Source organism: Sphingomonas lacusdianchii (assembly GCF_022664395.1).
Taxonomy (GTDB): domain Bacteria; phylum Pseudomonadota; class Alphaproteobacteria; order Sphingomonadales; family Sphingomonadaceae; genus Sphingomonas; species Sphingomonas lacusdianchii.
Window position 1 is genome coordinate 1 of record NZ_JAKRET010000009.1, and the last position, 55624, is coordinate 55624.

The 55624-nt window shown below is 67.5% G+C and carries 56 protein-coding genes; 15 read left to right on the top strand and 41 right to left on the bottom strand.

The annotated features are described in order from the left end of the window. Window positions 1-276: 276 nt before the first annotated feature. From MF607_RS12920 to MF607_RS12930, 3 genes are all read right to left on the bottom strand, one after another. Window positions 277-864, bottom strand: coding sequence for a transposase (locus MF607_RS12920; RefSeq protein WP_242119418.1), 588 nt, complete (start codon window positions 862-864; stop codon window positions 277-279). Next, complete coding sequence (locus MF607_RS12925; protein ID WP_242119421.1) at window positions 794-1708, bottom strand: transposase; 915 nt, start codon at window positions 1706-1708, stop codon at window positions 794-796. The genes MF607_RS12920 and MF607_RS12925 overlap by 71 nt, the downstream gene beginning before the upstream one ends. Window positions 1709-1778: 70 nt before the next feature. Next, on the bottom strand, window positions 1779-3071 hold the full coding sequence (locus MF607_RS12930) for an RsmB/NOP family class I SAM-dependent RNA methyltransferase (RefSeq protein ID WP_242119757.1): 1293 nt from the start codon (window positions 3069-3071) through the stop codon (window positions 1779-1781). A 60-nt stretch (window positions 3072-3131) separates the two neighbouring features. Between MF607_RS12930 and MF607_RS12935 the strand changes: the two genes are divergently transcribed. From MF607_RS12935 to MF607_RS12950, 4 genes are all read left to right on the top strand, one after another. After that, window positions 3132-3299, top strand: a complete 168-nt coding sequence (locus MF607_RS12935) for a DUF1674 domain-containing protein (protein WP_242119422.1) — start codon at window positions 3132-3134, stop codon at window positions 3297-3299. Between the two features lie 211 nt (window positions 3300-3510). Beyond that, the gene (locus MF607_RS12940; protein WP_242119424.1) at window positions 3511-3990 is read left to right on the top strand and encodes a GNAT family N-acetyltransferase; all 480 of its coding nucleotides are present in this window, start codon (window positions 3511-3513) and stop codon (window positions 3988-3990) included. 85 nt (window positions 3991-4075) lie between these two features. After that, window positions 4076-5902 carry an AsmA family protein gene (locus tag MF607_RS12945; RefSeq protein WP_242119426.1) on the top strand — a complete coding sequence of 609 codons (1827 nt, stop codon included), beginning with the start codon at window positions 4076-4078 and terminating at the stop codon, window positions 5900-5902. A gap of 180 nt (window positions 5903-6082) precedes the next feature. After that, the gene (locus MF607_RS12950) at window positions 6083-6538 is read left to right on the top strand and encodes an anthrone oxygenase family protein (RefSeq protein WP_242119429.1); all 456 of its coding nucleotides are present in this window, start codon (window positions 6083-6085) and stop codon (window positions 6536-6538) included. A gap of 110 nt (window positions 6539-6648) precedes the next feature. Here MF607_RS12950 and MF607_RS12955 read toward each other — a convergent pair whose 3' ends face one another. From MF607_RS12955 to hemC, 6 genes are read right to left on the bottom strand one after another with little or no spacing between them, the layout of a single operon-like run. Continuing rightward, on the bottom strand, window positions 6649-7761 hold the full coding sequence (locus tag MF607_RS12955; protein WP_242119431.1) for a CaiB/BaiF CoA transferase family protein: 1113 nt from the start codon (window positions 7759-7761) through the stop codon (window positions 6649-6651). Then, a complete protein-coding gene (locus MF607_RS12960) occupies window positions 7758-8270 on the bottom strand; it encodes a GNAT family N-acetyltransferase (RefSeq protein WP_242119433.1) in 513 nt (170 codons plus the stop codon). The genes MF607_RS12955 and MF607_RS12960 overlap by 4 nt, the downstream gene beginning before the upstream one ends. Further along, complete coding sequence (locus MF607_RS12965) at window positions 8270-9454, bottom strand: acyl-CoA dehydrogenase (RefSeq protein ID WP_242119434.1); 1185 nt, start codon at window positions 9452-9454, stop codon at window positions 8270-8272. Before MF607_RS12965 ends, MF607_RS12960 begins: the two co-directional genes overlap by 1 nt. Window positions 9455-9465: 11 nt before the next feature. After that, window positions 9466-10383, bottom strand: coding sequence for a hypothetical protein (locus MF607_RS12970; RefSeq protein ID WP_242119436.1), 918 nt, complete (start codon window positions 10381-10383; stop codon window positions 9466-9468). Between the two features lie 30 nt (window positions 10384-10413). Continuing rightward, a complete protein-coding gene (locus tag MF607_RS12975; protein WP_242119439.1) occupies window positions 10414-11085 on the bottom strand; it encodes a uroporphyrinogen-III synthase in 672 nt (223 codons plus the stop codon). Next, window positions 11082-11996 (bottom strand): hydroxymethylbilane synthase, encoded by a 915-nt coding sequence (hemC, locus tag MF607_RS12980; RefSeq protein WP_431311948.1) that lies wholly within the window; start codon window positions 11994-11996, stop codon window positions 11082-11084. Before hemC ends, MF607_RS12975 begins: the two co-directional genes overlap by 4 nt. Before the next feature lie 288 nt (window positions 11997-12284). Between hemC and tsaD the strand changes: the two genes are divergently transcribed. Both tsaD and MF607_RS12990 read left to right on the top strand, forming a co-directional pair. Then, complete coding sequence (tsaD, locus tag MF607_RS12985) at window positions 12285-13325, top strand: tRNA (adenosine(37)-N6)-threonylcarbamoyltransferase complex transferase subunit TsaD (protein WP_242119441.1); 1041 nt, start codon at window positions 12285-12287, stop codon at window positions 13323-13325. Further along, window positions 13322-14296: an NAD(P)H-dependent glycerol-3-phosphate dehydrogenase gene (locus tag MF607_RS12990; RefSeq protein WP_242119442.1), complete on the top strand. Its 975-nt coding sequence runs from the start codon at window positions 13322-13324 to the stop codon at window positions 14294-14296. Before tsaD ends, MF607_RS12990 begins: the two co-directional genes overlap by 4 nt. On the opposite strand, the gene MF607_RS12995 is transcribed toward MF607_RS12990, so the two are convergent. The 8 genes from MF607_RS12995 to MF607_RS13030 form a co-directional block, all read right to left on the bottom strand. Next, window positions 14297-15094, bottom strand: coding sequence for a DUF72 domain-containing protein (locus tag MF607_RS12995; RefSeq protein WP_242119444.1), 798 nt, complete (start codon window positions 15092-15094; stop codon window positions 14297-14299). 39 nt (window positions 15095-15133) lie between these two features. Then, window positions 15134-15826: a hypothetical protein gene (locus MF607_RS13000; protein WP_242119446.1), complete on the bottom strand. Its 693-nt coding sequence runs from the start codon at window positions 15824-15826 to the stop codon at window positions 15134-15136. Window positions 15827-15868: 42 nt separating this feature from the next. Then, window positions 15869-16456: a methionine biosynthesis protein MetW gene (metW, locus tag MF607_RS13005; RefSeq protein ID WP_242119448.1), complete on the bottom strand. Its 588-nt coding sequence runs from the start codon at window positions 16454-16456 to the stop codon at window positions 15869-15871. Then, a complete protein-coding gene (gene metX / locus MF607_RS13010) occupies window positions 16453-17580 on the bottom strand; it encodes a homoserine O-acetyltransferase MetX (protein WP_242119450.1) in 1128 nt (375 codons plus the stop codon). Before metX ends, metW begins: the two co-directional genes overlap by 4 nt. Before the next feature lie 72 nt (window positions 17581-17652). Then, on the bottom strand, window positions 17653-18315 hold the full coding sequence (gene pdeM, locus MF607_RS13015) for a ligase-associated DNA damage response endonuclease PdeM (protein ID WP_242119452.1): 663 nt from the start codon (window positions 18313-18315) through the stop codon (window positions 17653-17655). A gap of 404 nt (window positions 18316-18719) precedes the next feature. After that, window positions 18720-19925 (bottom strand): DUF445 domain-containing protein, encoded by a 1206-nt coding sequence (locus MF607_RS13020; RefSeq protein WP_242119453.1) that lies wholly within the window; start codon window positions 19923-19925, stop codon window positions 18720-18722. 233 nt (window positions 19926-20158) lie between these two features. Then, complete coding sequence (locus tag MF607_RS13025; RefSeq protein WP_242119455.1) at window positions 20159-23356, bottom strand: efflux RND transporter permease subunit; 3198 nt, start codon at window positions 23354-23356, stop codon at window positions 20159-20161. Between the two features lie 4 nt (window positions 23357-23360). Next, window positions 23361-24569 (bottom strand): efflux RND transporter periplasmic adaptor subunit, encoded by a 1209-nt coding sequence (locus MF607_RS13030; RefSeq protein ID WP_242119457.1) that lies wholly within the window; start codon window positions 24567-24569, stop codon window positions 23361-23363. Window positions 24570-24757: 188 nt separating this feature from the next. Between MF607_RS13030 and MF607_RS13035 the strand changes: the two genes are divergently transcribed. Then, window positions 24758-25486: an SIMPL domain-containing protein gene (locus MF607_RS13035; RefSeq protein ID WP_242119458.1), complete on the top strand. Its 729-nt coding sequence runs from the start codon at window positions 24758-24760 to the stop codon at window positions 25484-25486. A gap of 149 nt (window positions 25487-25635) precedes the next feature. Here MF607_RS13035 and MF607_RS13040 read toward each other — a convergent pair whose 3' ends face one another. The 4 genes from MF607_RS13040 to MF607_RS13055 are packed head-to-tail and all read right to left on the bottom strand — an operon-like array spanning window position 25636 to window position 28432. Beyond that, the gene (locus MF607_RS13040; protein ID WP_242119460.1) at window positions 25636-26034 is read right to left on the bottom strand and encodes an acyl-CoA thioesterase; all 399 of its coding nucleotides are present in this window, start codon (window positions 26032-26034) and stop codon (window positions 25636-25638) included. Further along, window positions 26031-26669 carry a hypothetical protein gene (locus MF607_RS13045; protein ID WP_242119462.1) on the bottom strand — a complete coding sequence of 213 codons (639 nt, stop codon included), beginning with the start codon at window positions 26667-26669 and terminating at the stop codon, window positions 26031-26033. Before MF607_RS13045 ends, MF607_RS13040 begins: the two co-directional genes overlap by 4 nt. Further along, entirely contained in the window at window positions 26666-27007 is a 342-nt protein-coding gene (locus tag MF607_RS13050; protein ID WP_242119463.1) for a DNA primase, read from the bottom strand. The genes MF607_RS13045 and MF607_RS13050 overlap by 4 nt, the downstream gene beginning before the upstream one ends. Before the next feature lie 54 nt (window positions 27008-27061). After that, window positions 27062-28432 carry a multidrug effflux MFS transporter gene (locus tag MF607_RS13055; protein ID WP_242119465.1) on the bottom strand — a complete coding sequence of 457 codons (1371 nt, stop codon included), beginning with the start codon at window positions 28430-28432 and terminating at the stop codon, window positions 27062-27064. Window positions 28433-28467: 35 nt separating this feature from the next. On the opposite strand from MF607_RS13055, the gene MF607_RS13060 reads away from it, so the two are divergent. Together MF607_RS13060 and MF607_RS13065 are read left to right on the top strand one after the other, a co-directional pair. Beyond that, window positions 28468-29421 carry an isopenicillin N synthase family dioxygenase gene (locus MF607_RS13060; RefSeq protein ID WP_242119468.1) on the top strand — a complete coding sequence of 318 codons (954 nt, stop codon included), beginning with the start codon at window positions 28468-28470 and terminating at the stop codon, window positions 29419-29421. 103 nt (window positions 29422-29524) lie between these two features. Then, complete coding sequence (locus MF607_RS13065) at window positions 29525-30817, top strand: homoserine dehydrogenase (protein WP_242119470.1); 1293 nt, start codon at window positions 29525-29527, stop codon at window positions 30815-30817. Window positions 30818-30839: 22 nt separating this feature from the next. Here the strand turns inward: MF607_RS13065 and MF607_RS13070 are convergent, their stop codons facing one another. The 15 genes from MF607_RS13070 to MF607_RS13140 all read right to left on the bottom strand — a co-directional run bounded on the left by MF607_RS13070 (window position 30840) and on the right by MF607_RS13140 (window position 46140). After that, window positions 30840-31238, bottom strand: a complete 399-nt coding sequence (locus MF607_RS13070; RefSeq protein ID WP_242119472.1) for a hypothetical protein — start codon at window positions 31236-31238, stop codon at window positions 30840-30842. Between the two features lie 35 nt (window positions 31239-31273). Next, window positions 31274-31813, bottom strand: coding sequence for a demethoxyubiquinone hydroxylase family protein (locus tag MF607_RS13075; RefSeq protein WP_242119474.1), 540 nt, complete (start codon window positions 31811-31813; stop codon window positions 31274-31276). Continuing rightward, a complete protein-coding gene (locus tag MF607_RS13080) occupies window positions 31810-32289 on the bottom strand; it encodes a disulfide bond formation protein B (protein ID WP_056460040.1) in 480 nt (159 codons plus the stop codon). The genes MF607_RS13075 and MF607_RS13080 overlap by 4 nt, the downstream gene beginning before the upstream one ends. A gap of 4 nt (window positions 32290-32293) precedes the next feature. Further along, a complete protein-coding gene (locus MF607_RS13085; RefSeq protein ID WP_242119761.1) occupies window positions 32294-33640 on the bottom strand; it encodes a S41 family peptidase in 1347 nt (448 codons plus the stop codon). A 387-nt stretch (window positions 33641-34027) separates the two neighbouring features. Next, window positions 34028-35863, bottom strand: coding sequence for a methyl-accepting chemotaxis protein (locus MF607_RS13090; protein ID WP_242119476.1), 1836 nt, complete (start codon window positions 35861-35863; stop codon window positions 34028-34030). Window positions 35864-35947: 84 nt separating this feature from the next. Next, window positions 35948-37102, bottom strand: a complete 1155-nt coding sequence (locus tag MF607_RS13095) for a murein hydrolase activator EnvC family protein (RefSeq protein WP_242119478.1) — start codon at window positions 37100-37102, stop codon at window positions 35948-35950. Beyond that, the gene (locus MF607_RS13100) at window positions 37099-37521 is read right to left on the bottom strand and encodes a 23S rRNA (pseudouridine(1915)-N(3))-methyltransferase RlmH (protein WP_242119480.1); all 423 of its coding nucleotides are present in this window, start codon (window positions 37519-37521) and stop codon (window positions 37099-37101) included. The genes MF607_RS13095 and MF607_RS13100 overlap by 4 nt, the downstream gene beginning before the upstream one ends. Before the next feature lie 13 nt (window positions 37522-37534). Then, window positions 37535-37888, bottom strand: coding sequence for a ribosome silencing factor (gene rsfS / locus MF607_RS13105; RefSeq protein ID WP_242119482.1), 354 nt, complete (start codon window positions 37886-37888; stop codon window positions 37535-37537). Between the two features lie 35 nt (window positions 37889-37923). Continuing rightward, entirely contained in the window at window positions 37924-38547 is a 624-nt protein-coding gene (locus tag MF607_RS13110; protein ID WP_242119483.1) for a nicotinate-nucleotide adenylyltransferase, read from the bottom strand. Then, a complete protein-coding gene (locus tag MF607_RS13115; RefSeq protein ID WP_242119484.1) occupies window positions 38544-38843 on the bottom strand; it encodes a type II toxin-antitoxin system RelE/ParE family toxin in 300 nt (99 codons plus the stop codon). Before MF607_RS13115 ends, MF607_RS13110 begins: the two co-directional genes overlap by 4 nt. Further along, window positions 38831-39091, bottom strand: a complete 261-nt coding sequence (locus tag MF607_RS13120) for a hypothetical protein (RefSeq protein WP_242119485.1) — start codon at window positions 39089-39091, stop codon at window positions 38831-38833. Before MF607_RS13120 ends, MF607_RS13115 begins: the two co-directional genes overlap by 13 nt. A 31-nt stretch (window positions 39092-39122) precedes the next feature. Then, window positions 39123-40394, bottom strand: a complete 1272-nt coding sequence (locus MF607_RS13125; RefSeq protein WP_242119486.1) for a glutamate-5-semialdehyde dehydrogenase — start codon at window positions 40392-40394, stop codon at window positions 39123-39125. Window positions 40395-40524: 130 nt separating this feature from the next. Continuing rightward, window positions 40525-43719: a TonB-dependent receptor domain-containing protein gene (locus MF607_RS13130; protein WP_242119487.1), complete on the bottom strand. Its 3195-nt coding sequence runs from the start codon at window positions 43717-43719 to the stop codon at window positions 40525-40527. Between the two features lie 229 nt (window positions 43720-43948). Then, window positions 43949-45121 (bottom strand): acetyl-CoA C-acetyltransferase, encoded by a 1173-nt coding sequence (locus MF607_RS13135; RefSeq protein ID WP_242119488.1) that lies wholly within the window; start codon window positions 45119-45121, stop codon window positions 43949-43951. Window positions 45122-45150: 29 nt separating this feature from the next. Continuing rightward, window positions 45151-46140, bottom strand: a complete 990-nt coding sequence (locus MF607_RS13140; RefSeq protein WP_242119489.1) for an alpha/beta fold hydrolase — start codon at window positions 46138-46140, stop codon at window positions 45151-45153. Between the two features lie 91 nt (window positions 46141-46231). Here MF607_RS13140 and phaR point away from each other — a divergent pair, with 91 nt between their 5' ends. Continuing rightward, window positions 46232-46801 (top strand): polyhydroxyalkanoate synthesis repressor PhaR, encoded by a 570-nt coding sequence (phaR, locus tag MF607_RS13145; RefSeq protein ID WP_242119490.1) that lies wholly within the window; start codon window positions 46232-46234, stop codon window positions 46799-46801. A 50-nt stretch (window positions 46802-46851) separates the two neighbouring features. Here phaR and MF607_RS13150 read toward each other — a convergent pair whose 3' ends face one another. Next, a complete protein-coding gene (locus tag MF607_RS13150) occupies window positions 46852-47481 on the bottom strand; it encodes a trimeric intracellular cation channel family protein (RefSeq protein WP_242119491.1) in 630 nt (209 codons plus the stop codon). Between the two features lie 79 nt (window positions 47482-47560). On the opposite strand from MF607_RS13150, the gene MF607_RS13155 reads away from it, so the two are divergent. Continuing rightward, window positions 47561-48217, top strand: a complete 657-nt coding sequence (locus tag MF607_RS13155; RefSeq protein WP_242119492.1) for a YoaK family protein — start codon at window positions 47561-47563, stop codon at window positions 48215-48217. 145 nt (window positions 48218-48362) lie between these two features. Here MF607_RS13155 and MF607_RS13160 read toward each other — a convergent pair whose 3' ends face one another. After that, complete coding sequence (locus tag MF607_RS13160; RefSeq protein ID WP_242119493.1) at window positions 48363-48743, bottom strand: response regulator; 381 nt, start codon at window positions 48741-48743, stop codon at window positions 48363-48365. Between the two features lie 41 nt (window positions 48744-48784). Between MF607_RS13160 and MF607_RS13165 the strand changes: the two genes are divergently transcribed. The 4 genes from MF607_RS13165 (at window position 48785) to MF607_RS13180 (ending at window position 51211) form a co-directional block, all read left to right on the top strand. Then, window positions 48785-49057 carry a DUF3572 domain-containing protein gene (locus MF607_RS13165; protein ID WP_242119494.1) on the top strand — a complete coding sequence of 91 codons (273 nt, stop codon included), beginning with the start codon at window positions 48785-48787 and terminating at the stop codon, window positions 49055-49057. Continuing rightward, window positions 49054-49677, top strand: a complete 624-nt coding sequence (locus MF607_RS13170; protein ID WP_242119495.1) for an HAD family hydrolase — start codon at window positions 49054-49056, stop codon at window positions 49675-49677. The genes MF607_RS13165 and MF607_RS13170 overlap by 4 nt, the downstream gene beginning before the upstream one ends. 33 nt (window positions 49678-49710) lie before the next feature. Next, complete coding sequence (locus MF607_RS13175) at window positions 49711-50175, top strand: RidA family protein (RefSeq protein WP_242119497.1); 465 nt, start codon at window positions 49711-49713, stop codon at window positions 50173-50175. Window positions 50176-50377: 202 nt separating this feature from the next. Beyond that, complete coding sequence (locus tag MF607_RS13180; RefSeq protein WP_242119500.1) at window positions 50378-51211, top strand: TorF family putative porin; 834 nt, start codon at window positions 50378-50380, stop codon at window positions 51209-51211. 450 nt (window positions 51212-51661) lie between these two features. Here MF607_RS13180 and MF607_RS13185 read toward each other — a convergent pair whose 3' ends face one another. The 3 genes from MF607_RS13185 to ileS are packed head-to-tail and all read right to left on the bottom strand — an operon-like array spanning window position 51662 to window position 55516. After that, window positions 51662-52063 carry a DUF3035 domain-containing protein gene (locus MF607_RS13185; RefSeq protein ID WP_242119501.1) on the bottom strand — a complete coding sequence of 134 codons (402 nt, stop codon included), beginning with the start codon at window positions 52061-52063 and terminating at the stop codon, window positions 51662-51664. Continuing rightward, window positions 52056-52580, bottom strand: a complete 525-nt coding sequence (lspA, locus tag MF607_RS13190; RefSeq protein ID WP_242119503.1) for a signal peptidase II — start codon at window positions 52578-52580, stop codon at window positions 52056-52058. Before lspA ends, MF607_RS13185 begins: the two co-directional genes overlap by 8 nt. Further along, the gene (ileS, locus tag MF607_RS13195; protein WP_242119505.1) at window positions 52559-55516 is read right to left on the bottom strand and encodes an isoleucine--tRNA ligase; all 2958 of its coding nucleotides are present in this window, start codon (window positions 55514-55516) and stop codon (window positions 52559-52561) included. Before ileS ends, lspA begins: the two co-directional genes overlap by 22 nt. Window positions 55517-55624: the final 108 nt, after the last annotated feature.

Genomic DNA, 55624 nt, shown 5'->3' on the forward strand with positions numbered 1-55624 from the left:
TCGGCCAAAGCGGCAGAGGGCGTAGCAAGGCCAACCAATATGGCCGCGATCAAGTGCGCTTTACGGTTCACGAACTGAGGTTACACACGCGAAAGCTGACCGTCACCAATTTGTCCACGCCGCCTAGGTCTTGAATGAGCGCCGAGGCTAGAAATAGCGGGAAGGCCGGTATCTTGCCTTTTTTGGTGATGGTGAGGCCGCTGGGGCTGTCGGAAGGTCATATCGAGCGTCATGACGGCGGATATGGCGGCGCGGATCAGGCCTGCACCGCGCGGATCAGCCCTGCACCGCGCGGATCAGCCTCGGTACGCCGATGAGGGTGATGGCCCGTCTGAGATTGTAGGCGAGTGCCGTCAAGCTGAACTCGGCGCGCACCGTCTCCAGCCCGCGCATCAGGAACGCGCCCTGGTTCATCGACTGCTTGATGGTGCCGAACGGGTGTTCGACCGTGGAACGCCGGATGAGGAGGAGGTCTGGCCGCTTCGCGAGGCGCTCGGCCATGCGCTCGATGAGGTGTTCCTTCTCCCAGCGGTTGACGCGTCGCCAGCGTCCCGTGGTGCATAGCGGCTTCATCTGGCACCCAGCGCAGGCGGCAGGGCTGGAATACTGGACCGTCACATGTCCGCGCGTGATCGAGCTGTGGCGGGTATCGAGTATCTGCCCGCCGGGACAGTGATAGGCGTCGGCTGCCGGATCGTAGCGGAACCGCTCCTTGGGAAATAGGCCATTGCTGACGTTGACGCCCCGGTGCGGCCGCGGAATGTACGGTGTGATGCCGACCGCCTCGCAGGCCTCAATGTCCTCGCCCTTGTGGTAGCCCATGTCCGCCACGGCATCGATCCGCTCGACCCCCAGCACTTCCATCGCCGCGCTGGCGGTGGGTGCCAGCTGACCCATGTCGTTGCAGGCGTTGGTGGACATGCTGCTCGACGATCAGGCTGTGCTTCGCATCGACTGCCACCTGCGCATTGTAGCCGATGGTCACCTTGCCATGGGCGACCATCGCGCGCGCATCGGGATCGGTGAGCAAAATCTGTCCTTCGCCGCTTTCCTCCAGCTGGCCCATGAGCGCTGCGCTGGCCTGACGCTGCTCGCGCAATTTGGCGATCTTGGTCGCCAGCGCCTCAGCGCGGCCGGTGCCGGCAGCATCCTCACCGCGGTCGATCTGGTCCAGTTCAGCCAGATAGCGCTCCAGTCGTGCATCGGCCGAGGCGAGATAGGTCGCCAACCGCTCGCGGCTGAAGTTGCGCGCCCGACTGTTCACCGCCTTCAGCCGCGTGCCGTCCACCGCCAGCAACTCTCGCCCGAACAGGTCCAGCTTGCGGCACAGCGTCACGAATGCGCGGAACACCGCCTTGAACGCCGCCCGGTTGTCGCACCGGAAGTCGGCGATGGTCCGAAAGTCTGGATGCACCCCGCGCAACAGCCAGATCAGCTCGAGATTGCGGCCTGCCTCCGCCGCCAGGTGCCGGCTTGACCGCACGCGGTTCAGATAGCCGTACAGATACAGCTTGAGCATATCGGCCGGATCGTAACCGGGCCGCCCGGTTGCCTTCGGCTGCGTCCGCTGAAAACCCGCGCTACCCAGATCGAGGTCGTCGACGAAGGCGTCGATGAACCGCACCGGGTTGTCCGCCGCCACATAGTCCTCGACCGAGGCCGGCAGCAGCAGCGCCTGATCCCGAGCATGTCCCTCGATATACGCCATGCCCGCAGATTACACCCCTCTGGCCGCGCATGGAATCCACGACAGCGTTTTCGGACGGTCTCAATCCTTCCTAGGAACGCCGCAACCGCACGATGAAGAACCCGTCCATCCCGCCCTTGTCGGCCAGCATCCCCGGCAGCGTCCGCACATAGCCTTCGCGGTGCGGCTCGACGCCAACGGGCAGTTCGCCCGCCGTCGCCGGCTCGATCGCGTAATCGCTCCGCCCGGCAAGAAACCGGGTCAGCTGCGCCTCGCCCTCGGCGGGTTCGAGCGAGCAGGTCGCATAGACCAGCCGCCCGCCCGGCTTCACCCAATCGGCCGCCCGCGCCAGCAGCCGCGCCTGCAACGCCGCCGTCTCGGCGATCACGCTCGGCCGCACCCGGTGGAGCACGTCGGGATGGCGGCGGAAGATGCCGGTCGCGCTGCACGGTGCGTCGAGCAGCACCGCATCGGCCGGCGCCGCCGGCTTCCACACCAAGGCATCGCCGGTCACCATCGACGCCGTCAGCCCGGTCCGCTCCAGATTCTCGCGCAACCGCCCCAGCCGCGCCTCCGAATTGTCGAGCGCGGTCACGTCCCACCCGGCGGCGGCCAGTTGCAGCGTCTTGCCGCCGGGCGCCGCGCACAGATCGATCGCGCTGCCCGGCCCCGTGCCCAGCAGCCGCGCCGGGATCGACGCCGCCAGGTCCTGCACCCACCATTCGCCCTCGGCATAGCCGGGCAGGTCGGGGATCGACGCCGCATCGTGCAGCCGCCGGTGGTGCGCCGCGAGCGCCTCGCCCTCCGGTCCGTCCTCGCCCTTCAGCGATAAATCGACCGGCGGCTGCTGCGCGACGGCACGCGCCGCCTCGATCACCATCTCCTCGCCCCATGCCGCGTACCAGCGCGCATCGGTATCGGCGGGCAGCGCCGCCGCATCGGGCAGCCGCGCATTGCCGCGCATCAGCGTGCCGAACACGCCATGCACCAGCTTGCGCGGCCCGCCATCGACCAGCGGCAGCACCGTCGCGATCGCCGCGTGCGGCGGGGTGTTCAGCACCAGCGCCTGCCCCAGCGCGATGCGCAGCACGAACCGCGCCTTGGCATCGTCGGGCAGCGGGCGCTGCGTCGCGCTGTCGATCAGCGCATCGAGATCGGGCAGCCGCCGCAGCACCGCCGCCGCGATCGCATGGGCGAGACCACGATCCTCGCGCCGGTCGAGTTCCTGCGTGGCACTGGTCAGCGCCGCCTCCAGCGGCAATCCCCGCCGGATGACGGCGTCGAGCAGCCGGAGTGCAGCCCGCCGTGCGGGCACGCCCGGCGGTTCGGGAGCAAGACGGGGCCGGGCCGCGCGGCGGCGTTCCGGCGAAGTTGGTCGATCGATCACTTGAATCCTGTCGCTGGTCCGCCAAGTGCATCCTGACGAACCGTGATGGAGTCTCCTATGGGCAACCGACCCGCGCATGTGAAGCCACCCGCGCACCTCTCCAAATCCCCGCCGGTGCCGACGCCCGAACCGATCCCGCCTAAATCGGACGGCGACGATCCGCTGGGCCTGAGCCCGACCCGCTATGGCGACTGGACGCACAAGGGGATCGCTGTCGATTTTTAAGGGGCGGGTATCGGCATTCCCGTTTCCTGATCCTAGAACGGCAATTCCGGGAAACAGGGTTGGGAGCAAGTTCCGGGAAAGCGAAACCAGCCAACGTCCTTCGATACGATCGATGCGGCGGGATCGCTGTTACAGGTGCTTACTTAAGGAGGCGCCATACCCGCATCGTGCCCGATTGCAGAGGGCGGCAGGCAGATGATAGGCAGCGACCGTGATTACGATCCGCCCTGCGGTGCCCGATGATGCGGAGGCACTTACTGATCTAATGCATGGTTCGGCCGCTTACAGCGGCAAGTATGCGAGTATCCTTGACGGGTATGAGATCGTACCTTCGCAGATCGAACAAGATGTTTTCCATATCGCTGAACGTGAAGGCAGCCTGTGCGGGTTTTACAGTTTAACCCTCAACGGTGAACCTGAACTGGACCTAATGTTCGTAGCGAATGACCTTCAGGGTAGTGGCTTAGGGGCTATGCTGTTTCGGCACATGATCGAGGAAGCGAGGCGGCGAGGCATCGCCTCGATCAAGATTGTTTCCCATCCGCCCTCGGTCGGCTTTTATGAGGCGATGGGAGCGGTCGTGGTCGGCACGAAACCGCCGACGATCAAGGCAACGTGGAGCCGTCCGATCCTGTCGCTGGCAATCCATTCATTTCCCAACAAAAGGATCCGAAACGGCGCCATGACGTGATCGCAGCCTAAGGCGTGTTAACCGCTACCCCCGTCAATTCCATTGCGCCCATGGAACGAACGCCCCCGTTCCGACTTATCCAAAAATGGTCAGGCTCGCGCGCCCGTGGCGGTTCATCCTTGGCGGCATCCTCGGCCTCACACTCCTCATCCTGCTGATTCTCGCCGCCTTTCCATGGGGGCTGCTACGCGACCGGGTGAGCGCGCGCCTCGCGCAGCGTTTCGGGTCGGACGTGTCGATCGGTACGATCGAACGGGTCGAGCCGCTGTCCTTTTCGCCGACGCTGATCGTCCGCGATCTGACCATCGCCCAGCCTAGCTGGGCTGGAAACGGCGATCTGGTCCGGCTGCAACGCGTCGATTTCCGCTTCAAGGTCCTGCCATTGCTGCGCGGCAAGTTCGATCTGCAGGCGCTCGCCATCGATGGCGGGCGCGTCGCGATGGTCCGCACCCGCGACGGCCGCAAGAACTGGCAGCCCGACAAGCGCGGCGAGAAAAGCTCGGCGGCGGCGATCACCAGCCTGTCGATCCGCGACCTCGTGATCGACTATCGCGACGCGGTGCAGAATCGCCGCTTCGCCGTCACCGTCGCCTCCGACGCGAATGGCTTCCGCGCCGAGGGCAATGGCGCGATCGACGAACGGCCGGTGCAGGTCGCACTGACCGGGCCGACCATCCGTGGCGACGGGCCTTGGCCGTTCCGGGCGCGGGTCGACGGTCCGACGATCACCGTCGATGCCAAGGGGGTGATGGCCTCGCCGCTCGGCACCAACCGGATGACCGTCGACCTGACCGCGCGCGCCAACGACCTGAAGACGCTCGACGCGCTGATCGAGGCCGGGCTGTTCGGTACCCAGCCGGTCAAGCTGACCGCGCGCGTCCGCCACGACGATCCGACCTGGGTGATCGAACGGCTGTCGGGCACGATCGGCCGGTCGAGCCTGACGTCCGCAAAGGCGACGATCGGCAAGGAGGGCGAGCGGACGAACATCGACGGCAGCCTGCATTTTGCCGACCTGTCGTTCGACGATCTTGCCACCGACGAGGGCCGCGCCCGCGCCATCGCGATCGAACGCCGCATCGGCCCGCGCGTCGTGCCGGGCACCCGCATCAATCTGGAAAAAATGGGCGGCGTCGACGGGCGGCTGGCGATCCGCGTCGACCGACTGCTCGACATGGCGGGTTTGCGCAGCCTCGATACCGTGCTCGCGATCGATCGCAGCCGCCTGACCGTCGCCCCGCTGACCGTGCGGCTGGCACAGGGGCGGATTACGGGGCAGGTGGTGGTCGACCAGCGCGAGCGGACGACGCCCCGCGCGACCTTCGACCTGAAACTGGTCGATTCACGCATCTCGACCTTTGCCGGCGGTGCCCCGGTCGATGCGCCGCTCCGCGCACGGCTGAAGCTGGTCGGTAGCGGCGACACGATCCGCGCTGCGATCGGGCGTTCGGATGGCATGATCGGCTTTGCGGCAGCGGGCGGCACCCTGCCGGCGAAGATGGCGTCGCTGCTCGGCGCCGATGTCGCGCGGGGGCTGACCACCGACGAGGATGCCCGCGCCCGGCTGCGCTGCCTCGGGCTGCGGCTGAACGTCACGGGCGGTATCGGCCGGATCGACCCGCTGCTGATCGACACCTCGCGCGCGCAGACGCGGGGGCAGGGGGTGGTGCGCCTGTCCGACGAACGCCTGTCGATCGCGCTGACCGGCACGCCCAAGCAGCGCACGCTGCTGCATCTCGACCAGCCGGTGCGGATCGGCGGCCGGATACAGGACCCCGACATTCGCATCCCGCCGGGCGTGAAGAGTGCGGGCGGTATCCTGCGCATGCTCGGCCGTGCGATCGGCGGCGACGATACGCCGCGCGCCGGCAATGCCGATTGCGGTGCGCTGGTCCGGCGGGTGCTGGGATAGCTTGTCGGGCAGGTTTCAGCGCGCTACTTCGGTCGCGCCGAAAATAGAGTGGCAGGTTGGTAGCTCCTGCGCCGGTGCGAGCCGGTTCTTCTCAGCCGCGGCGTCGTTCCCGAACCCGTTCGGAACGGCGCGGCGGGCTGTTCCCGGATGGCGTCGTTCCGCGATTGTGAAGGTGATGCCATGCCGATGTCCGCTTGTGCCTTGTTCGCACTGCTGTTCGCCACGTTGTTCGCCGGCGCTGCGCTCTACATCTCGCTGGTCGAACATCCTGCCCGCCTGCCGCTCGGCGAGGCCCCGATGCTCGGTCAGTGGCAGGCGAGTTACCGTCGTGCGCTACCGATCCAGTCGACGCTGGCGATCCTTGCCGGGGTCGCCGGCCTCGCCACCGGCTGGTTGACGTCGGACTGGCGCTGGATCGCAGGTGGCGTAGCGATGCTTGCAAACTGGCCGTTCACGCTGGCGGTGCTGCTACCGGTCAACCGGCAGTTGATGGCGACCCCGCTGGCGCAGGCCGGTCCGTCCAGCCATTTGCTGCTGCTTCGCTGGGGCCGGTTGCACGACGTTCGCAGTGGTCTGGGCGTCGTGACGGTGTTGCTCTACCTTTCGGCTTTCCTACAGGTCCTGCCCACGTCATGATCGCACAAGGCGGCAATCACATCTGCTCTTTGACATGACGACCAGGTTACCCGATCAGCCGCTTCTGCAATAGCGTGCGAGTGTGAACTTTGTGAACTTTGGCGCCGGAATCAGGCGTCCGGTCGCGCCGGCGCCCCGTGGTCGGCGACCATCCGCTCGCCGTCGATGACGATCGGACTGGCAAGGCCGGGCAGGCCGTCGGGCCGAATCGCCATGCCGCGTGCCACCACCTGCGGGTCGGCGAACACATCGTCGACGGCGTTGATCGGCCCGGCGGGGATGCCGGCGGCTTCCAGCGCCTCGTACAGATCGGCCTTGCGCCACGTCGCCACCGCCGCCTGCACCGCCGGGATCAGGTCGCGGCGATGCACCACCCGCGCCGGATTGGTCGCGAAACGCGGGTCGAGGTGCAATTCCAGCCCCAGTACCACGCACAGTCGCGCGAATTGCCGGTCGTTGCCGACTGCGATGATGAGTGCGCCATCGGCGGTCTCGAACGCCTGATAGGGGGCGAGATTGGCGTGGCCATTGCCCATCCGCATCGGCACGACGCCGCTCGCCATCCAGTTCAGCGCCTGGTTGCCGAGCACCGCGACCTGCGTGTCGAGCAGCGCCATGTCGATATGCGCCCCTTCGCCGGTCAGGTCGCGACGGCGCAGCGCCGCGAGGATCGCGACCGCGGCATAGGTGCCGGTAAAGATATCGGCATAGGCGACGCCCGCCTTTTGCGGCGGTCCGTCCGGCTCGCCGGTCAGCGACATGGCCCCGCCCATCGCCTGGACGATGAAGTCGTATCCGGCGCGGTGCGCATAGGGGCCGTTTTGCCCAAAGCCGGTGATCGAACAGGTGATCAGCCCCGGCCGCACCGTCGACAGCGCAGCGTGGTCTAGACCGTATTTGGCGAGGCCGCCGACCTTGTAATTCTCGATGACGATATCGGTCTGGGCGACCAGCGCGCGGACCTCGGCCTGTCCCGCCGGCGTCGCGATATCGATCGCCACCGACCGCTTGCCGCGATTGGCGGCGTGGAAATAGGCGGCGTCGCGGTTGCTGCCATCGGGCGCGGTGACGAAGGGAGGCCCCCAGTGGCGGGTATCGTCACCGGCGCCCGGCCGCTCGACCTTCACCACCTCCGCCCCCAGATCGGCAAGCAACTGCCCGCACCACGGCCCGGCGAGGATACGCGCCAGCTCGACCACGCGGACCCCGGCCAGCGGCTTCACGCGCGGCGCAGTTCGTAGACGACGTGCGGGACCATCCGCCCGCCACGCAGCACGTCGATCGTGCCGGGACGCAACGTCGCACCCAGCGCTTCGACAGCGGTGCGCGACCGGCGATTGTCCTGCCCGATATGGAAGGTGATCGCCGACACGTACGGAGCAATATGGTCGATCATCAGCCGCTTGGTCTCGCGGTTATAGCCCCGCCGCCACCGATCGCGCGCGAAGAAGGTCCAGCCGATCTCGATCTCGTCGGCTTCGCGGTCATAGGGGCCATAGCGGCTCGACCCGATCACGCTGCCGTCGCGCGCATCGCGAATGGTCAGCATCCCGCCCCCGGCCAGTCCTTCGTCAAAGAACGCGCGGAACACGTCCGGCTGCCAGCGGTCATGCGCGGGATGCTGGTCCCAGATCGCCGGGTCCGCCGCGACCGCATACAGCGCGGCGTAATCCGTCGGCACCGTCGGCGCGACGCGCACCAGCTCCCCCTGCAATGCCGGCTGGCGATCCATCAGAAGGCGGCGATCCCGGTAATCGCCCGGCCTTGGATCAGGCCGTGGACGTCATGCGTGCCCTCATAGGTGTTGACCGTTTCGAGGTTGATCGCATGACGCATCACATGAAATTCGGCGGCGATGCCGTTGCCGCCATGCATGTCGCGCGCGGTGCGGGCGATGGCCAGCGCCTTGCCGCAATTGTTGCGCTTGATGATCGAGATCGCCTCGGGCGCCAGCGTCCCCTCGTCGAACATCCGCCCCGCGCGAAGCGCCGCCTGCAGCCCCAGCGCGATTTCGGTCTGCATGTCGGCGAGCTTGAGCTGCACCAGCTGCTTCGACGCCAGCGGCACCCCGAACTGCTTGCGGTCGAGCGTATATTGCCGCGCAGCGTGCATACAGAACTCCGCCGCCCCCATCGTGCCCCATGCGATGCCGTAACGTGCGCGGTTGAGGCAGCCGAACGGCCCCTTCAGCCCCTCGACATTGGGGAGCAACGCGTCCTCGCCGACCTCGACCCCATCCATCACGATCTCGCCGGTAATCGACGCGCGCAGCGACAGCTTGCCCTCGATCTTCGGCGCCGACAGCCCCTTCATGCCCTTTTCCAGCACGAAACCGCGGATCTTGCCGTCATGCGCGTCGGACTTGGCCCAGACGACGAACACGTCGGCGATCGGCGAATTGGTGATCCACATCTTGGCGCCCGACAGGCGATAGCCGCCATCGATCCTTTCGGCGCGGGTGCGCATTCCCGCGGGGTCCGACCCGGCATCGGGTTCGGTCAGCCCGAAACAGCCGACCCATTCGCCGCTCGCCAGCCTGGGCAGATATTTGCGGCGCTGTTCTTCCGAACCATAGGCGTTGATCGGATGCATCACGAGGCTCGACTGCACGCTCATCGCGCTGCGATAGCCCGAATCGACCGCCTCGACCTCGCGCGCGACGAGGCCATAGGCGACATAGCCCAGCCCCGCCCCGCCATATTCGGGATCGATCGTCGGCCCCAGCAGACCCAGCGCGCCCATTTCCGACATGATCTCGCGCGCGAAATCCTCGTCGAGGAACGCGCGCGTGACGCGTGGCAACAGCTTCTCGCGGGCATAGCCATGCGCCACGTCGCGGACCATGCGCTCTTCGTCGGTCAGTTGCGCGTCGAGCGCGAACGGGTCTTGCCAGTCGAAGCGGCCCATCTCGGCCATGTTCTCGTTCCTTACAGCGTCGGGTCGACCGGATCGGCGGCGACCGGGGATTCGGGTTGCACCGGCGCCGCCTGCACCGGGGCCGGCGGCGCGGCGGGTGCCGGGCGCGGAGTGGTCAGCGCGACCGATTCGAGGTCGATCAGCGCCTTGCGCGCCTCGACATACCGTCCCGCGGCCGTGGTCCAGCGGCGCGCACTGGCGGCGCCGGGCATGCGTTCGATCTCGGCCATCGCCAGTTCGACCTGCCCGGTGTCCAGTCGCCGCCGGGCGCGGTCGAGCCGGTCGATCGGACGGCTGCTGGGCGTCGGCCCCTGGCGCAACACGATCAACTGGCCGAACTCGCGCCGCAGCCCGTCCCAGAAGCCTTCGCCCGAACGGCCCGCGACCAGCGGCGTCGCCACCGCGTCGAGCGCGCTGCGCAGATCGTCGAGCGTCACCGGGTTTTGCGCAGAGGCAATCAGCGTACGAACCGCGTCGGGACGGCTCGCGCCGAAGCGGTCGCGCAACTGCCCTTCGAGATAGTCGAGCGGGCGGCCGCGATCGAGCGCGCGGCGGGTGGCGACGATCACCATCATATCCTCGGCCCGCGTCGCATAGCCCGCCGCATTGCGCGCGCTGGTGTCGAGCCCGACGATCCGCGTTTCCAGTTCGCTGATCCGTGCCGCCAGTGCCGCTTCCCGTGCCGACAGGATCGGCAGCGCGGTGGCCGCGACCGGTTGCGGCGTCGCGGCGGGCGTCGGTTGCGCGACCGGCATCGTGCCCTGCGTCGCCCCGCCCCAGCCGAGCCGGGGCCCGATATAGCGCAGCACCGCCACCGTCGCGCCGATGCCGATCAGGAAGGCGAGGATGGCGATAAGCAGCCATCCCCGGCTTCGTCGCTGCCGGTAGGGGCCGCCGGTCGTCGCAAAGGACGCGTCTTCGCTGGTCATGCCGCCTTATCTCCGCGCCCGTCCGCCGGGTCAATCGCGTGCGAGCGTGTCGGCAAGGGTGATGGCGGCGGCGATGACGGCGGCATCGTCGGGCCGTGCCGCCACCGTCACCGCGCCCCAGCCGTCACCCAGCATCGCCGCAGCGGCGCTGGAAATCGCGACGACCGCGATAGGGCGGCGATCGGGGACGATATCCGCCAGCCTTGCGGCAGCCCGCGCCGAATGAACCAAGGCGATCGATCCGGCGAGCGGAGCAGGATCGACCGGCTCGATGGCTTCGCTGGCATAGACCGCCTCGATCGCGGTCACCGCCGGATGCGACGCCACCGCCCGCTCGCGCGCGGTCAGCAGCAGTGCCGAACGCACGCCGCCTGCCTGCGCCGCATCGAGAAGCGCCCGGCCATTGCTGCTGCCCGTCGCGACCACCTGCAGACCCGCCGCCCGCGCCGCTGCCGCCGTCGCCGCACCGACCGCATGCACCGGCAGCGCGGCATAGCGCGCCAGCGCCGGTCCGGCGTGGCGCACCGCACTGGCACTGGTCAGCATCAATGCATCATGGGCGCCCGGGTCGGGACCGTCCCATGGCAGGGCGACGATCCGGAACAGCGGCAGGCGGATTGCGCGCCGGCCTTGTGCCTCGATCGCGGCGGCGGTCGCGGCATTGCCCGGTTCCGGACGCAACACCGCGATCGGCCGGGTCATCGCGCGAATAGCCTCGCGACATGCTCGGGCGCGCGCGCCAGCAGCGTCTCGGCAAGGCCGCGCGGCAGGTCGATATCGTCGATCGCGCCGCTGACGCTGCCGCGCACCTCAGCGCTGCCATCCTGCGCCAGCAACTGTCCGGTCAGCGTCAACACGTCGCCCGCGATCGTCGCCAGCGCCGCGACCGGAGAATGGCAGTCGGCGCCGAGCGCCGCGAGGAAGCCGCGTTCCGCCCGCACCGCCTGATGCGTCGGCGCATGGTCGATCGCGCGGACGAAGGCGAGGGTGCGATCATCCTCCGCCCGCACCTCGATCCCGACCGCGCCCTGCGACGGGGCGGGCAGCATGTCGTCGATCGCGACCGCCGTCCCGACATCGGGGCGCCCGAGCCGGGTCAGCCCGGCGGCGGCGAGCAGCGTCGCATCGACCTCGCCAGCCGCCAACTTGCCGAGGCGCGTGTCGACATTGCCGCGGAACAGCACGATCTTCGCATCGGGCCGGTGGTGCAGCACCTGCGCGGCGCGACGCGGGCTGCTGGTGCCGACGACGCCGCCCTCGCGCAGTTCGGCCAGCGACGCGATCCCGACCAGCCGGTCGCGGACATCGGCGCGCGGCAGCATCGCAGCGATGCGGATCTCGGTCGGGCGGATCGTTTCGACATCCTTCATCGAATGCACCGCCGCGTCGATCTCGTGCGCGCACAAGGCGCGGTCGAGCTCCTTGGTCCACAGCGCCTTGCCACCGATCTCGGCCAGCGCGCGGTCCTGCACCCGGTCGCCGGTGGTCTTGATCGTCACGATCTCGATGGACGCCGGATCGATCCGATGCGCCATCGCCAGCGCGTTGCGCGTGGCATGCGCCTGCACCAATGCCAGCGGCGATCCGCGCGTGCCCAGTTTGAAGGTCATCATCGCTCGCTACGCATCGTGTTCGTTCGCGGCAAGGGTGGTCGGAATCAGGTGGCTGCGTAAGAAAGGAAGAATGTTTCGCGCAAAGGCGCAAAGGACGCGAAGAGGTCGTTTGTATTGCCGCGTCGTTAGCCCTCACCAGACGGTCTACCGAACGCGAACCGGTTGCCCTAGCCCCCCTTCCTTTGCGTCCTTGGCGCCTTTGCGCGAACAACCTTCCGCCCCGTGCCGTCGCGCCTTCGCGTGAACCAACCTTCCTACCGCCCCCCAATCCGCGCTAAGGCCGACGCGATGGCCAACCCCCTCATCCTCGGTATCGAATCCAGCTGCGACGAAACCGCCGTCGCGCTCGTGCGTGGCGACCGCACGATCCTGTCGCACCGCCTGGCGGGACAGGAGGCAGCGCATGCGCCCTATGGCGGCGTCGTCCCCGAAATCGCCGCGCGCGCGCATGTCGAGATCCTGCCGTCGCTGGTCGAAGGCGCGCTGGCCGATGCCGGGGTCGCGCTAACCGATGTGGATGCGATCGCGGCGACGGCGGGGCCGGGGCTGATCGGCGGGGTGATGGTCGGGCTGGTCATGGCCAAGGCGCTGGCGCTGGCCGCGGACAAGCCGTTGGTCGCGGTCAATCATCTGGAGGGCCATGCGCTGTCCCCCCGGCTGACCGATCCCGACCTCGCCTATCCCTATCTGTTGCTGCTGGTGTCGGGCGGCCATTGCCAGTTGCTGCGGGTCGATGATGTCGGCAGCTATCGCCGGCTGGGCACCACGATCGACGATGCGGCGGGCGAGGCGTTCGACAAGACCGCGAAGGTGCTGGGGCTCGGCTATCCCGGCGGTCCACGCGTCGAGGCGGCGGCGCTGGCGGGCGATGCGCGCGCGGTGCCGCTGCCCCGGCCGCTGATCGGTACGCCCGATCCGCATTTCTCCTTTGCCGGCCTCAAAAGTGCGGTGTTGCGCGCGCACGAGGCGGGCGCCCATTCGGTCGCGGATATCGCCGCTTCGTTCCAGCAGGCGGTGGTCGACTGCTTGCTCGACCGGACGCGGCTGGCGCTCAAGCTGGCCGGGCCGGTCACCGCGCTGGTCGTGGCGGGCGGAGTCGCCGCCAACCGGGCGGTGCGCGGTGGCCTGGAAGAACTGGCCGGGACGAACGGCCTGCGCTTCGTGGCGCCGCCGCTGTGGCTGTGTACCGACAATGCGGCGATGATCGCCTGGGCCGGGGCGGAGCGGTTCATGGCCGGACATAGCGACCCGCTCGACGTGGCGGCGCGCCCGCGCTGGCCGCTCGATCCGTCGGCGGAAAAGGTGCGCGGGGCAGGAGTGAAGGCATGAAGATCGGGGTCATTGGCGGGGGCGCATGGGGTACCGCGCTGGCACAGGTCGCCGCGCGCGGCGGCGACGTGACGCTGTGGGTGCGCGAGCGCGACGTCGCCGACGCGATCAACGGGACCCGGGAGAATCCGGTCTTCCTGCCGGGCGTCGCATTGTCGCCGGCGATCCGCGCGACGACCGAGAGCACCGAACTGGATGCCGCCGATGCGCTGCTGGTGGTGACGCCCGCCCAGCATGTCCGCGCCGTCCTGTCGATGATCGATGTCGGCGGACGCGCGCTGGTGCTGTGCGCCAAGGGAATCGAGGCGGGCAGCCGGATGCTGGTCGGCGAAGTCGCGTGCGCGGTGCATCCCCAGGCGCCGGTCGCGGTATTGTCCGGCCCGACCTTCGCGCACGAGGTCGCGGCGGGCAAGCCGACCGCGGTCACGCTCGCCTGCGCCGATGCGGGCTTGCGCGACCGGCTGGCCGATCGGCTCGCCGCGCCGGGCTTCCGTCCTTATGCCAGCGACGACGTGATCGGCGCGGAGATCGGCGGCGCGGTCAAGAACGTGCTCGCCATCGCCTGTGGCGTGGTCGAGGGGGCGGGGCTGGGGCAGAATGCGCGGGCGTCGGTGATCGCGCGCGGTTTCGCCGAGATGACGCGCTTTGGCCTGGCGCGAGGGGCGCGGGCGGAGACGCTGGCCGGGCTGTCGGGGCTGGGTGATCTGGTGCTGACCTGTTCGTCGACCGCGTCGCGCAACTATTCGCTGGGCGTCGGGCTGGGACAGGGCCGCGCCGCCGCCGATCTCATGGCGGATCGCCGGACGGTGGCGGAGGGCGCCTTCACCGCGCCGGTGCTGTGCGAGGCGGCGGTCGAAGCGGGCGTCGACATGCCGGTCACGGCCGCGGTCGGCGCCCTGCTCACCGGCACCCCTGTCGGGCAGGTCATCGACACGCTGCTCAGCCGCCCGCTGCGCCGCGAGGGGATGTGATTATCGGACCCGCTCGATCAGCGCCTGTGCGCCGGCCGGTGCCCTGACCTTCGCGCCATTGATGAAGAAGATATAGGTCTCGCGCGGTTGCTTGGTCGGCGGGGTCGGGTCGGCATAGGGCAGGCCGTCGGGCGCGCCGCCCGCTGCCCAGGTCCGCGCGGCGTCTGCCCAGCGATCGAGCGCGTCGTCGTCATAGCCGGTAGCAACGTCCTCGACGGCATTCTCCAGCCGGGCATAGACGAAGTCGCCGGTGACGTCGGCGATGGCCGGATACTCTGCCGCATCGGCATAGACGATCGCGACCCCCGCCTTGCGCGCCATGCTCACGAATTCAGGGACATGGAAGCTGTCGTGGCGGACCTGTACCGCATGGCGCAGCGTCATGCCGGCATGGGTTGCCGGGAGCAAAGCTAGGAAGGCGGCGAAGTCGTCGGCGTCGAACTTCTTGGTCGCGATGAACTGCCACAGGATCGGACCCAGCTTGTCGCCGAGTTCGGTGATGCCCGAGCCGACGAATTTCGCGATCGATTCCCCGGCTTCGGCCAATAGCTTGCGATTGGTGCAGAAGCGCGACGCCTTTACCGCGAAGACGAAGCCGTCGGGCGCGGTCGCGGCCCAGTTGGCGAAGCTCGCCGGTTTCTGGGTGCCGTGATAGGTCGCGTTGATCTCGATCGCGGTCAGCGCGTGGCTTGCAAACTCCAACTCACGCTTCTGCGGCAGTTTTTCGGGGTAGAAGCTGCCACGCCATGGCGGGAAGGTCCAGCCGCCGATGCCGATGCGAATGGGTGCTTGGGACATGGTGACGAAGGTGTCGCGTAAGGGTGGGTCTGGCAAGGGTCAGTGGGCGGTCACGTCGCTGGAAGTCGTCAGTATTTTCGGATCGACGGTCAGCACCGGCGGCTGTGCGGCGGTCCAAGTTGACAGGGCGGCGCGATATTCGTCGTAGGCGCGGTAGAAATCGATGAACGGCGCATCCAGCGCGGCGATCCCCGGAGCGGCGAAGGCGTCCAGTTCGCCCGCAGGCATGTCCGCCACCTGTGTCAACATCGGCAGCGCCCGCGCGCAAAAAGGTTCGCGGACCGGCGGCTGGGCGAAATAGTTATAGACGCGGGTCATCGCGTCGTCGAACCGGTCCTGCCAGTCGCCACCGCCGCGTTTATACTCGGTTTCCAGAGCCTTGAACGCGGCGGCGAAGCGCGCGGCATGGACCTTGAGCAGCCGGTTATACGCCGCGACCCCGGCCGGATCGCCGATATTGCACTGGAGCGCGGCAACATTGAGCGCCGCGCGCAAATGCCACAGCGCGGCATCGGGCGTCAGCCCCCGGTTGAGCGTGGCATAGCCACCATCGGGCGTTGCCGCCGGAATGGTCAGGTTTGGCGCAGCCCCCTGTGGCGGCTTGGGTTTCGGGGCGGGCGGGGGGACCAGGATCGGCGGCGGGGTGACGGTCGCGACCTCGGGCGTCTTGCGGGCGCACCCGCCGAGCAGGGCGACACCGCATGCGATGACCAACAGCAGGCGGGTACGCATGACATTCACTCCCCTTCGTCGCCCCCTTCTTCCCCGGCGCGATCAGCGTCGCAGCAGGAACACCGCATGTTCGGCGCGGAAATTGGCCGCCGCCGCCGTGGTGCGCTTGCCCCCCGACAGGAACCACGCATCGACGACGGTGATCCCGCGCTTTGCGACGAACGCCCGGAAATCGTCGATGGTGACGTGGTGGATGTTCGGGGTTTCGTACCATTCGAGCGGCAGCAGCGTCGTCACCGGCATCCGTCCGCCCCACAGCAGCGACGCGCGCACCCGCCAATGCGCGAAGTTCGGGAAGGACACGAATGCCTGCGCACCGATGCGCAGCAGATGGTCGAGCACGACATGCGGCCGCATCGCGGTCTGCAACGTCTGGCTGAGGATCGCATAGTCGAAGCTGGCATCGGGATAGTCGGCAAGGTCGCGATCGGCATCGCCCTGCATCACCGACAGCCCGCGCGCCATCGCATCGGCGACATTGCCCGGATCGATCTCCAGCCCGCGTGCGTCGACGTCACGCGTGTCGCGTAGCGCCGCCATCAACTGCCCGTCGCCGCACCCGACATCGAGCACGCGCGATCCGCGCGCGACATGGGCGGCGATGATCGCGAGGTCGGGGCGCAGGCTCATATCGTCGCCTCCAGAAAGCCGCGCATGATGCGGTCGAGTTCGGGCGATTCGAGCAGGAACGCGTCGTGCCCGAAGGGCGAGGACAGTTCGACGAAGCTGGCCGGCGCGCCAGCGGCGTTCAGCGCGTGGACGATATTGCGCGACTCCGCGGTCGGATAGAGCCAGTCGGTATCGAAGCTGACGATGCAGAACCGCGCCTTGGTCTGCCGGAAGGCGTTGGCGAGCACGCCGCCATGTTCCTCCGCCAGATCGAAATAATCGAGCGCGCGGGTGATGTAGAGATAGGAGTTGGCGTCGAACCGGTCGGTAAAGGCCAGCCCCTGATGCCGGAGATAGCTTTCGACCTGGAAATCGGCGTCGAAGCCGAAGGTCTTGGCACCCGCCTGTCCATCGGCGCGCGCCTGCAGCTTGCGGCCGAATTTGGCGGTCAGGCCCGCTTCGGACAGATAGGTGATGTGCGCCGCCATCCGCGCCACCGACAGCCCGGCGGCGGGCGGCGATCCGTCGGCATAATAGTCGCCGCCGCGCCAGTTGGGATCGGCCATGATCGCCTGCCGACCGACTTCGTGGAACGCGATATTCTGCGCCGAATGGCGCGCGGTCGAGGCGATCACCACCACCGCCTGCACCCGGTCGGGCAGGGTCGCCGACCATGACAGCGCCTGCATCCCGCCCATCGACCCGCCGACCACCGCGCGCAGCCGGTCGATGCCGAGATGGTCGAGCAGCATCCCCTGCGCGCGCACCATGTCGCGGATGGTCAGCACCGGAAAGCGCATCGCCCATGGACTGCCCGTGGCCGGGTCGATGCTGGCGGGGCCGGACGAACCCATGCAACTGCCCAGCACGTTCGAACAGATGACGAAATGCTGGTTGAGATCGATCGGCTTGCCGGGTCCCACCATGCGCGACCACCAGCCCGGCTTGCCGGTGCGCGGATGGGTGGAGGCGACATGCTGGTCGCCGGTCAGCGCGTGGCAGATCAGGATCGCATTGTCGCGCGCCGGCGACAGCGTGCCATAGGTTTCATAGGCGATGTCGATCGCGGGCAGGGTCGCGCCGCCATCCAGCGCCAGCGGGGTGGCGAGGGTCGCGCGGCGATCGGGACCGAAACGGGAATCCATGGGCGCTGCGGTAGATGCGCGGGGCGGCGGGTTCAAGCGTCGCGGCCGGGTTCAGCCGAACGGCGGATGTCGCTACGCCGCCAATGGAAAGCGCAGCAGCCGGTCCTCGAGCGCGATCAGCGCCTCGGCACCGCCGCCGACCGCGCGGACGATTTCGGGGTGATGCGCGTCCAGTCCGCCGGTCAGCGATCCGAAGGCGGGCAGGATCAGCTTGGTCGCGGTCGCCACGAAACAGCGTCGCGACACGCCGCGCCCGCGCAGCTTCACGCGCAGCTTGGGATGGAAATGGCCCGACAGCTCGGGCCGTGTCTCGCGCGGATCGGCTTCGTGGCGCAGCACCAGACCGTCGACCACCGCTTCGTCGATCACCCGCCCGCCGCAATGGTCGGCGACGATCCGGTCGTGATTGCCGGTGATCCACGTCCAGTCGCTTGCCGCCGTCAGCGCGCGCAGCCGCGTCTGCGACTCTTCGGACAATCGGTCGCAGCCGCCGATATCGTGGAAACTGTCGCCCAGACACCAGATTTCCGCCGGCTGCGTCCGCGCGACCACCGCCTCGATCCCCGCCAGCGTCTCCAGCGTGTCATAGGGCGGCAGCATCTGCCCGAACTGGGCGAACCAGCTCGCCTTCTCGAAATGCAGGTCGGCGAACAGCAACGCCCGCCGCGCCGGCCAGAACAGCGCGCCGGCAGAGAGGGCATCGAAAGCGTGGCCGGCGAACGAAAGGCGAACCATGGCGTGCCTATGGCGCAAGGCGCGGGGATGCTCAAGCCGTGGGGGCGTAACGATTTTGGCGGGAGCGACCACGCCGTTGGCACAGGCGCTACGACATGGTGAAGGGCACCCGGCCACGGTACGACTCTCACCCGGGTTTGGTTCGAGACCTATGCGAACTTCCCTCTTCGTACCCCGGCGAAGGCCGGGGCCCAGTTGGGAAACGTCGGCAAGGTGCGGAAAAGCCTTCCCAACTGGACCCCGGCCTTCGCCGGGGTACGACAGTTTTCAACTGATCGACCGACTTTTGCAGAGGTTTTGGCTTGAAACGGGGTCTCGCTTTTTGCGGCGGCCGCATGAAGAGGTGGGGCCGCCGATCTAGTCCGGGGAAACGACCAGGACGCAGCGGGCGGTGCCGAATTGCGCTACAGCCAGATATCGACGACATGGATCGCAAGGCCCACGGTGCCGCCGACCAGCGTGCCGTTGATGCGGATGAACTGCAGATCGCGGCCGACGGCATTTTCCAGCCGGCCGGTGATCGTCCGCGCATCCCAGCCGCGTACCGTGTCCGACACCAGCCGGACGATGCCGTCGCCATAATCGGCGACCGCGCCCACCACCGCGCGGCGGACGAAGCGATTGACCTTCGCCTTGAGCGCTGCATCGTTCTGCAGCGTCAGCCCCAATTGCCGCATCGCATCGCCGACCGGTCCGGCGAGCGCCCGGTCGGGGTTGCGCGCGACATTGAGCAGACCGCCACGGATGCGTTCCCATACCCCCATCCACCAGCCGGCGAGCGCCGGGTTTTCGATCAGGTCGTTCTTCAGTCGCTCGACCTTCGCCTGCATCTCGGGCGAATGTTGCAGGTCGTGGGCGAGCAGCGCCAGCCCCTCATTGGCCTTGGCGCGCAGGGGGTGGGCGGGGTCCTCGGCGACGTCGGCCAGCATCTTGTGCAGACCGTTCAGCACCGACGTCGCCAGCGTCGCATCCAGCCCGGTCCAGCGCAGCACCGCACCCGCGCGCTTCTGAATCATCGCGCGGACCAGTTCCTCGTTCGCGTCGAGCGTCTTGGACGTCCAGCGGATGATCGCGTCGACCAGCGGCAGGTGGCGGTCCTCGGCGATCGCCGCCTCGAGCGTGCGGCCGAGCGCCGGGGACACGCGCATCGCGCGCAACCGGTTGGCGAGCGCGCCGCGCACCATCGTCCCGAACTGATCGGGATCGAGCCCTTCGAGGACGTTCACCGCGAGGCGCGAGGCACCGTGCCGCAGCCGCCCGCTGCGCGTCGCCGGCTCGGCCAGCCATTTGCCGGCAATGGCGGCGGCGTCCATCCGGTACATGCGCCGCGCGACGACATGCGCGGTCAGGAAATTGTCGCGCAGAAAGGCGGCGAGCGTGTCGCCGATCCGGTCCTTGTTGCGCGGAATGATCGCGGTATGCGGGATCGGCAGGCCGAGCGGATGGCGGAACAGCGCGCTGACCGCGAACCAGTCGGCCAGCCCGCCGACCATCGCCGCCTCGGCAAAGGCCTGGACGAAGCCCCATGCCGGATGCGCCCCGTCCATTCGCCGGGACAGCAGGAACAGCGCCGCCATCGCCACCAGCATGAGCGTGGCGACGCGTCGCATCCGGCGTAGGGGAACAGGGACCGCGTCGCTGCCGTGAGGAATGGTCGGGGATCGTGGCATCGGCGAAACAATCGCCGGCTGCGGGGAAAGTTCAATGGGGTCGCCGCGTCGCCCTGTCCGAAAGACGTCACCCCAGCGCAGGCTGGGGTCTCTCGCGGCGCCTGCTGTAAGCTTTCACCGGAAGACCCCAGCCTGCGCTGGGGTGACGTTTAGGGTTGAGGGGCGGCGGTATCCTACTCGGCCGCCGGCAGCGACCTCGGCCCGTCGCCCGGCGGCAATTGCCCGCCCGGCTGGTGCTCGATCGCCGGGCGGTCGGCATCGCCCGGACGATAGGTGAGCAGCCGCCGCGACAGGCGCGGACCGACCCAGCGCTCCAGCCCGACGGCAAGGCTGAACGCACCCGGCACGATCAGCAGCGTCAGCAGCGTCGACAGCGTCAGCCCGCCGATCACCGTGATGCCCATCGGTGCGCGCGACGATGCATCGCCCGACAGCGCGAGCGCGGTCGGCACCATGCCCGCGACCATCGCGACGGTGGTCATCACGATCGGCTGGGCGCGCTTGTGCCCGGCGTCGAGGATCGCGACCTCCTTGTCGACGCCCTTCTCCATCTCCTCCAGCGCGAAGTCGATCAGCAGGATCGAATTCTTGGCGACGATGCCGAGCAGCATCAGCAGCCCGATATAGACCGGCATCGAGATCGGATTGCCGGTGACCCACAGCGCGAGCAGGCCGCCCAGCGGTGCCAGCAGCAGCGACCCCATGTTCACGAACGGCGGCATGACGCGCTTGTAGAGCAGCACCAGCACCCCGAAGACCAGCATGATCCCCGAAATCACCGCGACGATGAAGTTGGTGATCATCTCGCCCTGCCACTTCGCCTGACCGACGGTCAGTTCGGTGACGCCGAGCGGCAGGTCCTGCATGATCGGCAGGTCGTGGATCGCCTTCATCGCGACGCCCGACACGACGCCGGGTGCCAGATCGGCACCGACGACGAGGCGGCGTTGCTGGTTGATGCGGTCGATCTTGGTCGGACCCGCGCCGAAGCCGATATCCGCGACCACCGACAGCGGCACCGATCCGCCATTGCCGGTCGGGACCGGCAGGTTCTGGATCGTCGACAGCCGCGACCGGGCATCGCGCGACAGGGCGACGCGGATCGGGATCTGCCGGTCGGACAGCGAGAAGCGCGCGCTGTTCTGGTCGATATCGCCCAGCGTCGCGATGCGGATCGCGCCCGACAGCGCGGCGGTGGTCACGCCGAGGCTGGCGGCGAGGTCGCTGCGCGGGCGGATGATGATCTCCGGCCGCTTCAGGTCGCCCGACACGCGCGGGGCGACGATCATCGGCAGCTTTTCCATCTGCTTGACCAGGATGTTGGCGGTCTCGTTCAACTTGACCGGATCGTCGCCGCCCAACGTGATCGACAGGTCGCGGTTCGATCCGCCCCAGCCGAATTGCGACCGGAACGACACCCGCGCATCGGGAATCGCGGCGAGTTCGGGGGCGAGGCCGCGTTCGAACTCGGTGCTCTTGGTCGTGCGCATCGCATTGTACGCGGCATCGTCCATCAGCCCGAAGCTATGCCGCACGCTTTCGCCGAAGCTCGGCTTGTCGATCAGCTCGGCGGTGACGCGGCCATTGCCGGCATAGCTCGACGAATAGACCGATTTGACCATCGGCTGTTCGCGCAGCAGATTCTCGACGCGCTTCACGACGACGGCGGTCTGTTCGAGGGTGGTGCCGGGCACCATCTCGACGCTGGCGGTCACGCGGTCGCGGTCCTGCGGCGGCTGGAAGGTCTGCGGCAGGACGAAGAACATGCCGACGGTCAGCGCCAGCGCCGCCGCCGCGCCGACGATCGTCGACCAGCGATGGCGCAGCGTCCAGCGCAGCACGCCCATATACCGGTCCATCAGCCAGCCCTCGCCATGGCTGGCATGCCCCTGCGCCTTCAGGAAATAGGCGGCGATCATCGGCGTGATGAGGCGCGCGACGGCAAGGCTCATCAGCACGGACGCGACGACGGTCAGGCCGAAATTCTTAAAGAACTGGCCCGAGATACCCGGCATCAGCCCGACCGGCAGGAACACCGCGACGATCGCCATCGTCGTCGCCAGCACCGCGATGCCGATCTCGTCAGCGGCGTCGATCGATGCCTGATAGGCGGATTTGCCCATGCGCATGTGGCGGACGATGTTCTCGATCTCCACGATCGCGTCGTCGACCAGCACCCCCGCGACGAGGCTGAGCGCCAGCAGCGTCATCTGGTTGAGGGTGAAGCCCAGCATGTCCATGAACCAGAAGGCGGGGATCGCCGACAGCGGGATGGCCAGCGCCGAGATGATTGTCGCTCGCCAGTCGCGCAGGAACAGGAACACGACGACGATCGCGAGCAACGCGCCCTCGACCATCGCGGTCATCGCCGAATGATACTGGATTTCGGTGAACTTGACCGAATTGGACAGCAGCGCGAAGCGGACCTGCGGGTTGCGCTTCTGCAGGTCGGCGAGCTTCTTTTCCGCCTCGTGGAATACGGTGACGTCCGACGCGCCCTTGGCGCGCTTGATATCGAACGCCAGCACCGGGCGGCCATTATATTCGGCGCGGCTCTTGGGTTCGGCATAGGCGTCGCGGACTTCGGCGATATCGGCAAGCCGCACCGACCGGCCGCCGCCGACCGGCACCTGCGTCTGCGACAGCGCATAGGCGGTGGCGGCATTGCCCAGCACGCGGACCGATTGTTGCGAACCGGCAATTTCCGCCTGTCCGCCCGCCGCGTTCAGGTTGACCTGCCGCAGCGCCTGGTTGACCTGGCTGGCGGTCAGGCCCTGCGCCTGCAGCCGGGCGGGGTCGAGCGTCACGCGGATCTCGCGGTCGACGCCGCCGACGCGTTCGACGGTCGCCATGCCCTCGATCGACAGCAATTCCTTGGCGACGGTATTGTCGACATACCAGCTAAGCTGTTCGGCGGTCATGTCGTCGGCGATCGCGGTCCACGACGCCAGATCCTTGTCGGTGGTGTTGGCGCGGAACACCTGCGGTTCGAGGATGCCGTCGGGCAGTTCGCTGCGGATCTGGTTCACCGCCTCGCGCACGTCGTTGACCGCGCGGTCGATCGGCGTGCCGATATCGAGCTGGATGACGGTCTGCGACGACCCTTCGGTCACGCTCGATTCGATCTGGTCGATGCCCTGCAGCGAGCGTACCGCCGCCTCGACGCGCTGCGTCACCTGCGTTTCGAGTTCGGTGGGGGCGGCGCCGGGCTGGGTGATGACGACGATCGCCACCGGAAATTCGATGTCCGGGTCCTGGTTCACGTCCATGCGCATGAAGCTGACGATCCCGGCGATCGTCAGCGCGAGGAACAGCACCAGCGGCGGTACCGGGTTGCGGATCGCCCATGCCGAAATGTTGCGAAAGCCCATGGCGCTATTCCTTGCGAGCGGCGGCGGCGGCGGCGCGTACCGGCACCACCTCCTGCCCGACATTGAGGAACGCGCCGGCGCTCGCCACCACGCGTTCGTCGCCCATCAGCCCGGAGGCGATGAGAGCTCCCTCGTCCGACACCTCGGCCACGCGGACGTCGCGGCGTACCACCTTGTTCTGCGCATCGACCAGATAGACATAGCTGCCCTTGTCGTCGCTCAGCACCGCCGATTCGGGGAGCAGCGGCGCGGTCGACGCCCCGGCGCCGATGCGCGCGCTGGCGAAGCCGCCGGGACGCAGCGCCGGATCATAGTTGAGCGCGATGCGGGCAATGCCCTGCCGCGTCTGCGGATCGATGACCGGTGCGACCTGCCACACCTGCCCCTTGAACACGCGGGTGTCGCCGACCGGCACGACCTGCGCCCCCGAACCGGCGCGGATATCGGCGAGATCGGCTTCGGACAGCTGCGCGCGCATTTCCATCTGCCCGCCCATCGCGATGCGGAAGAGGACGCCGCTGCCGCTGCCAACGACCTGACCCGGCTCGACCGCGCGGGTCAGCACCAGCCCGGCGGCGGGCGCGCGGATATCGAGCCGGCGGTTGCGCGCCTGCGTCTCGGCCAGCTGCGCCTGCGCCACGCGGACGCGGGCATTGGCGGCGTCGCGGGTCGCGGTCTTGCGATCGATATCGGCCTTCGACACGAAGCCGCGCTCGACCAGCTGGTTCGACCGGTCGAGTTCGGTCTGCGCGATCTGCGCATCGGCACGCGCGACGCGGACCTGTGCCGACAGCGATTCGGCGGTCTGCGCCTGTACCGAGCGGTCGACCGTGGCGAGAATTTGTCCAGCGCTTACCCAGCTGCCCGGCTCAACCAGCACTCGCGTGACGAGGCCGCCTTCGCCTACGACGCCGACCGGCATTTCGCGCCGCGCGGCGAGCGAGCCGGTACCGGTCACCGCACGGGTCACCGTATCGCGGCCGGGGACGACCACCGTCACCTTTGGCAGCGCGCCCGCCGCCGCGGCAGGCGCCGCACCCTTTGCGGCGGGTGCGTCCGTACCCTTGCGACCGAATGCCCAGACGGCGCCCAGCACGACGAGCAGGACGATCACGATCCCGACGATGACGGCGCGGCGGCGCGACCGCGGGGCGCCGTCGGGTCCGGTCAGCAACTGGCGGTCACCCGCGATCGACGTCGATTCGTAATTCATCCACCCCATCCTGTTGGAAGGCCCCCAGCCCGTTTCGCGCTGTATTACCTCAATACAGCACTACCCTCAAGCATAGACATCGCGTTTTTCGATAAGAACGGCAAGGGCTGCATCGATTGCGTTCATGCCACGTTTTGCGGCGGGTGCGTAACGATCGTCCGGTCGTTCTGATTGTATTCGAAAGGGAAATGTCGATGCTCCGTTCCGTCCTGATCCTCGCCGCCATCGGAACCGCGCTGCCCGCGACGGCACAGCAGGCGGTGCCGGCATCGGCACCGATGTTGACCGACGGAACGCTGCTCGACGTCAGCGCGACGGGGAAGGCGACGCGCGTACCCGATATCGCCACCATCCGTTCGGGCGTAGTCAGCCAGGCGGCGACCGCCGCCGCGGCGCTGTCGGACAACGCCCAGCGCATGACCCGCGTCGTCGCCGCGCTGCGCCGGGCCGGCGTCGCCGATCGTGATATCCAGACCGCGCAGATCCAGTTGCAGCCGCAATATCGCTATGCCGAGAACCAGCCGCCGGCGATCACCGGCTATCAGGCGAGCAACAGCGTCTCGGTCCGCTTCCGCGACGTGGGGAAGAGCGGCGCGATCCTCGACGCGCTGGTCGCGCAGGGGGCGAACCAGATTGACGGGCCGACGCTGTCGGTCGATGCCGCCGACGCCGCGCTCGACGAAGCGCGCACCGACGCGATCCGTCGCGCCCGCGCCCGTGCCGACCTCTATGCGCGCGCCGCCGGGCTGCGCGTCGATCGCATCCTGCTGATCTCGGAAGATGGCGGGCAATTGCCGCAGCCGCCAATGCCGATGCTGCAGATGGCGCGCGCGGCGAAGATGGCCGATTCGACCCCGGTCGCGGCGGGGGAGCAGGATCTGACGGTCAATGTCTCGGTGCGGTTCCTGTTGCGGTGAGCATGGTCACCCACCGTTCGTGCTGAGTAGGGGCTGAGCGAAGTCGAAGACCCGTATCGAAGCACGTTGTCTCAGACGGTCCTTCGATACGCCGCTTCGATAAGCTCAGCGGCTACTCAGGACGAACGGGGACACCCGGGCGATTCAGATCAGCGCGTAAACCGCTCCACCACCTCGGCCGGCACCCGCAGCAACCGCCCGCTGTGCCGGTCGAGCAATGCCCATGTCGTGCGCGCATCGACTTTTACCCGCCCATCGGCACCGGTGAAGCGCATCAGCCGGTCGAACCGTGCGCCCTTCGGCGCATCGTCGACCCAGGTCTCCGCCGTCACCGTCTCCCCGGCCACGACATTGCCGCGATAGTCGATCTCATGGCGGGTGATGACCCAGACATAGGCGGCATGCTGTTCGGGCGTGGCCAGCGCATGCCAATGCTCCACCGCCACGTCCTGAATCCAGCGGACCCAGACCGCATTGTTGACGTGGCCGAGTTCGTCGATGTCATCGGGACCGGCGGTGATCGTCCGGGTATAGCGGGGCGAAGTCATTGCTGCGTGGCGGTGTCCGTTGCGGGGCGCGGCTTCAGGCCGCTGGTCTGGATCCGCCATGAACGTTGTTCGGCGGTCGCGCCATCGATATCGCCGGTACGGTGCAGCGTGACCGGGCCGGCCAGCGACACCGGCGTCCCGTCGAGCAGGCGTCCGGTAACCCGCACCGGTATTTCGATATAACGCTGACCGGCGCCGGCATCGATCCGGCCGGGCGTGCCGATCGTCGCGCGATACTCGGCATATTTCGCGAACGAGTCGGCAAACGCCTTGGCCGACATGCCCGATGCTTCACCCCGGCCGTTCCACAGGCGATAGGCGTCCTGATAACGGCCGCTGCCGATCGCAGCGAAATAGTCGGTCAGCACCGCTACGGCCTCCTGCGGTCCGGCCTCGGTCGCGACCGGCGCGGCGGCGTCGGCCGGGCGAACCTCGTTGGCGGGCAGCGGTGCGGAGACGCCGGGAATGCCGTCGCCCGGGGGCAGGGTCGTCGACGGCGTCACCGGCGTCGGTTGACCCGCGATCGGCGTCGGTTCTGCAGCGACGGCGTTGTCCGCCGCCGCCCCGTTGCCTTCATCGCCACCGCCGCAGCCGCCCAGCAGCAGCGCCAGTCCCGCGGCGGCGAACGTCCTCACGGTTCGATCGCGTCGCGATCGGCGTCGTTCAGATCGTCGTCCTCGGCGAGATTGTCCTCGTCGAAATCTTCCTGAAGTTCGTCCTCGCTCTGGTCGCCCTGACCGGTGATCGTCACATCCTCATCCTCTTCGGCGAGTTCGTCGTCGACCATGTCGAGTTCGTCCTCATCCTCGTCGTCGGACGCGCCGAGATCGGGTTCGAGGTCGGTCAGGATCGTGCCGTCGCTGGGTCCGTCGCGGGTCGCTTCGAGGATTTCGGCGCGCTGGCTTTCGTCATAGCCGTCCTCGTCATAGCCGTCGTCGCCCGATCCCTGACCATTTACCTGATGACCGCCCATCGAATGACTCCTGCTGGTTAGGACAGGGAAACCCGTTGCGGGCCGCGCCGGTTCCTATCCCCTGCGGAACAGCCGGCCATGTTCGGTACGAAACACGACGAATACCGCGATCAGGCCGAGGAACAGGAACCCGCCGTACAGCGGCACGGTGGTTCCGTCGAACGCCTGTCCGATCACCGCCCCCAGCACCGCCCCGCCGAGCATCGACACAAAACCCTGCAGCGACGACGCCGTCCCCGCGATCGACCCCATATTCTCCATCGCCATCGCCGAGAAATTGGACGACGCGAGGCCGAAACAGGCCATCATGATCGCCTGCAGGATGATGAAGCTGGTCAGCGATTCGATCCCTGCCAGCGTGATCGCGAGGTGGATCGCCGCGACCGCGACCAGCCCAAGCAGGGCGGCGTGCGAAATCAGCCGCGTGCCGAAGCGCATCACGATCCGCGAGTTGAAGAACGACCCTGCCGCCATCGTACCGGCGACGCAGGCGAAGACGACGGTCAGCAGCTTGGGCTTGCCGAACGTCACCTCCATGATCTGCTGGATCGATCCGACGAAGCCGAACAGTCCGCCCGACAGCAGCGCCGCCGCGACGGTATAGCCGACGGCATAGCGATCGCGCAGCACGATGCGATACCCCTCCATGATCCGGCCGGGGTCGAGCGGCTGGCGTTCGGACACCGGCAGCGTCTCGGGCATGCGCAGCACGAACCACGCGAACACCGCAGCGGTGACGATCGCGATCCCGCCGAAGATCCACCGCCACGAGGCGAAGGCAAGGACGAATTCGCCGAAGGTCGGCGCCAGCACCGGCGCGGCCATGAAGAAGATGAAGGCGAGGCTCATCACCCGTGCCATCGCCCGGCCCGAATAACAGTCGCGCACCAGCGCCACCGTCACCACGCGCCCGCCCGCCACCGCCGCACCCGATGCGAAGCGCGCGATCAGCAGCAGCAGGAAACTGCCCGATACCGCCGCGACCAGATTGGTGATCGTGCTGGCGATCAGCGCGAAGATCAGCACCGGCCGCCGGCCATAGCGGTCGGCGAGCGGACCATAGGCCAGCTGCGCGATCGAAAAGCCGAGCAGGAACGACGTTACGACGAACTGCCGCGTATTGGGTTCGGCGACGCCCAGCGCGTCGCCGATCGCGGGCAGCGCCGGCAGCATCGAATCGATGCCGAGCGCGGTCAGCGCCATCAGCGCCGCGATCAGCGTCACGAACTCGCCGAACGGCAGCGGCGAACGGTCCGCCGACCCGCCACTGTCCGGGGCGGGAGCGGCGTCGGTCAGCGCGGCCGAGGTGTCGGGCGACAGGGGATCGGTTCTTTGTTGCATCGCATCATCCCCATGCCGCAACTCGCGGCTCGCGTCACGCAAAGGATCACCCTGTTCGGCGGCGGGCCGTGCGTCTATCTTCATGGCTTCGTTCCGGTATCTTTCAGGATTTGAGACCAATGGCCGACACGCCGCTTTCGCAGGTTCCGCTGATTTCGATGGCGCAGGCCGAGCAGGACCCCGATGGTTTCGCCCGCGACTTTGGCGAGTCGTTCCAACGCTTCGGTTTCGCGATGGTATCCGACCATGGCGTCGACCAGGGCGTCATCGACCGCGCCTGGGCGATGACCAAGGCATTCTTCGACCTGCCCGAGGCAGAAAAGCGCCGCTATTTCGTCGAGGGTGGCGGCGGTGCGCGCGGCTATACCCCGTTCAAGACGGAGATCGCCAAGGGCGCGACCCATGTCGACCTGAAGGAATTCTGGCATGTCGGGCGCGAGCTTGCTGCCGGTCACCGCTACGGCGACGTCATGCCTGCCAATGTCTGGCCCGACCGGCCGGAGGGGTTTCGGGAGGCGTTTCTCGACCTGTTCGCCGCGCTCGATGCGGCGGGCGACCGGCTGCTGTCGGCGATCGCGCGCTATCTAGGGCTGGAGCCGAACTGGTTCGACCGCGCGGTGAAGGACGGCAATTCGGTGCTGCGCCTGCTCCATTATCCGCCGGTCCCCGCCGATGCACCCGAAGTACGTGCCGGCGCGCATGAGGATATCAACCTCATCACGCTGTTGCTGGGTGCCGAGGAAGCGGGGCTCGAACTGCTCGACCGCGACGGGCGCTGGCTGCCGGTCGCGCCGCCGCCGGGCGCGATGGTGGTCAATGTCGGCGACATGCTGCAGCGGCTGACCAACCACGTCCTGCCATCGACCACCCACCGCGTCGTCAATCCGGCACCCGAACGGCGCGGCCATTCGCGCTATTCGATGCCGTTCTTCCTCCACCCCGCGCCCGATTTCCTGATCGAGACGCTGCCCGGCTGCATCAGCGAGGAACGCCCGAACCGCTATCCGACCCCGATCAGTTCGCACGACTATCTGTACGAGCGGCTGGTCGAGATCGGCCTTATCAAGAAGTGACGGCCACGGGGTTCCCCTGATCGCCAACCACCTTTAGAGACACGAAACCGGCCGGGGCGATGCTCCGGCCGCAATTTTATTACGTCAGCAAATTGAGGGATCTATGACCGAACCGCTCCGCGTCGCCATCGCCGGCCTTGGAACCGTGGGTGCGGGCGTGATTCGGTTGATCGAGACTAATGGCGACCTGATCGCCCGGCGAGCCGGCCGTCCGATCGAGGTCGTCGCAGTATCGGCGCGCGACCGGATGCGCGACCGCGGCGTCGACCTGTCGCGCTACCAATGGGTCGACGACACGGCCGCGCTGGTGCAGGCCGGCGATGCCGATGTCGTCGTCGAGCTGATCGGCGGATCGGACGGCCCGGCGCTGACGCTGGCGCGCGGTGCGCTCGCGGCGGGCAAGAGCTTCGTCACCGCCAACAAGGCGATGATCGCGCATCACGGCCTCGAACTCGCCAAGGCCGCCGAGGACAAGGGCGTCGCGCTGAAGTTCGAGGCGGCGGTCGCCGGTGGCGTGCCGGTCATCAAGGGCCTGCGCGAAGGGGCGGCGGCCAACGAGATTTCGCAGGTCTTCGGCATCCTCAACGGCACCTGCAACTTCATCCTGTCGAAGATGGAGGCCGAAGGCCGCGACTTCGCCGAGGTGCTGGCCGAGGCGCAGGCGCTGGGCTTTGCCGAGGCCGATCCCAGCTTCGACATCGACGGCGTCGATGCCGCGCACAAGCTGTCGATCCTCGCCAGCCTCGCCTTCAACACCCAGCCGGCGTTCGATGCGGTGGCGGTCACCGGCATCCGCCACGTGCTGGCCGCCGATATCGCCGAGGCGGCGGCATTGGGCTATCGCATCCGGCTGGTCGGGGTCGGCGAAGCAGGGCCGCGCGGGCTGTTCCAGCGGGTCCATCCGCACCTCGTGCCGCTCGACCATCCGTTGGCGCATGTCACCGGTTCGCTCAACGCCGTGGTTGCCGAGGGCAATTTCGTCGGCCGGCTGTTCTTCCAGGGGCGCGGTGCCGGCGATGGTCCGACCGCCAGCGCGGTGGTCGCCGATCTGATCGATATCGCCCGCGGCGAATTCGGCCCGCCCTATGCGATGCCGGTTGCCGACCTGACCCCCGCCGCGCCCGAACCGACCGGCGAACGCCGCGGCCGCGCCTATCTGCGCCTGCAGGTCGCGGACAAGGTCGGGGTGCTTGCCGAAATCGCGGCGGCGATGCGCGATGCCGGCGTCTCGATCGAAAGCCTGATCCAGCGCGGCGCGAATGCCGATGGCGGGGTGCTGGTCGCGATCGTGACGCATGAGGGGCCGGAACGCTGCGTCGCGCAGGCGCTGGAAAAGCTGGAAAGCTCGGCCAGCGTGCTCGGCCAGCCGATGTGGATGCACGTGCTCGGCGGGTAAGGGGGCGCCCGACGGCGGCGGGTCAGGGTAGCGGGATCGCCGCCTCGGCCTCGCGCCGCGCCCGGCGTTCCGCGCGCGCGGCATTGGCGCGCTGGATGAAGCAGCCGGTCTGTCCGCCGACCCCGGCGGTCGAGCAGCTGCCGATCCCGCTCGACCCGGCGTTCAGATTGTCCTGCACCCGCGTCGCCCAGCTTTCGCCGTCGCGGGTCGGTTCGACGTCGCGCAATTCCTTCGGGATACGGAAGCGTTCCTGTTCGCCCCGGCGGACGCAGACCACAATTTCCTCGCCATCGGCGTTGGTCGGGCATTTGTCGTTGCCATAGATGACGAGCGTGCCGTTGCGGACCTGCGCAGCGGCAGGCGCGGCCGGCATGGCAAAGGCGACGATCGCGGCGGCACCGGCCAGAAGCGTGCGGGTCATCACAAAATCCTCCTGTCCGGGTAACGCCCGGACGATCAAATGCGTTTCGAAACTTCGATGGCGATGCGGCAGCCCGCGCGGATCGCCGCCGACAGCAGGGGATAGGCCGGCGCGCGTTCGGCGCCATGCGCCAGCGCCGCTTCCTTATGCTCCAGCTCTTCGGCCTGGAACTTGCGGATCGCGGCGCCCAGTTCGGGATCGTCCTCGCCCAGTTCGGCGAGCTGATCCTCATAATGCTTGTCGATTTCGGTCTCGACCGCAGCGGTACAGGCCATTGCCGCTTCCGGCCCGATCGCCGCCGTCGCCGCACCCAGCGCGAAGCCGGCCACGTCCCAGATCGGCTGGATGATCGTTGGCCGCACGCCGCGTTCGGCGATCAGCGCGTCGAAATAGGCGCGATGCTCGGCCTCCTGCAACGCCATGCCTTGGATCGCCGCCGACATCGGGCTGCGGTCGCCCATCACCGCCAACTGCCCGGCATAGATGCGCGTCGCGCCATATTCGCCCGCCTGATCGACGCGGATCATCGACTTGATCCCGCCGGGCCGGGGATCGCCGGGTCGCCATTTGCTCATGTCCGCCTCCGTGTCGCCAGCATCAGCACCACCAACGCGCCGGCGATCGAAAAGATCGCGTTGAACCCGGCCAGCGAGATGCCGAGGAACGACCATTGCGGCACGTCGCAACGGACCACCGGTTGCCGCACGATCGCCGCCAGCAGGTCGCCGCCGGTCGCGTGCAGCGTATTGGCGCAGGCGGTGACCCCCTGCCACCAATGATATTCGACGCCGGCATGGAACACCCCGATCAGCCCGCTGGTCAGGATCGCCAGCCCGGCAAGGATCACCAGCAGCCGCTTGGCCGAGGTGCGCGGCGCGAAGAAGGAGAGAGCCGCCAGCACGATCGCCGCATAATGCGGCCAGCGCTGCCAATGGCACATCTCGCACGGATACAGCCCGCCCAGAACTTGCGAGCCGAGCGCCCCCGCGATCAGCGTGAGCGGCAGCAGCAGCGCGATCCAGCGCGCGAGCGGCAGGTCGTTGGCACGCATCGGTTCAGCGCTTGCCGGGCTTGGGGACAGCCGCCGCCATGCGCGTCGTCGGACCGACCCGGCCCATCGTCTGCAACGCATAATAGAGCTGGAAATCGTCGATGCCGCGCTTCTTCAGCGACTCGGCGGTCTCGGCAAAGCGCGGATCGTCCTTGGTGTCCTCGGTCAGCGTCTTGTCGTTGATGCCGGCCTCGTTGACCAGATGGCGGCGCAGATCGGCCTCGCGGTACACCGGGCGGCTCTTGTAATCGGGGTCCGAAATCTGCGGGACCTTCAGATCGGGGTCGATGCCGCCTTCCTGCACCGACCGGCCCGACGGCGTGTGGTAACGCGCGGTGGTCAGGCGCAGCGCGGTGTTCTTCGACAGGTCGAAGATCGACTGCACCGATCCCTTGCCGAAGCTGCGCTCGCCCATCACGATCGCACGGTGATGGTCCTGCAACGCGCCGGCGACGATCTCCGATGCCGATGCGGTGCCGGGATTGGTCAGCACGATGATCGGCAGTCCCTGCGCGAGGTCGCCCGGCACCATCTCCTCGGCGAAATAGCGTTCGGTATCTGCCTTGTCGCGCCCGCGCTGCGACACGATCTCGCCGCGTGCAAGGAAGGTGTCCGATACCTCGATCGCCTGGGTCAGCAGCCCGCCGCCATTGTCGCGCAGGTCGATGACATAGCCCTTGGGCTTGTGGCCCAGCGCCTTGTCGATCCCGGCGATCGCGGCGCGGGTGTCGGCGCCGGTCGTCTCGCTGAAGGTGTTGATGTTGATGACGCCGATGCCGTCCTTCACTTCCCATTTGACCGGCTTCTGCACGATCGTGCTGCGCACCAGCGTCAATTCGATCGGCTTGTCGCGGCCGGGGCGGACGATGGTCAGCGATACCTTCGATCCCGTCGGCCCGCGCATCTGCGCGACCGCTTCGTCGAGCGTGCCGCCGACGATCAGCTTGCCGTCGACATGGGTGATGTAATCGCCCGACTTGATGCCGGCACGCGCGGCGGGCGTGTCCTCGGTCGGGGTGATGACCTTGACCGCGCCGTCCTCCAGCGTGACCGACAGGCCCAGCCCCGAATAATTGCCGGTGGTGGCGATGCGCAGATTCTCGAAATCCTTGGCGTCGAGATAGCTCGAATGCGGGTCGAGCGCCGCCAGCATGCCGCGCATCGCGCCTTCCATCAGCGTCTTGTCATCGACCTTGTCGACATAGGACGCCTTCACCCGGTTGTAGACGTCCATGAAATTGTCGAGTTCGCGGAAACTTCCCGCATCGGCCTGCGCCATCGCGCCGGTGGCGACGGGGACCAGCGCGAGCGCACCGACGATCGCGGTTGCCTGAAGGAACGGACGGGACATACGCATATACGCTTGATGCTTTCGACTGCGGTACGGAAGCCACACTAGCGGGAAATCGTTCGGCGATCAAAGCGCTGTCTCGCTGAACCGGACGTGACGTTCGGCCACGACCGGGCAAAGCCGACTGCAGACGCCGGTATCGAACTGGCCCCGACCATGTCGTCGGTCCGGATGAAGTCGCGATCGCTGCGAAAGTCCGTGTCACCATATCCCCGCAAAGGCGGGGGTTCAGGACGACACCAGCAAACCCTTGTTTTGCTTGGCTCTGGACCCCCGCCTTCGCCGGGGTACGCAAGGGCGCCGGGACAAGCGGAGAATTTTCGCAGAGGTCTCAATCGAGTCCAAGGTGTCGCCGAGGGACTTTAATTCGACGAAAGCGATCCGGCCCTAGAATGCCGACCAGTCGTCCTCCGCTACCGCCAGCGCGGTGTTGCCGGCGACGTGCGGACGCATCGGGACGACGTTCGCCGGACGGGGGGCGGGTGCCGGGACGGCGCGGACGGGCGCGATGCGATGCCCGGTGTCGCCGAGGCGGAAGCTGCTGATCTGCCGCGCCATGCCGTCGGCATCGGAGGCGAGGCTGCGCACGGCCGCGGTCGCTTCCTCGACCATCGCCGCATTCTGCTGCGTCATGCCGTCCATTTCCGACACGGCGGTGTTGATCTGGTGCAGGCCCGTCGCCTGCCGCTCGGCCGAGGCGGCGATGCTGGCGACCAGTTCGTCGATCTGTCCGATGCGGCTGATGATCCGCGCCAGAGCGTCGCCGGTATCGACCACCAGCTGTACGCCGGTGTCGATCTGGCTGGACGATGCGGTGATGCGGGTCTTCACGTCCTTGGCGGCATCGGCCGAGCGCTGCGCCAGCGCGCGGACCTCGCTGGCGACGACGGCAAAGCCCTTGCCCGCGTCGCCCGCCCGGGCCGCTTCCACCCCGGCATTCAGCGCCAGCAGGTTGGTCTGGAACGAGATGCCGTCGATCACGCTGATGATGTCGCTGATCTCGGCCGAGGCGCGTTCGATGCCGTGCATCGCCTCCATCGCGCGACGGACGATCTCGCCCGACTGGTCCGCCTCGGCGCGCGCCTCGCTGACGATGCGGTTGGCCTGTGCCGCGCCGGCGGCGGTTTCGCGAACGGTCGAGGTGATCTCGTCCATCGCCGCCGCGGTCTCTTCGAGGCTCGCCGCCTGTTGTTCGGTCCGCTGCGACAGGTCGTCGGACGCCTGACGGATGTCGTCGGCGCCGTTGTTGATGCTGCCGGCGGCTTCGGTCACGGTCGCCAGCGTCGATTGCAGCGCCGCGACGGCGGAATTGAAGTCCGCCTTGATCCGCGCGAACGGCCCGGTCAGCTCGGCATCGACGCGCGAGACCAGATCGCCCTGCGCCAGCCGCGTCAGTGCCGCGCCGAAGCTGTCGACGATCAACATCGTCTGCTCCTCCTTGGAACGTTCGGCGGCGACCAGCTGATCGCGCAACGCCCCGGTCGCGTCGGCCAGCTGGCCCAGTTCGTCGCGCCGGCCGCCGGCCGGGATCGCGACCGCCATGTCGCCCGACGTCATCCGCTTCAGCGCCTCGACCAGCGCCAGCAGCGGCACCACGACGAACCGGCGGGTGGCGAAGCCGATGGCGAGGATGACGGCAAGCGTCGCGAGGGTGGTGAAGACGAGTAGCATGTTGGCCGTTCGGGCGATCGCGTTCGCCTCGGCGCTGACCTCGGCCAGATGCGCTTCGATCGCATCGGACAGGGTGCTCATCCCGCCCTCCAGCGTTTCGAAGGCTTTGAGAAAGCCGGGCAGCAGCGCCGTGGCGCGGGCCGGATTGGCGGCGGCGGCATCTGCGATCCGTTCGGCGGTCGCGATATAGGCGTTGACCAATGGCTGGATCTGGCGCGCGCGTGCGGCGATGGCGGGGGCATCGGCATAAGCTGCATCGGCCGCCAGCGCCTTGCGCAGCGCCGCCGAATCATCGGCCAGCGCCTTGCGGTTGGCAGCGAGGTCCAGATCGCCGGCGGAGCTGGCCCGCAATATCGACAGCACATCGCCTCGGATTGCGTCATGCATCATGTCGGCGGTCATGTGGTTGCGCAGCAGCGCCGTTCCCTCGCTGATACTGGCGCGCGCGTCGGACTGGCGGCCGTTGGACCAGACCCTCGCGCCTGCCGACCCCAATACCAGCAGCGCGATCGCAGCGATTGCCGCCAATACCATCCGGTTGATCGATTGCACGCGGGCCTACTCCGATTCGTTCGTTCGGTACGATCTGGGCCCTGATCGGATAATATACGGTTATCGCGCCATTGACTGCGCGCGCTACAGCATTGCCGCCAGATCGACCGGTACGCCGTGGCGACGCAGCTCGATCGTCACCGGCGGCCCGTCGCCCAGCGGCGCGCGACCGATCGGGGTACCGGCGGCGACGCGCGCGTCGACCGGCCCGACACTTGCGGCAAGACCGGAGACCGTCGTCGTCCAGCCATCACCATGGTCGAGGATCACCACCCGGCGATAACCGCGAAACCGCTTGCTGAACGCGATTCGTCCCGGCGCCGGTGCGATGACGGTGGCCCCCGGCGCGACGGTCAGCGTCAGCCCGCGCGCGCGCACGCCGCTGTCGCTGATTTCGCCGAACCCGGTCGCGACGCTGCCCCGGACCGGCAGGCGATAGGCGGGCGGCGGCAGTGCCGGAGCGGCGGCATCGGGCCGGGGAAGCGGCCCGGGCAGGGCGGCGAGCGCAGCGCGGGTGTCGACCGCCTCGCCCAGTTCCTCCAGCCGGTCGACGATGTCGCGCGCCTGTTCGCCCAGCGCGATCGCCCGGTCCGATTCGATCAGCGCACCGCGCGCCAAAGCCCGCGAACGCAACCGTTGTGCCGCCTCCGCGTGCACCAGCGCCAGCCGCTCATTCTCCAACCGCGCATTGCTGGCCGCCAGTGCCGCGAGCGCGACACCGGCCTGCGCGCGCAAGCGCGCCGCATCGGCAATGGCCGTACGGACGGCGGCGGTGCGCCGTTGCATCGCCGGCACAACGGTGCCGAGCACGGCGCGGACATGGACCAGATCGTCGGTCGATCCGGGCTGCGCGACCGCCAGCCATGCCGGGCGGCTGGCAAGTGATTGCAACGCCCCAACCAGCCGCGCCACCGGTGCCTGTCGGGTCGCCAGCTCGCCGCGACGCCGGGCAAGCAATTCGCCGATCAGTGCGACGCGCGCCTGTGCGGTGCGGCGATCGGCTTCGGCAGCGGCGATGCGCGCGGCGAGGGCCGCCTGTGCGGCGCGGCTACGCGCGGCCCCGGCGCTGGCGGCTCGCGCGGCGCGCTGGAGCAATTGCGATCTCGCGCTCGCCGCCGCCGCTGCCCGGCGGGCGGTTTCCAGCCGTTCGCGGCCCGCCGCGACCGGATCGTCCTGCGCCCACGCCGCCGCACCCGCCAGCGCGGCCAGAGCGACGATCAGGGCGAGCGCGCGCCTCATCCCTCGCGGTGATAGGGGTGGCCGGACAGGATGCTGGTCGCGCGCCACAATTGTTCGGCCAGCATCGCCCGCGCCATCAGATGCGGCCATGTCGCCCGTCCGAACGCGAGCAACAGGTTGGCCTGTGCCCGCTGCGCATCGTCAAAGCCATCGGCGGCGCCCAGCAGGAACCGGGTCTCGCGCACCCCGTCGTCGCGCCAGCGACCCAGCTGCGTCGCGAACGTCATCGACGGCAGGTCGCGCCCCTTTTCGTCCAGCATCACGATGCGCGTGCCCGGGTCGACCGGCGGTACCTTGCCCCCGCTATCGGGCAGTTCGGTGATCTTCGTCGGCCAGCCGACTCGCTTCAGATAGCGGTCGATCAGTTCGGCCTCGGGACCACGCCCGATCCGCCCGCGCGCGACGATATGCAGCAGCACGGGCGGACAGGCTTTATGCGTGCGCGGTCGGGTTCAGCGTATCGCCGAACGCCCACATCCGCTCCAGATTGTAGAAGGTGCGGACTTCGGGGCGGAAGAGGTGGACGATCACGTCGCCGGTGTCGATCAGCACCCAGTCGGCGGTCGGCAACCCTTCGATGCGCGACGGGCGGCCGAACTCGGCCTTGACCCGCTCGGCCAGCTTGGTCGCCATCGACGCCACCTGCCGGCTCGATCGGCCGCTGGCGATGACCATGTAATCGGCGATGCTCGACTTGCCCGCGAGCGGGATCGACACCGTCTCGACCGCCTGGTCGTCGTCGAGGCTGGCGAGCACCATGCGGTGCAGCGCTTCGGTCTCGCTCATGGCATCGGTCGGGTCGGTAGGGGTCGGCAAGGGTATCAGCTTTCAGGGGCCTGTGCGCCGGACCGGGCGGGTGGAATTACCCGACGGTGCCAGGCGGGATCGGCGGCGCGGATCGCGGTCGCCGAAGTTGGATCGGGGCGGAAGCGCAAACGGACCAGCGCCGGCAAACTCCACATCGTCCATCGTCTCGCCTGGCCTGCGGGCCGCGCATGGCGCCGCAACCAGCCCATCGCAGGACTAGCGAGGGCGCGGCCATCATAGCCCGGACGCGCGACGACCGCAATCGCCACCGTCCGCGCAATGCCGCGCCAGTCGCGCCAGCGGTGAAACTCCGCAAGATTGTCCGCGCCCATCAGCCAGATGAAGCGATGCTGCGGGTAGAGCCGCACCAGTTTGCGCAAGGTATCGATGGTGTAGCGCGTGCCCAGCCGCCGTTCGATCGCGGTCGGCCGGATCGGCGCATGCCGCGCGACCCGCCGTGCCGACGCCAGCCGTGCGTTGAGCGGCGCCATGCCGGCGGCGGGCTTCAGCGGGTTGCCCGGCGAAACCAGCCACCACACTTCGTCCAGCGCCAGCGCGCGCTTCGCCGCCAGCGACACCCGGCGATGGCCGCGATGGGCCGGGTTGAACGATCCGCCGAGCAGGCCGATGCGGCTCATGCCAATGAAGACCGCTCGTCACGCCAATTCCGGCGTTCGTGCAGGACACGCAGGATGGCTACGTCGTCCGGCTCGACGGTGTAGAGCAGGACATAGGCGGTACGGGCCACAGGCCAAGCCCGGACGTCTTCGGCAATCCACCGACCGATGCCGGGATAATCGCACAAGCGATCAGCCGCTGCACGAATGTCGCCTATGATCCGTACCGCCGATGGGAAGGCATCCTGCTCAATCAGATAGACGTCGAGATCGGCCAGGTCGCGAAGGGCGGAGGCAGTCCATATCAGTCCTGGCATCGTGCGCGATGGCGAGCGATCATCGCATCCAGTTCCTGCATCACGACGTCATGGGGTATCGTTCGGCCGTGTCGCAGGTCATCCAGTCCGACCTGTGCTGCGTCCAACAGGCGTTCTTCCGACACAGCGGCATCGTGCAGCAGGGTCGCGGCAACATCGCCGATCGACTGGCCCCGCGCCGTCGCCAGCCGCTGCACGATGGCGGCGGTTTCGATGTCGATCGAAGCGGTCAGCGAGGTCTTTTCCATTCCGACAACCTATGCCGCGCGACCCCCGCCATCAAGGCCGGGTCTGACCGGTCCCGCGCACGATCCATTTGTACGTCGTCAGCCCCTCCAGCGCGACCGGGCCGCGCGCATGCAGTCGGCCGGTGGCGATGCCGATCTCCGCGCCCAGCCCGAATTCGCCGCCATCGGCGAACTGGGTCGAAGCGTTCCACATCACGATCGCCGAATCGACGCGCGCAAGGAAATGCTCGGCGGTCGCTTCGTCGGCCGTGACGATCGCATCGGTATGGTGCGATCCGTGCGCGGCGATATGCGCGATCGCGTCGTCGACCCCGTCGACCAGCTTTACCGACAGGATCGCGTCGAGATATTCGGTGTCCCAGTCGTCTTCATTCGCTTCGAGGATATCGGGGTGCAATGCCCGCACCTCGGCATCGCCGCGCAATTCGCAGCCGGCATCGAGCAGCCCGGTCAGCAACGGCAGCGGATCGGCATAGGCGCGGTCGATCAGCAGCGTCTCCGTCGCGCCGCAGACGCCGGTCCGCCGCAGCTTGGCATTCACGACGATCTCCCGCGCCATCGCCGGATCGGCAGCGCGGTCGACATAGCTGTGGTTCAGCCCGTCGAGATGCGCCAGCACCGGCACGCGCGCCTCGGCCTGGACCCGCGCGACTAGGCTCTTGCCCCCGCGCGGCACGATCAGGTCGATCAGCCCTTCGGCCGCCAGCATCGCGCCGACCGCCGCACGATCGGTCGTCTGGATCAGTTGCACCGCCGCTTCCGGCAGTCCGCCCGCGACCAGCCCACGCACCATCGCCGCGTGGATTGCGCGATTGCTGTGGATCGCCTCGCTCCCGCCGCGCAGGATCGCCGCGTTCCCGGCCATCACCGCCAGCGCCCCGGCATCGGCGGTAACGTTCGGCCGGCTTTCGTAGATGATGCCGATCACGCCGATCGGCACGCGGACCCGCGTCAGCACCAGCCCGTTGGGCCGCTCGCTGCGGTCGATGACCTCGCCGACCGGATCGGCCAGTCCCGCCACCGCCACGACCCCCGCCGCCATCGCTTCCAGCCGGGCCGGGTCGAGCCGCAGCCGGTCGAGCAGGGCGCCCGACAGGCCGTTCGCCTGCGCAGCGGTAATATCGCGTGCGTTGGCCGTGAGGATGGCGGCGGCGTCGTCGCGGATGGCTGCGGCGGCGCGGCGGAGCGCGGCGGCTTTGGTTGTTGTCGGGGTTGCCGCAAGAATTTGGGCCGCCCCGCGCGCGACGTTGCCCATAGCGGCGATCGGAACAATCCGATCGGCAATCGTCCGGGCAGTCGACATGCAAGATCCTCCATCGCGTGCGGAACGCGCATCGCGGAATATCGTGGCACCGTCCAGTCGCTGCCGCAGCGTCCTATATGAAAAGGGGCCACCGTTACGGCAGCCCCAGGATCGTCATCTACTGGTCGGATCAGAACTTCGCTTCGAACCCGACATACATGTAACGGCCGGTATTGGTCCAGAGGCTGCCTGCTTCGGTGCCCTGTTGTCCCAATGGTGGCAGCGTGTCGGTGATGTTGTCGATCCCGCCATACAGACGGAACCGATCGTTCACCGACGCGCCGATCCGAAGATTGTGGTAGAAGATTTCCGGATAGTAGACGAACGGGAACGCATCCGGGTTCTGTGCCGGACGACCGTCGAACGCATTCTGGGTTTCGAACGCACCGATCGTCTGCTTGCCCACATATTGCAGCTGATAGTTCAGATCGAACACGCCGAAGTCGAAGTTCGTCTGCACGTTGGCGCGCCATTGCGGATCGCCGACCTGGCTCAACTGACGCGTACGGAACGTCGGATCGGCGATGTCCGTGAAGTTGTTCCGCTTGATGACATAGGTCACCAGCGCACGCAGCGTCATGCGCGTCTCGCCGCCCAGATTGGTATTATATCCGATATCGGCATCGATTCCCGACGCTTCGAGCTTCGCGTAGTTGAACGGTTGCGAGAAGAACGAAGGGCCATCCAGCGGCAGCGATACGACGCCGCCGGCATGGGTCACGTTCTGCTGGCCGGCAAAGGTTCCGTCCGGCCGACGGAACACCACTGCGCAGAACTCATTGTCGATCCCGCTGGGATTGTCATAGCACTGGTTGATGATCGTCTGGCCGGCCAACGAGTTGATCGCGTCGTTGATGCGGATGTTGTAATAGTCGAACGACGCCGAGAAGCCGGGCAATAGCCGCGGCTGGAACACGGCGCCCACGGTGAAGCTGTTCGACCGCTCCTCGCGCAAAGCGGGATTGCCCCGGTTGAAACCCGAGATGCCCGACGTCGGAACGTTGGTGAAGGGTTCGGTCGTTCCGTTGAAGGTCTGGGTCAACGGAACACCGGCGGCGGTGCAATTGCGTTCGCGGTTCGGATTATTGTTGATGTTCTGCCGGCCGCACGGGTCCGAGAAGCTGTTCGCGAAGGTCTGCACATTGGCCGTGAACAGATCGCCAAGGGTCGGTGCGCGGACCGAACTGCCATAGCCGGCACGCAAACGCACATCGCGGACGGGTGCGAACACGCCGCCCAGGTTCCACGTCCAGGTCCCGCCGATATCGCCGACACTGTAATCCGAATAGCGTGCGGCACCTTCGAGCGACAGTTCGTGGATGAAGGTTTCGCTCAGCAGCGGTACGCGGACTTCGGCAAAGGCTTCCTTCGATACGAACGCCGGCGGATCGAACGCCGGAATGGCGTTCAGGAAGGTCAGACCTGCCGCGGTGGTCGGATCATAGGCCGCGTATGCCCGTTCCTTCCGGTACTCGCCGCCAACCGCAAAGCCGATCGGACCACCGGGCAGTTCAAACAACTGACCAAGGTTGCCGGAAACATAGGCGGTTGCGTTGAGCTGGTCGGCCCATTCCTCGCGCGTGGAAGTGTAGCCGAAATAGTTCAGCGCCGCTTGCGATACGTTGCCATTACCGAACAGGTTGACCGGTACGCAGGCCGCGTCGTCGTTGGCGGTGTTCGCATCGGCATTGACCGCGCAGACGATCTGGCCGGCAGAGTTCCGTACGGCGTTGATCGAACGCGAATATTGCGCCTGCAGGACGTTGCCCGCCGTCGAATAGAAGGTTTCGACGCGGCCGTAGTTCACGGCCATTTCATACTTCCAGTCAGTGTTGAACGTCCCTTCGACACCGCCGACGATCCGATAGGTATCGCGCCGGTGATCTTCGCCGCGCGCGCCGAAGTCGACGTTGAAGCGTTGCGCAGCGAACGTCGTCGCGCCGGGCGCGAGGACCGAGGTGAGCTGATTGCGCGCCTGGGTCGACAGATACGGGTTATTGATGCTGAACGAGTTGTTGTAGAAGGTCGGCTGACCTTCCTGAAGCGAATTGATCCGGATCCACTTCGCCTCGACGAACGGGCGGAAGGCGTCGGACACGTCGAAATGCGCGAGGACATTGGCCCCATAGCGCTCGATACGCGGTTGCAGCATGCCGGTCAGGCGCAACGTCGAACCGATGCCGCCAACGCAATTCGAGCTTGCGACCGTGAAGCGCAGGTCGTTGAGGCAATTATTTGCCTGGAGCGTGCCATCGGACAGGAATCCGAACGCACGGCCATATTGTGCCAGCGGATTGGCGCTGGTGGGTGCCGGAATGCCCGAGCAGGCCGCCGCGCGCCGCGCCGCGAATGCCGCCGCCGACTCCCCGGTTGCTGCGGCCGTCGGGCAACCGGCGATGAACATGCCGCCTTCCGAGATATTGCCGTTGCGTACGCCAAACAGAAACGCCTGATCGGGAATGCCGTTGCCGAGCGCAGATTCAGATCCGCGGATCTGACCCGCCGACGAGTTCAGGTTTGGGCCGGTATTCTCGACCGCGTTGAACTGGGAACGCCCGCTATAGGCGCCGGTCAGGTCGTCGCGATCGGTGTTGTACAGTACGTCCGAGAAGGAATATTCGGCGTTGATGGCGATGTTGCCCCGACCATCGGCAAAATTCTTGCCGGCGGTGCCGCTCAGGAAATAGGCGCCGCGATCGCCGCGATCCGAAACGCCGCCCTGTCCGCGCAACCGGACGCCTTCGAAATCGCGCTTGGTAATGAAGTTCACCACGCCCGCGATCGCGTCCGAGCCATAGACGGCGGAGGTGCCGCCGGTGACGGTGTCGACCCGGTCGAGCAGGTCGACGGGAATGGTGTTGATGTCGACCTGGAACGATCCTGGCGTACCCGTGATGTGACGGCGACCATTTTGCAGCACGAGGGTGCGGGTGGTCCCGAGCCGGCGCAGATCGAGCAGGCTGAGCCCCGCCGTACCGATGAAGCGGGTCGAGTTGGCCGAACTGTAGGTTGCGCCGAGCGCGGGCAGCGTGTTCAGCGCGTCGCCCAGCGAAACGTTACCGTTGTTCGTCAATTCCTGCAGGCTGACCGAGACGATCGGATTGGCGGAATCGAGATTGGCCGCACGGACGATGCGCGAACCGGTGACGGTGATGATCTCGCTGGTGTCGTCAACGGCTGCCTGACATTCGGCACGGGAATCGCCCGCAATACAGTCGGCCGGCCGTTGACCCGCATCGTCTGTCGGTGCCTGTGCGAGAGCAAAGCTTGGGAGCAGTGCGAAACCGGCAAGCGCCGTCGCACCGAGAAGTCGGTGTAGGTTCATGAAATTGCCCCGTTTTAACGCGCGATGAAAACCCGCGTTGGGGCTCAGGAAAAAGATTATAAACGGCGTTGGCAAGCGGCTACGCTGCAAAACGCCTTATTTGTCAGCCAGTTGTGACACGATTACAACAAATGGACTATGTCGCCGTGCAGCATCTGCAACTTTAATAAAAGTTGCGCTAAATTATTATAATAATGCTACACGGCAACACTTCGTTACAATAGGTTGGTTACCGCTCGACGCACATCGCAATACCCATGCCGCCACCGATGCACAGAGTCGCCAGCCCCTTCTTCGCGTCGCGGCGCTTCATTTCGTAGAGGAGCGTGGTCAGCACGCGCGCGCCCGATGCGCCGATCGGGTGGCCGATCGCGATCGCGCCGCCGTTCACATTCACCTTGTCCGCGCTCCAGCCCATGTCCTTGCCGACCGCCAGCGCTTGTGCGGCGAAGGCTTCGTTGGCTTCGACGAGGTCGAGATCGTCGACGCTCCAGCCCGCCTTTTCCAGCGCGCGGCGCGAGGCGGGGACGGGGCCGATGCCCATGATCGACGGATCGACGCCGGCGGTCGCCCAGCTCTTGATCGTGGCGAGCGGTTCGAGGCCGCGCCTGGCGGCTTCGTCGGCGGACATCACCACTAGCGCGGCGGCACCGTCGTTCAGGCCCGATGCGTTGGCGGCGGTCACCGAACCGTCCTTCTTGAACGCCGGGCGCAGCCCCGACACGCCGTCGATGGTTGCGCCGGCACGGATATATTCGTCCTGATCGACCACGGTGTCGCCCTTGCGGCCCTTGATCGTGACCGGCGCGATCTCGTCGGCGAAGCGGCCCTCGCCGCGCGCGGCTTCGGCGCGGTTCTGCGAACGCACGGCGAATTCGTCCTGCTCGGCGCGGGTCACCTGATATTGCTCGGCCAGATTCTCGGCGGTGATGCCCATGTGATAGCCGTTGAAGACGTCGGTCAGCCCGTCCTTGATCATCGTGTCGACCATCGTGCCGTCACCCATCTTGGTGCCGGCGCGCATCTGTACGGCATGTGCCGACAGCGACATGCTTTCCTGTCCGCCCGCGACCACGATCGTCGCGTCGCCGGTCTGGATCGCCTGCGCCGCCAGCGCGACCGCGCGCAGCCCCGATCCGCACACCTGGTTCAGCCCCCATGCCGGGACTTCCTTCGGCACGCCTGCCGCCATCGACGCCTGCCGTGCCGGGTTCTGCCCCTGCCCGGCGGTCAGCACCTGGCCGAGGATCACTTCCGACACGTCCTCGGGCGCGACGCCGGCCTGGGTCAGCGCGGCGGCGATCGCCTGCCGGCCGAGTTCGTGCGCGGGCACCGCGGCAAAGGCGCCGAGAAAGCTTCCGACGGGGGTACGCTTGGCGGCAACGATGACGGCGTCGGTCATGGGCAATCCTTCTCCTAAAGCTTCGCAGGCTATTTAATGTGGGGCGCGTCGCTTAGCCAGCGTGCAAGCGGTTCCCAAAGGACGCTTCGTCCGCGACTGCCGACGATCATGCCGACATGGCCGGCGGGGACGATGCGCCGGTCGGGCAGGCCGATCGCGCTGGCGGCGGGGACGATCCGGTCGCTTTCGGCGACGAACTCGACCATCGGCACGGCGTGCGTGGCGGAGGCTACGCCGCCCGCGACCTGCCAGCGCCCGCCGCCCGGCAGGTTGGCGTCGAACAGGTCGTCGAACAATTCGCGTCCCGCCGCATAGGGAAGCGGCGCCCCGGCATTGGCCCAGTCCTCCAGCGCGAGGAACGCCTGTGCCTTCGCCGATGCGGGATCGAGATCGGCGAAGGCGACATATTTGTCGACGGTGCGTCCCGGATCGAGCTGCCAGAACATCGCCTGGAGGAACTCCATCGGCACCAGCCCCATCTGTTCGGCGGTCGGTTGCGCCATCGTCCATTGATCGGCGATGGCCGCGCGCGTCGCCTCGCCAAAGCCGGCGAAATGCCACGGCGTCGCGATCAGCGCGATGCCGGCGGTATCGACGAACCCCGCCGCGGCCAGCGCGATCGTGCCGCCCAGACAATATCCGACCAGCAGCGGGGGCACGTCGAGCGTCGCGCACAACCGCGCCGCCGCCTGCGCATGATCGCCAAGGTCCATCGATCGATCCGCCGGCCCCGGCGTCCCCCAATCGACCAGCAGCACCCGCAACCCCCGTCCCGCCAGCCAGCGCAGCAGCGAATTGTCGGGCGACAGGTCGAGGACGAAGGGCGGATTGATCAGCGACGGGATCACCACCACCGGTCGCCCGGTCCCGCCATAATCGCGCAGCACGATCCGGCCGTCGCGCGCGACCGGGTCGGGCATCGCCGCGCGCGGCAGGCGCGGCGCGTCCTGATAGGCGCGCAGGCCGGCCAGCGCACGGGCGCGCCGGGCGGGGTCGTCGGCGGTTTCGCTGCGCAACATCGAGAGAAACAACGGTAAAGGCCGTGGCCCGTGTTGCGGCGCGGTATCAACCGGTGTAGCCATGAGCATATCTTTCGCGCAAGGATTTCGCATGAAGAAGGCAGCGGCCGACGGCAGCCCCGTCATCATCAAGAAATACGCCAATCGTCGGCTGTATAATACCGAGACGTCGTCCTACATCACGCTCGAGCATCTGGCGGCGATGACGCGCGAGCATCGCGATTTCAAGGTGGTCGACGCCAAGACCGACGACGACATCACCCACAATGTGCTGACGCAGATCATCATGGAGGAAGAGAGCCGGGGCCAGACGCTGTTGCCGGTCAGCTTCCTGCGGCAGCTCATCACATTGTACGGCGATTCGATGCAGGCGATGGTCCCGGGCTATCTGGAGGCGTCGATGGACAGCTTCCGCCGCAACCAGGAACAGTTCAAGACCGCGGTCGAGGGCGCCTTCGCCCATTCGCCCTTCGCCGAGATCGCCAAGCGCAACCTCGCGATGTTCGAGGCGGCGGCCCATGCGTTCCAGCCGGGCGCGGCCGGCACGCCGACCCCGACCCCAGCGACCTCGACCGAGGCGCCGGCCGCGAAGGTCGACGAAATGGCCGCGCTGCGCGCCGAACTGGCGCGGTTGCAGGACAAGGTCGACAAGCTGGGTTGAGCCGGGCGGGGAGGGGGCTGGACGAACGGCGTTCAACGGGCCGCAAAATCCTAACGCTTCCCCCGATAGGCCGGGAGTGCGATGCGGAACCGGATCGCCGCCCCGCGCAGTGCGAACCCGGCCGTCGCCGCCGGCAGTGCGGCGATGAACGGTGGCAGCCCCGCCGCCACCAGCACCACATGCAGCCCCGCCGCCAGCGCCGCCGCCGTCACATATAGCTCGGGTCGCATCAGGATCGACGGCACGCCGGCCAGCACGTCGCGGATAATGCCGCCGACGCACGCGGTCAGCACCCCCATCAGCGCCGCCTGAAGCGGCGGCACCCCATAGGTCAGCGCCTTGGCTGCGCCGAACACGCCGTACGCCGCCAGCCCTGCCGCATCGAGCCAGTCGAGCGCCTTGTCATGCCACCAGCGTTCGGGGGTGAACCACACCAGCAACGCCATCCCGACACAGATCGCCGCGACCGGCGATCCATGGACCCAGAACACCGGCGCCCCGATCAGCAGGTCGCGCACCGTCCCGCCACCGACCCCGGTAATGAGTGCGAAGAAGGCGGCAGTGACGAAGGTCTGTGCCGCCCGCGTCGCCGCCAGCGCGCCCGACGCCGCGAACACCGCGATACCGATCATGTCGAGCGCGCCGAGCATCTGCCCCAGCGCCTGCGGAGAAGGAACCATGGCGCTTCGCTAACGTACGGCACACCGAGTGGCGAGGGGGTGCTTGCCGCACCACCGCCCGATCGGGCAAAGGAACGCCATGCGACGCCTGTCCTCCGCCGCCACGCTTACCACCGTCCTGTTGGCCGCGCTGGCCGGCACCGTCGACGCGCTGGCGTTCAGCGGCCTTGGCGGCTTCTTCGCCTCGTTCATGAGCGGCAATTCGACCCGTTTCGGCGTCGGCCTCGCCCATGGCTGGGACTATACCGCCGCCACCGCCGCCGCGCTGGTCCTGTCCTTCGTCGCCGGGGCGATGCTTGGCACCATCGCCGGCGCGGCGGCGGCCGAACGGCTGGGGCAGGGGCGGCGGGCGGAGGCGGTGATGGGCCTCGTCACGCTGATGCTCGCGATCGGCGCTGCGATGGCAGCCTTCGCACCGCTGACGCTCGCCATGCTGATGCTGGCTGGCGCGATGGGCGCGCAGAACGGCGTCGTCGCCCCCGATGGCGAGGTTCGGATCGGCCTGACCTATATGACCGGTACGCTGGTCCGCATCGGCCAGCGCCTCGCCCGTCGCCTGCTCGGCGACCGCTCGGCTCCCGGCCTGCGCCGCGACGCGCTGTTGTGGCTCGGCTTCGTCGCCGGAGTGACGATCGGCGCGATCGGCTGGAACTGGCTGGGTCTGGCGGCCTTGTGGGTCGTCGCCGCGCTGTCGGCGCTGCTGACGATGCTGGTCGCGCGCGTCGAGCTGCAATAGCATATCCACGCAATCCGTTCGGTTCGAGCAGCTTCGAGCCTGCCGAGAAGCGTCCGTCGAGAACGCCTCGCTTGGGGCACCCCTTCTCGACTGCGGTTCTCGACACGCTCGAAGCGAACGGGGGCCGGGGACGTGGCGGAAGGCGTCAGGCCTCCCCCTCCAACGGCAACAACCCGCGGACCTCACCGATGAACCGCACCACCGAAATCGGCTTGGTCACATAGGCGTTGGCCCCCGCCGCGCGCACCCGGTCCTCATCGTCGCGCCCCGAATAGGCGGTGACCGCCATGATCGGGATCGTGCGCAGCCGCGTATCGCCCTTCAGCATGGTGATGAGTTCCAGCCCGGTCATATGCGGCAACTGGATATCGGTGATGATGAGGTCGGGCAGGAAGCCGCGCGCGCGGGTCACCGCCTCGCGCCCGTCGCGGACCGGTTCGGTATCATAGCCATGCGCGCGCAGCAGGTCGCAGAACAGCTTCAGGTTCAGTTCGTTGTCCTCGACAACGAGTACCCTTTTTGCCACGCGCGTTGCATCCTTTGATGATCGTGGGGACGGTGTAGGCGATGCGACAGCGTGAGACAAATATTGACGCAGCGACACTTGCTTTACAAGCACTTGCTTGGATCATCGGCGATGAAGGCCGTGCGTCGCGCTTCCTCTCGCTGACCGGCGTCGACCCGGCCGACCTGCGCGAGCGTGCCGGACAGCCGGCATTTCTGGTACAGGTGCTCGCCCATCTCGAATCCTACGAACCCGATCTGATCGCCTGCGCCGATGCGCTGGACGTGCCGCCGCCGGCGTTGGTGCGTGCCCGCGCCGAACTGGAGAATGCATGAAACCGCTGCTCATCACCGATTGCGACGAAGTCCTGCTGCACATGGTCCGCCATTTCGGTAGCTGGCTGAAGGACGCACATGCGATCGACTTCCGTCTGCACGGTGGCGGCTTCGCCGAATCGATGACGCGCGCGGACGGCACGACGCTCGAACCGCTCGAAATGTGGGGCCTGCTCGACGGCTTCTTCCCCGCCGAAATGGCGCGACAGACGCTGGTCCCCCATGCGCGCGAAGCCTTGGCCGCGCTTGCCGAACAGGCCGATATCGTCGTCCTGACCAACCTGCAGGATCATTGCCGCACCCATCGCATCGATCAGCTTGCGACGCACGGCATCGTCCACCGGGTCGAATGCAATCAGGGGGGCAAGGGCCCGCCGGTCGCACGGCTGGTTGCCGAATATGGCCCCAGCGTCACCGTGTTCGTCGACGACCTGGCGGTCCATCACCAGTCGGTCGCCGACACCGCGCCGCAGGTCTTCCGCCTGCACATGGTGTCCGAACCCGACCTCGCCGTCCATGTCGCCCCGGCGCCCGCCGCCCATGCCCGCATCGACGACTGGGTCGAGGCGCAGGGCTGGATCGAGGCCCGCTTTGCCGAAGGGCGTGGCGCACAGGCTTGACCTCGTCCCCGATCAACGGAAAGGAACGCATCCATGGCATATGACATCCCCGCAAAGCTGGCCGAACGCGGCCTTTCGCTCCCCGCCGCCGCCGCCCCGGTCGCCGCCTATGTTCCGGCGGTCGAGGCCGGCGGGCTGCTCCACCTGTCGGGCCAGCTGCCCTTCGAGGACGGCAATCTGATGACCGGCCGCGCCGGCGAAGACCGCGACCTCGCCTATGCGACCAGCGCCGCGCAGAAATGCGCGCTGATGATCCTCGCCCAGGCCGAAAAGGCGCTGGGCAGCCTCGACCGGATCGAGCGCGTCGTGAAGCTCGGCGTGTTCGTCAATTCGGCCGGGACCTTCACCGACCAGCCCAAGGTCGCCAACGGCGCATCGGAACTGATGGTCGAGCTGTTCGGCGATGCCGGCCGCCACGCCCGTAGCGCGGTCGGCGTGCCCGTCCTGCCGCTCGGCGCCGTGGTCGAGATCGACGCGATCCTCGCCATCCGCGCATAAGCCTTTCCGGACCCGCCGCTGTTGCGATCGCGCAACAGCGGCGGGTCGCCGTGTGTCTCACAAGCAATTTCCGTTGTGCGGCGCGGCACGCTGGGACATATTCGGTCGCAGGGCGTCAGACCGCACGGGCCGGAAAGGTCCACCGAATCGCGGCGACGTTCGAACGCAGGAGAATCACCACGGAACCTAGAAAGGGTTTACGATGCGATTCTCGACCTTCCTTCCGGCCGTCGTCCTGGCCGCCACCACCGCGATGCCTGCCTTTGCGCAGGAGGAAACCGCACCGCCCGAACCGATCACGATCAGCGGCAGCGCCTCGGTCGCGTCCGACTATCGTTTCCGCGGCGTGTCGCAGAGCGACAAGAACGTCGCGGTGCAGGGCGGCATCACCATCGCCCATGAAAGCGGCGTCTATATCGGCACCTGGGGTTCGAACCTCGCCGGCTGGGGCACGTTCGGCGGCGCCAATCTCGAACTCGATCTGATCGCGGGCTACAAGAAGACCTTCGGCACCGCGACCGTCGATGCCGGCGTCACCTGGTACACCTATCCGGGCGGTGCCGACGAAACCGACGTCGTCGAATTCTATGGCAAGCTGTCGGGCACCGCGGGTCCCGCCACGCTGACCGCTGGCGTGTTCTACGCGCCCAAGCAGACCTCGCTCGGCTATTTCACCGCATCGGCGACGCCGCCGGTCGCGGGCGACGGCAGCCGCCAGAAGAACCTGTATCTCTCGGGCGACGCCGCCGCCGGCATCCCCGAAACGCCGGTCACGCTGAAGGCGCATATCGGCTATTCGGACGGCAATCCCGGCCTCGGCCCGAACGGCACCAGCCTCGCCCCCACCGGCAAATATTGGGACTGGCTGATCGGCGCCGACTATACCTACAAGAATCTGACGCTGGGCGTGGCCTATGTCGACACCGACATCTCGCGCGCTGAATCGGGATATATCGAGCCGAACTTCAGCAAGACCACCAACGGCAGCCCGATCGCGGCGAGCACGGTGGTGGTGTCGCTGACCGCGGCGTTCTGATCGGGGGCGGGCGGAACGCCGCCCGCCAACCGGACTGCGGTCCATCCCGACGGCATCCCAGCGCAGGCTGGGCTCTCCTGCGGATAGCAGGACACCCTTGTCCCAGGAGACCCCAGCCTGCGCTGGGGTGACGTTGCTGGTAGGGGCGAAACACAGGTTCGCAAGCGACCTTTGGCACCTCCCGTCATCCCGTTCTGTTCGAGCAGCTTCGAGCTTGTCGAGAAGAGGGTCGGGTGAACCATGCCCCGCATGGTTCAGGATTGTCTGGGGGACAATCCGACCCGCCCCTCGTCGAGAACACGCCCGCTTGTGCCGCCGCCTTCTAGACTACTCTTCTCGACAGGCTCGAACCTCCGCTCGAAGCGAACGGGGAGGGGGTAGGGCACAAACAAAAAAGGCCGGCCGCCTCTCTGGCAGCCGGCCTTTTCGCACGCCAACCGACGCAAACCCTTACGGCGTGGTCGTCCGCGCCGTCTGTCCATCACCCGCCGGTGCCGCGATGATGTCGCGGGTCGTTGATCCCTTGTCGATCACATTGGTCCCCGGATCGGCCACGCCCGAACGAATGCCGGTATCGGCATCGGCATTGCCCGCCTGTTCCAGCGTCAGCCGCTCGGTCGCGCTGCGCGGGGCGGGGCCGCCGAACAGCGCCTGCATCGCCTGAGTCGACGCGGCGGTGTCCTGCGGGCGCGCCGCGCCCGGTTGCGGCGGTACCAGCGAATAATCGGGCGGGATCACCAGCGGCGCCTGCCGTGCGACCGCGAATTCATCGGGGCGCGACCGGTTGAGGGCATTGCCCTGACACCCGGCAAGGATCAGGCCCAGGCTGCCGAGGATGATGAAGTTACGCATTGGCCTTCTCCACAGGAACGTCGGTCTTCGGCTTGGGCGTGAACAATGCCCGGACGAGCAGGATCACGACGCCGATCGAAATCGCCGCATCGGCGATGTTGAATACCAGAAACAGGCTGTAGCCGAAAACATGCAGGTCGGCATAATCGACGACATAGCCGAAGCGCACCCGGTCGACGATATTGCCCAGCGCCCCGCCCAGCACCAGCCCCAGCCCGATCAGCTCGGGGCGCTGCGTCTCGCGCCGGATCCACACCGCCACCCCGGTCGCGATCAGCGCGGTCATCGCCACCAATGCCCAGCGCGCGGTCTCGCTCCCCGCCTGCAACAGCCCCAGCGACACGCCGAAATTCTGCACGAAGCGCAGCGTGAAGATCGGCAACACGTTCAGCTCGGCGCCCGGATAGTCGATGCCCATCGGCCCGGTGACCCAGTATTTCACCAGCTGGTCGACCGCGAAGACGAGCAGCGCGATCCCGATCGCCATCTTCCGCATCACGCCACCACCTTCGCGCATCGCCCGCACAGATCGCCGTCGGTCGCCACGTCCGGCAGATGCCGCCAGCAGCGTCCGCACTTGGCTTCCCCGGTCCGCGTCACCGTGATCTCGCCATCGGCTTGGCCGACTTTCGCCACGATGAACAGCTCGGCCAGTTCGTCCGCCGGCAGCGGCAGCGTCGGCACGGTGACCTCGGCCTCAAGGCTGGAACGCACCGTCTTGGCCCGACGTAACGGCTCGATCGCTTCAGTGACCTGTTGGCGCAGCCGGCGCACATCGGCCCATTCGGTGCCGAGCGGCTGGTCGGCGGGCAGCTGCGGCAATTCGGGCCATTCGAGCAGATGGACCGACCCGTCCTCGCTCGGGAAGCGCGCCTGCCACACTTCCTCCGCCGTGAACGCCAGGATCGGCGCGGCATAGCGGACCAGCGCGTGGAACAATATGTCGAGCACGGTGCGATACGCCCGCCGCCGCACGTCGTCGGCCGCGTCGCAATAGAGCGAATCCTTGCGGATATCGAAGAAGAAGGCCGACAGGTCCTCGTTGGCGAAATCGGTCAGCGCGCGGGCATAGCGGTTGAACTCGAACGCCTCCGCCGCCGAGCGCAACTCGGTATCGAGCTGCCCCAGCAGATGCAGGACATAGCGTTCCAGCCCCGGCATTTCCGCGACCGGCACCCGCTCGTCGTCGCCGAAGCCGTCCAGCGCGCCCAGCATGTAGCGGAAGGTGTTGCGCAGCTTGCGATAGGTATCGCCGGTGCCGGCCAGCACTTCCTTGCCGATCCGCACATCCTCGAAATAATCGGTCTGCGCGACCCACAGCCGCAATATGTCCGCGCCCGATTCGCCGATCACCTTCAACGGATCGACGACATTGCCGAGCGATTTCGACATCTTGCGGCCATTGCCGTCGAGCGCGAAGCCGTGGGTCAGCACCGCCTTGTACGGTGCCTGTCCCCGCGTGCCCGAACTCTCCAGCAACGACGACTGGAACCAGCCGCGATGCTGGTCCGACCCTTCGAGATACAGGTCGGCCCGCGTGCCCTCGCCAAAGCGCTTCTCGATGGTGAAGACATGGGTGCAGCCCGAATCAAACCACACGTCGAGAATGTCGGTGACGACCTCATAATCGGCCAGCGCGTAATCCGGCCCGAGCAGCGCCTGATGATCCGCCGCATACCACGCATCGGCCCCGCCCTCACGGAAGGCGGCCAGGATGCGCTCGTTCACGGCCGGATCGCGCAAATAATCGCCGGTCGCCCGGTTGACGTACAGCGCGATCGGCACGCCCCAAGCGCGCTGCCGGCTGATGACCCAATCCGGCCGCCCCGACACCATCGCCCCGATCCGGTTGCGCCCCTTCTCCGGCACGAACCGCGTCCGTTCGATCGCATCCATCGCGATCTCGCGGAGGGTAGCGCCATTACTCTCCCTCTCCCCTTCAGGGGAGAGGGTCGGGGAGAGGGGAAGTGCGGAGAGGTTGGTCACATCGAGCAACGGGTCACCCGACACCCCCTCTCCCAACCCTCTCCCCTGAAGGGGAGAGGGCTTAGAAGAAGCCCGGTCCATCGGAATAAACCACTGCGGCGTCGCGCGGAAAATCACCTTCGCCTTCGACCGCCAGCTATGCGGATAGCTGTGCGCGAAGTCGTCCGACGCCGCCAGCAGCGCGCCTGCCTCGCGCAGGTCGCGACAGATCGGCCCTTCCTCCAGCTTGCCACCACGCCCGGCGGCAACGAATTTCGGGTTGATGACGCTACCTTCGCCGCCCAGCCACGCCCAGTCGTCGCGATACCGCCCATCGGCCTGCACCGCGAACACCGGTTCGATGCCATGCGCCTTGCACAGCTCGAAATCGTCCTCGCCATGGTCGGGCGCCATATGGACGAGACCGGTACCGGCATCGGTCGTGACGAAGTCGCCCGGCAGCAGCGGACGCGGCTTCGCAAAGAACCCACCGCGCGCGTGCATCGGGTGGCGAGCAGTGGCGCCCGCGAGTTGTGAGCCTTTGACGACCGCCTCAACTTCAACGTTGGTGACGTACTCGCCAGCGAACATGCCTTGCTGACCGGCACTCGCACGTGCGTAGAACTGTGGCCAAAGCTGGGTTGCAGTGAGGACGCGCCTTACGTCGCCGTTCTGCAAGGTTACGCGAGCGATCCCGTACTCAATCTCAGACCCATAGGCCAAAGCCTGATTGACCGGGATCGTCCACGGCGTGGTCGTCCAGATCACCGCATGCGCGCCGACCAGTTCCGGCGCATTCGGCGCGTCCACAATCTCGAACGCCACGTCGATCTGCGTCGACACGACATCCTCATATTCGACCTCGGCCTCGGCCAACGCGGTCTTTTCGACCGGCGACCACATCACCGGCTTGGCCCCGCGATAGAGCTGGCCCGACATCGCGAACTTCAGCAACTCCTCGGCGATCGTCGCCTCGGCGTCGAACTTCATGGTCAGATACGGGTCTTCCCAGTCGCCCATCACGCCCAGCCGCTGGAACTGGCCCTTCTGCACATCGACCCATTTGGCGGCATAGGCGCGGCATTCGGCGCGGAACTCGGCCGGCGGCACTTCGTCCTTGTTGCGCTTCTTGGCGCGATACGCTTCCTCGATCTTCCATTCGATCGGCAGGCCGTGACAGTCCCAGCCCGGGATATACGGCGCGTCCTTGCCCATCAGCGACTGGGTGCGGACGACGATGTCCTTGAGCACCTTGTTCATTGCATGGCCCATATGGATGTCGCCATTGGCGTAGGGCGGGCCGTCGTGCAGCAGGAAGCGTTCGCGCCCCGCGCGTTCGGCGCGCAGCCGCTCGTACAGCCCGATCCGCGCCCAGCGATCGAGAATCGCCGGTTCCTTGGCGGCAAGGCCCGCCTTCATCGGGAAGTCGGTCTTCGGCAGGAAGACGGTGTCGCGCCAGTCGCGCGTGGTGTCGGGCGTATCGGTCATAGGAGCGCCCGCGATTAGCCCAACCCGCGCCGCTACGCCAGCGGCTCCTATCGCGGCGATCGCAGGCGCTTTCCTACACCCGGCCATTCAGTCAGGATGGCGAGGTTC

Excerpts from the sequence above, each read along its gene's own strand:
- tsaD (WP_242119441.1), top strand. The coding sequence starts at position 12,285 with ATGGCCAACCCCCTCATCCTCGGTATCGAATCCAGCTGCGACGAAACC.
- MF607_RS12995 (WP_242119444.1), bottom strand. The coding sequence starts at position 15,094 with ATGTCCCAAGCACCCATTCGCATCGGCATCGGCGGCTGGACCTTCCCG.
- ileS (WP_242119505.1), bottom strand. The coding sequence starts at position 55,516 with ATGACCGATACGCCCGACACCACGCGCGACTGGCGCGACACCGTCTTC.
- MF607_RS13120 (WP_242119485.1), bottom strand. The coding sequence starts at position 39,091 with ATGGAAAAGACCTCGCTGACCGCTTCGATCGACATCGAAACCGCCGCC.
- MF607_RS12970 (WP_242119436.1), bottom strand. The coding sequence starts at position 10,383 with ATGACCAGCGAAGACGCGTCCTTTGCGACGACCGGCGGCCCCTACCGG.
- hemC (WP_431311948.1), bottom strand. The coding sequence starts at position 11,996 with ATGATGACCTTCAAACTGGGCACGCGCGGATCGCCGCTGGCATTGGTG.
- MF607_RS13035 (WP_242119458.1), top strand. The coding sequence starts at position 24,758 with ATGTCGATGCTCCGTTCCGTCCTGATCCTCGCCGCCATCGGAACCGCG.
- MF607_RS13125 (WP_242119486.1), bottom strand. The coding sequence starts at position 40,394 with ATGTCGACTGCCCGGACGATTGCCGATCGGATTGTTCCGATCGCCGCT.
- MF607_RS13110 (WP_242119483.1), bottom strand. The coding sequence starts at position 38,547 with ATGAGCCGCATCGGCCTGCTCGGCGGATCGTTCAACCCGGCCCATCGC.
- MF607_RS12935 (WP_242119422.1), top strand. The coding sequence starts at position 3,132 with ATGGGCAACCGACCCGCGCATGTGAAGCCACCCGCGCACCTCTCCAAA.
- rsfS (WP_242119482.1), bottom strand. The coding sequence starts at position 37,888 with ATGAGCGAGACCGAAGCGCTGCACCGCATGGTGCTCGCCAGCCTCGAC.
- metX (WP_242119450.1), bottom strand. The coding sequence starts at position 17,580 with ATGGATTCCCGTTTCGGTCCCGATCGCCGCGCGACCCTCGCCACCCCG.
- phaR (WP_242119490.1), top strand. The coding sequence starts at position 46,232 with ATGAAGAAGGCAGCGGCCGACGGCAGCCCCGTCATCATCAAGAAATAC.
- MF607_RS13025 (WP_242119455.1), bottom strand. The coding sequence starts at position 23,356 with ATGGGCTTTCGCAACATTTCGGCATGGGCGATCCGCAACCCGGTACCG.
- MF607_RS13095 (WP_242119478.1), bottom strand. The coding sequence starts at position 37,102 with ATGAGGCGCGCGCTCGCCCTGATCGTCGCTCTGGCCGCGCTGGCGGGT.
- MF607_RS13155 (WP_242119492.1), top strand. The coding sequence starts at position 47,561 with ATGCGACGCCTGTCCTCCGCCGCCACGCTTACCACCGTCCTGTTGGCC.
- MF607_RS13055 (WP_242119465.1), bottom strand. The coding sequence starts at position 28,432 with ATGAAGATAGACGCACGGCCCGCCGCCGAACAGGGTGATCCTTTGCGT.
- MF607_RS13165 (WP_242119494.1), top strand. The coding sequence starts at position 48,785 with ATGCGACAGCGTGAGACAAATATTGACGCAGCGACACTTGCTTTACAA.
- MF607_RS13135 (WP_242119488.1), bottom strand. The coding sequence starts at position 45,121 with ATGACCGACGCCGTCATCGTTGCCGCCAAGCGTACCCCCGTCGGAAGC.
- MF607_RS13180 (WP_242119500.1), top strand. The coding sequence starts at position 50,378 with ATGCGATTCTCGACCTTCCTTCCGGCCGTCGTCCTGGCCGCCACCACC.
- MF607_RS13060 (WP_242119468.1), top strand. The coding sequence starts at position 28,468 with ATGGCCGACACGCCGCTTTCGCAGGTTCCGCTGATTTCGATGGCGCAG.
- metW (WP_242119448.1), bottom strand. The coding sequence starts at position 16,456 with ATGAGCCTGCGCCCCGACCTCGCGATCATCGCCGCCCATGTCGCGCGC.
- pdeM (WP_242119452.1), bottom strand. The coding sequence starts at position 18,315 with ATGGTTCGCCTTTCGTTCGCCGGCCACGCTTTCGATGCCCTCTCTGCC.
- MF607_RS13075 (WP_242119474.1), bottom strand. The coding sequence starts at position 31,813 with ATGAGCAAATGGCGACCCGGCGATCCCCGGCCCGGCGGGATCAAGTCG.
- MF607_RS12925 (WP_242119421.1), bottom strand. The coding sequence starts at position 1,708 with ATGGCGTATATCGAGGGACATGCTCGGGATCAGGCGCTGCTGCTGCCG.
- MF607_RS13080 (WP_056460040.1), bottom strand. The coding sequence starts at position 32,289 with ATGCGTGCCAACGACCTGCCGCTCGCGCGCTGGATCGCGCTGCTGCTG.
- MF607_RS13175 (WP_242119497.1), top strand. The coding sequence starts at position 49,711 with ATGGCATATGACATCCCCGCAAAGCTGGCCGAACGCGGCCTTTCGCTC.
- MF607_RS13070 (WP_242119472.1), bottom strand. The coding sequence starts at position 31,238 with ATGACCCGCACGCTTCTGGCCGGTGCCGCCGCGATCGTCGCCTTTGCC.
- MF607_RS13000 (WP_242119446.1), bottom strand. The coding sequence starts at position 15,826 with ATGCGTACCCGCCTGCTGTTGGTCATCGCATGCGGTGTCGCCCTGCTC.
- MF607_RS13065 (WP_242119470.1), top strand. The coding sequence starts at position 29,525 with ATGACCGAACCGCTCCGCGTCGCCATCGCCGGCCTTGGAACCGTGGGT.
- MF607_RS13170 (WP_242119495.1), top strand. The coding sequence starts at position 49,054 with ATGAAACCGCTGCTCATCACCGATTGCGACGAAGTCCTGCTGCACATG.
- MF607_RS13085 (WP_242119761.1), bottom strand. The coding sequence starts at position 33,640 with ATGTCCCGTCCGTTCCTTCAGGCAACCGCGATCGTCGGTGCGCTCGCG.
- MF607_RS13040 (WP_242119460.1), bottom strand. The coding sequence starts at position 26,034 with ATGACTTCGCCCCGCTATACCCGGACGATCACCGCCGGTCCCGATGAC.
- MF607_RS12990 (WP_242119442.1), top strand. The coding sequence starts at position 13,322 with ATGAAGATCGGGGTCATTGGCGGGGGCGCATGGGGTACCGCGCTGGCA.
- MF607_RS13185 (WP_242119501.1), bottom strand. The coding sequence starts at position 52,063 with ATGCGTAACTTCATCATCCTCGGCAGCCTGGGCCTGATCCTTGCCGGG.
- MF607_RS12945 (WP_242119426.1), top strand. The coding sequence starts at position 4,076 with ATGGTCAGGCTCGCGCGCCCGTGGCGGTTCATCCTTGGCGGCATCCTC.
- MF607_RS13140 (WP_242119489.1), bottom strand. The coding sequence starts at position 46,140 with ATGTTGCGCAGCGAAACCGCCGACGACCCCGCCCGGCGCGCCCGTGCG.
- MF607_RS13115 (WP_242119484.1), bottom strand. The coding sequence starts at position 38,843 with ATGCCAGGACTGATATGGACTGCCTCCGCCCTTCGCGACCTGGCCGAT.
- MF607_RS13020 (WP_242119453.1), bottom strand. The coding sequence starts at position 19,925 with ATGCGACGCGTCGCCACGCTCATGCTGGTGGCGATGGCGGCGCTGTTC.
- MF607_RS13030 (WP_242119457.1), bottom strand. The coding sequence starts at position 24,569 with ATGAATTACGAATCGACGTCGATCGCGGGTGACCGCCAGTTGCTGACC.
- MF607_RS12975 (WP_242119439.1), bottom strand. The coding sequence starts at position 11,085 with ATGACCCGGCCGATCGCGGTGTTGCGTCCGGAACCGGGCAATGCCGCG.
- MF607_RS12920 (WP_242119418.1), bottom strand. The coding sequence starts at position 864 with ATGGAAGTGCTGGGGGTCGAGCGGATCGATGCCGTGGCGGACATGGGC.
- MF607_RS13050 (WP_242119463.1), bottom strand. The coding sequence starts at position 27,007 with ATGGGCGGTCATCAGGTAAATGGTCAGGGATCGGGCGACGACGGCTAT.
- MF607_RS12960 (WP_242119433.1), bottom strand. The coding sequence starts at position 8,270 with ATGGATCGCCAGCCGGCATTGCAGGGGGAGCTGGTGCGCGTCGCGCCG.
- MF607_RS12950 (WP_242119429.1), top strand. The coding sequence starts at position 6,083 with ATGCCGATGTCCGCTTGTGCCTTGTTCGCACTGCTGTTCGCCACGTTG.
- lspA (WP_242119503.1), bottom strand. The coding sequence starts at position 52,580 with ATGCGCGAAGGTGGTGGCGTGATGCGGAAGATGGCGATCGGGATCGCG.
- MF607_RS12965 (WP_242119434.1), bottom strand. The coding sequence starts at position 9,454 with ATGGCCGAGATGGGCCGCTTCGACTGGCAAGACCCGTTCGCGCTCGAC.
- MF607_RS13130 (WP_242119487.1), bottom strand. The coding sequence starts at position 43,719 with ATGAACCTACACCGACTTCTCGGTGCGACGGCGCTTGCCGGTTTCGCA.
- MF607_RS13150 (WP_242119491.1), bottom strand. The coding sequence starts at position 47,481 with ATGGTTCCTTCTCCGCAGGCGCTGGGGCAGATGCTCGGCGCGCTCGAC.